The following is a 55,824-nucleotide window of genomic DNA, read 5'->3' on the forward strand; positions in this document are numbered from 1 at the left end:
CCTGTCGGCCGGGCCGCCGCGGGTGTACTTCCGCAACGCGCTGCTCGGCCAGGTCATCCTCGCCTACGCCTGGACCGCGCTCGACGGGCGCCGCGGCGCCGTACTCGACTGGCTGCACCGGCTGCTGACCCACCCCGACCTGGAGGTGCGTGCCCGGGCCTCGGTGGCCGCCGGTGTGCTGGTCCTGGCCGACCCGCAGCACGCCGTGCACCGCTTCCTCGCCTCCTGGGCGGGCAGCACCTCCTGGCCGCTGCGGCAGGCGGCCGCCACCGCGCTCGGTGTGGCGGGCAGCCGCCCGGAGTCCGCGGACGCGGTGTGGGAGCTGCTGGACCACTGGGCGCGCGGCGACGCCTCCGCCCGCCGGCGCCGGCTCGCCGGTACGGCGGCGAACGCGGTCGGCGGACTGCTCGGCCGCAGTGACCCCGACCGGGCCGTGGCGGTGCTGCACGCCGCCCTGGACCGGGGCGACGACTGGGGCACGCTGCCGTCGGTGGCGTGGGGCGGCGTCCACCTCCTCCACCAGGGGCAGGTCGCGACGCTGCTGGACGCCTACCTCCGGTGGTCCGCGCCGCAGGACCTGTCCCCCATGGTCGTCAAGACGCTGTCCGCGTTCGTGTTCGCCGTCTCCCGGCCCTACGAGCAGCCCCTGGTGACGGCGGAGGACGACACGGCCAAAGGCGGCGGGCGGGTGCCGGGCGTGCCCGTGCTGCTCACCGAACTGACCCGCCACCACGAGCGGCTCACCGAACTCTGGGCGCGCGCCCTCGCCCGCAGGCCGGTGCAGGACACCGCGCTCGAGGCCCTGCGCACCTGGATCGACGGGTACGCCGACGACAGCCCCGGCGCCCTCGACGCGATCGGCAGGCTGCTGACGGCCGTCGCCCGGCGGCCCGGACGGCACCGTGAACGCCTGGAGTGGTGGCTGGAGAAGTGGGCCCGCGACCGCGACCACCCGTCGGCGAACGCGGAGCGGCTGCTCCGCCTCCTGCGATGACCCCGACCGGGCCCGCGGCGGCCCACCACCGGCGCACCACGCCCACCCAGGCGCGCAGACCCGCGCAGACACCCGCACAGAAACCCGCCCAGACACCCACGCAAGGAAAGGGGGAGACATGGAGGAACAGACCTACGACCCGATCCTGAGCAGCGACGACGTCCCCAAGTGGCGGCTCACCGACCCGCTGCGGCCACCGGCTCCCGACCGTGCCCTCGTCCTGGTCCGCGACAGCGGCCCCTCACTGACGGTCCGCAGCGGCGAGGAGATCCCGTCCTCGCGCTTCGGCGCGTACCGCAGCGTGTTCACCGTCGACATGACCGAGCACCGGCTCGTCCTCGACATCGACGTGCCCAGCCGTGACCACACGTTCTCCTTCCGCAGCCGGGTCGACCTGGTGTGCCGGGTCGCCGACCCGGCCAAGGTGGTCGAACGCGGGATCCGCGACATGAGCGGCGCGCTGTACGGCTACTTGCGCAAGACACTGCGCACGGTCGCCCGGGACTACGACATCGCCGAGTTCCACGAGGCGGAGATCGCGCTGAACTCCGCCCTGACCTCGTTCGGCGGGGACGACGCCGTCCGGCTGCGCAACATCCAGATCGAGCTCCTCGTCGACGAGGAGGAGACGGCGGCCAGCGGACGCGAGTTCCGCAACGTCGTACGGGAGACCCGGCTGGACGGCATGCGGCGCAGGCGGCATCTGGACATGATCCGCGAGGAGGGCGTCGACGGCCTGATCGCCGAGATCATGGAGAAGGAGGGCCCGCGCGCGGCGCTCGCCTGGATCGAGAAGGGCGAGGCGGAGAAGCGAGAGGTCCGGCGCGAGGTCATGCGCATGGTCCTCGAACGCGGCGACGGCGACCGCGAGCCCTTCGAGCAGGCCGAGCTGGAGCGCGCGGTGCTGGAGGAGGTGCTGCGCGACGGGGACGGCCTGTTCGAGACCGCCACCCGGCGCGGCCGGCTCCGCGGCAGTCTGGCCCGCGCCCTGGAACCCGGCACCGGCGAGGACGACCGCGAGCCCCTGAGGGGCGAGGTGGTCCGGGACCGCTCCGAGGAGGAGGGCGGCCGCCGCGGGAGCCCGGCGGAGCGCGGGGACGGGGAGTCCCGGGGCGCGCCCCGCAGCCGCGTCTCCGGCCGGCGGCCCACCCGGCCCACGGGTCCGGCCGCCCGGCCCGGACGTCCGCCCGACGACGAACCGCTGCCGGACGAGCGTCCGGCCGCGGCGGGCGGCCGGGTCCACGACGCCGACGAGCGCCGCACGGACCGGACCCGGGACGACCGGCGCGCGGACCCCGGCGGGCGACCGCCGACGACCGGTGACGCCGACAGCCGGATCTCGGACGCCCCCCGCCGGACGGACGGCCGCACCGCGCCCGCCGGCGGTTCCGCCGACGACTCCGCGCCCCGGGTTAGCCGGGTCCGCGGTACCGCCAAGCGCCCCCACGGGGGCGGCTCGCACGACGGGGAACGCCGATGACCGACTACGACCCCTGCGCGCCGTATCCGGCACCGCTCGGCGCGCCGGCCGCGCCACACGCCCACCCCGGGCCTTCCCGGACGGCGCCCGCGGCTCCCGCCGCTCCGGGGCACGAGCCCGCGCCGCCACCCCACCGACCGCAGTCGGCACCGCCGTCCGCACCACCCCGGTCCGCGTCGCCCCCGCCGTCGTCCCCACCGCCTCCGCCGCCCCATCCCGCCACCCGGGTCGCGGATCTCCCCGCCCCACCCCGTGCCGCCGCCACCGCCGAGGGGGCCGTGCCTCGGCGCCCGCCCCAGCGCATCTGGTGCGAGCACCGCGGCGGGCTGCTGGCCCTGTCCGTGTGGACCGAGCGGGTCCCGGACCGGGGCGAGGACGCGGAGCCGTTCGTCGCGCACCACGTGGAGAGCGGCCACGGGCTGCTCGCCGTCTTCGACGGGTCCGGCGGCGCCGGCGCGGCACCGGTGTGGCAGGCGGCCGACGGCACCCAGCGCACCAGCGCCTGGGTCGGAGCGCGGGTGGCCCGGCTGGCCACCGACTGCTGGTTCCGCGAAGTGGCGACCGGCGGCGAACCCGCCGCGCCGAACAGTCTGCGCGAGTACCTCCAGTACTTCCTGTCCGCCGCCCCGCAGCGGCGCAGCAAGATCGGCGGCACCATGCGCCGCCAGCTGCCCACCACCCTGGCCGGGGTGCACTACCGCGTCGTGCCCACCGAGGGCGACGCGCGGCTGGAACTGCAACCGCTGTGGGCCGGCGACTCGCGGGCCTATGTCCTGGGCCCGGAGAACGGACTCCAGGTGCTCACCCGCGACCACACCCGCGAGAGCGACGCCCTGGAGCTGCTGCGGTCGGACCCGCCCATGACCAACCTGGTGTGCGCGGACCGGGACTTCACGATCGACAGCCGGCGGCTGACGTTCCCGCTGCCGTGCGTGCTGGTGGCCGCGACCGACGGCTTCTTCGGCTATGTGCACACCCCGGCCGACTTCGAGTGGCTGCTGCTGCACACCCTGCGGCACGCCCGGAACGCCGACGAATGGGCCGACCTGATCCGCCGTGAGGTGCAGGGCCGCACGGCCGACGACGCCTCGCTCGCCCTGGTGGCCCTCGGACACCACGGCTTCGAGGAGCTCAAGGCCCGCTTCGCCGGCCGTCTGGAGGACGTGACCGAACGCTACGTCCGCTCCCGGCCGCGCGGTCTGGACCGCCACTCCGCCGACCCCGGGCCCGGACTGCCGGCCCCGGCGGACGATCCCGCCACCCTCCCGGCCCGGGTGCGCGCCTGGCAGGACGCGACCTGGCACACGTACCGCGCCGGTTACGAGACCCATCTGCCGCCGGCCCCCGAGGAGCGCGCATGAAGCAGGGCGATGTCATCGGGGGCTACCGCATCACCACCGAGCCGACCAACGCCAACGGCGGGAAATGCGTGTGGGCGTTCGCCGAGAAGGGCGGGGCGCAGTTCTTCGTCAAGCGGTTCCTGGAGCCCAAGCGCCCCCGGGACGACGACACACGGGACACACCGAGCCTGCGGATCCGCCGGCAGCTGGCCCGGGAGTTCGAGGAGCGGCACCGCACGATCATGAAGCGGCTGCGCCCGGACGCGCGCGGTGGCGGCAACCTGGTGCTCGCCACCGACTTCTTCCACGAGGGCAGCACCTACTACAAGGTCACCGAGCGGATCGACACCTCCAGCCTGGAGAAGCCGCAGGCCCTGGAGCCCCGGCAGAAGATGGTGCTGCTGAAGACGCTCGGGAACAGCCTGAAGCAGCTGCACGACATCGACGTCGTGCACGGCGACCTCAAGCCGCTGAACGTGCTGGTGCAGCGGCGGGACGGCTCGCCCTTCCACGCGGCGAAGCTGATCGACTTCGACGACTCCTATGTCTCCGGGAAGCCGCCCGAGCCCGACGACATCGCGGGCGACTCGGTGTACGGGGCGCCCGAGTGGCGGCGCTACATGCAGCGCGACGACTCGGTCGGAGCGGAGCACCTGACGTGCGCGGTGGACGTGTTCGCGCTCGGTCTGATGACCCACCTGTATCTGACGGGCGATCTGCCGCACCACGACAAGCGGTACGGCTCGCCCGCCGACGCCGTCAACGCGGGCGAGCGGCTGGACCTGGACACCCGGCTGTCGGACGCCATGCTCGGCCTGCTGCGGACCATGACCGCGCGGGCCCCCGGCAGCCGTCCGGGGGTGGCGGCCTTCCTCAGGACGCTCTCCGACCCGGCGGTGTGCGCCCTCCAGCACCGGCGCCCCGGCACCACCACGAAAGCGTCGCCCCCCACGAGAACGCCGCCGCCGGCCGCGCCCACCGGCCCGGCGGGCGGGGCGGGCGGGGCGAAGCCCTCGGCCTCCGGCCCGCGCACCAGCCGCATCAAGACCAACCCCCGCTCGACGGGCCGCCCGGGCGGCGGTACGGCACCACGCCCGCCCGCGCCCCGGCCGGCACCGACGGCCGCCCCGGCCCCGCCGCCACCGGCCGCGCCCACGGCCGACGAGCCGGCCACGCCGCCGTCCCGGCCGGCCCCGGCGCCGACCGAACCCGCCGCGCCCGGGCCGCGCGCCTCCCGTGTCCGCATCAACCTCGGCGACCGGGACCGGGGGCGCGACTCCTCGTGACCCCCGGCGCCCGCGCCGCCGCCCGTACCCGTGCCCGTACCCGCACCACCCAGGAGACTTCCGGATGAGCAACAGCGAGCAGTACCAGGGGAATCTTCAGTACGCCGTCGACATCGTGCTCTGCGTCGACGCGACCGGCAGCATGTTCCCCGTCCTGGACAGCGTGAAGAACAGCGCCCTCCAGTTCCACGACCGGCTGAACGACGTGATGGCCAAGAAGGGCAAGGCGATCAGCCAGCTGCGGCTGAAGGTCATCGCCTTCCGTGACTTCGGGGACGACGCCTCCAACGCCGTCGAGGAGACCGGCTTCCTCCATCTCCCGTCGCAGGCACGGGACTTCGAGGACTTCGTACGGGGCATCGACGCCACCGGCGGCGGCGACATCCCCGAGTCCGGGCTGGAGGCCCTGGCCCTGGCCATCAACTCCCCCTGGGAGACGGGCCTGGACCGCAGGCGCCACGTCATCGTGATGTTCACCGACGCCCCGGCGCACCCGCTGGGCACGGTGGGCGTCGCCGCGCCGACCTACCCGGCGAGCATCCCGCGCAGCCTCGACGAGCTGTTCGAGCAGTGGGGGTACGCGCGCAGCCAGACCTCCGTGATGGAGCAGTCGGCGAAGCGGCTGGTGCTGTTCGCGCCGGACCAGGCGCCCTGGTCGGACCCGATCGCCGAGGAGTGGGACCTCACCCTCCACTTCGCCTCCAAGGCGGGCCAGGGGCTGGAGGAGTTCGAGATGGACGAGATCATCGAGACGATCGCGAACAGCCTGTGAGGCTCGACTGGCCGGACTTCCAGCTGGAGGTCCGGCCGGACGGCCATCTCCGGTTCGAGTGGCGCCGCTACGGCCAGGTCAAGTCCCATGTGTCCTTCTGCGACCAGCTGCGGCTCCTCCCGCAGGGCGCGGACGGCCTGTCCCAGTGGGTCTTCCACCTGCGGTCCCCCGCGGGTCCGACACCGGGGCTGCTGGTGGTCCGGGTCGACGTCCCGGCGGAGCGGCTGCCGGAGGCGGAGGAGTACACGGAGCGGCTGCGCCTGCACTTCCGTATCCCGGAGCATCGGGACGACCCCGCCGAGGAGGCCCCCATCCAGCGGGTGCCGCTCGACGCGCCGCAGTGGATCGCGGCACCGGCGGGGGTCGCGTCGGAGGAACTGTTCGCCGCGGTGATGGCCCGGGTCGACGGCGACCCGGGCTGATCGCGTGATCCCACGAGGACGAGAAGGAGGGTGAGCGGTGGCGCCGTCGGCCAACTGGCGTTGCACTGACTGCGACACGTACAACGGGCCCGCGGAAGCGGCCTGTTCGGTGTGCGGCGGGACCCGTCGGGTGACCCCGCCGCACGCGAGCGCGCCGCGTTCCGCCCCGAAGGCCGGTGCGAAGGCGGGGGGCTCCTCCGGCGGCTCCCGGCCCGCCGCCAAACGGCCCGGCGCCGGCCGTCCGCCGGCGGACTGGCGGTGCGCGAAGTGCGACACCAACAACGGGCGGACGGACCTCTCCTGCATCGTCTGCGGCACCGCGTGGCGGACGGCGACGGCGAAGAAGGGACCGTCCGGGGCCACGACCGAGGGGCCGTCGAAGGGGACGTCCGGGAGCACGGCCAAGGGGGCCGCCTCGGGCTCGGGGAAGCCGCCGTCGTCCGGCGCCGGCCGTCCCGGTGGCACCACTGCGGGTGCTGCGGGTGCGGGTGCCGCGGGTGCCGCGAAGAAGGCCGCGCCCCGCAAGCCCACACCGAAGCGGACACCGCCGCCCACCGCCACGCCGTCGGCGCCTCGCGCGTCGCGGCCCGGCACCTCGGGCATGCCCGGCGGCCACGGCACGGGCGTCGGCGGCACCCGCACGGGCGGCACGACGCGCGGAGCGGGCCGCCCGCCGCGCCGGGAGGAGGCGGTGTTCTACCCGTCCTCCCCGACCATGGGCTACCGGCCGGACGCCGCGCACACCCCGGCCGCCGCGCCCCCGCCCGTGCCGCCGGTCCGCTTGCCCCCGTCGGCGCCGTCCCGCTCCGCACGGGCCGGGACGAAGAAGATGCCGGGGTGCGTGAGCGGCTGTCTCGGGTTCATCGTGGTGTCCTTCCTGCTCTCGCTGCTGGCCCGCGGCTGCGAGAGTCTGTCCGGTGACGGCGCTTCCGGCCCGGACGGCGACACCCGGGTCGCCACGGCCTGCCCGGCGCGCATCGCGGCGCAGCTGCCCGACGGCGACGGGGCCGAGCTGGTGGAGGCGTTCCGCACGTCGAACAAGCGGATCACGCTGTGCCGTACGGAGTCGGGTTCGCTGTACTACTACGGCGAGTTCAGCGACGGCCGGGAGAAGGGCATCGCCATGCCGGCCGAGCGGACCTCGGGCGGCTACGAGGCGCGCAACCAGGAGTACCGCTACGAGATCCACGACGGTCTGGTGACCATCTACGAGTCGGGCACACAGATCGGCGAGGAGAAGCTCACCCCGGAGCCGTCACCGACCTGAACCGGCCCCGCGCCGGTCCGGTCCGGTCCGGCGCGGGCCGCGCCGGACCGGACCGGACCGGCGCGCCGGCCCCGTCAGGCGTCCCCGTACGCCTCTCCGCCCAGCTCGAACCCCGCCGTCCCGGCCGTCGCGTCCGCGAGCCAGGCGCGGAAGGCGTCCACGTCGGCGTCGGGCAGCCCGATCTCGATCGTGACCGCCTCGCCGTAGCGGACGTCGCGGACCTCGCGGCCGGTGGCGCGCAGGTCGTTCTGGACCTTGCCGGCGCGCTGGTGGTCGACGGTGACCGTGGCCAGCCGGAAGCGGCGGCGGGTGAGGGTGCCGAGCGTGTCGAGGGCTTCGCCGACCGCGCCGCCGTAGGCGCGGATCAGGCCGCCGGCGCCGAGTTTGACGCCGCCGTAGTAGCGGGTGACGACGGCGACGACGTACCGCATGTCGCGGCGCAGCAGCATCTGGAGCATGGGGACGCCCGCGGTGCCTCCCGGTTCGCCGTCGTCGCTGGCCTTCTGGACCGAGGCGTCGGCGCCGATGACGTACGCCCAGCAGTTGTGGGTGGCGTCGGCGTGCTCCTTGCGGACGGCGGCGACGAAGGCCTGCGCCTCCTGCTCGGTGCCGGCCGGGGCGAGGGCGCACAGGAACCGGGAGCGGTTGACCTCGGTCTCGTGCACACCCGCGCGGGCCACTGTGCGGTACTCGTCCTGCATCCGGCCACCCTATGCCGTGGTGCGGGGCGCGCCCCGCGCCCCCTCAGCGGCCTCCCTTGCGGCCCCGGGGCACGGTCATCGAGGTCAGCAGCGCGGTGCCCGGGGCCAGCGAGCGCCAGGTGGGCCCGTACCAGGCGAGCACCGCGATCGCGGAGGTCGGGAACTTCAGCCGCAGCTCGTCCAGGGCGTCGTCGAGGGCGTCCCCGGCCAGGTCCAGGACCAGCTCCTCCAGGCCGGGGTTGTGCCCGACGAGCAGCAGGGTCTCGACCTCGGCGGGCGTCTCCCGTACGACACCGAGCAGCTCGGGCACGTCGGCGGCGTACACCCGCGGCTCGTACCGGACCGGGGGCGGGGTGCCCCACTGGGCGGAGGCCAGCTGCCAGGTCTGGCGGGCGCGGACGGCGGTGGAGCAGACCGCGAGGTCGGGCAGACAGTCGGCCTCGACGAGCGCGCGGCCGGCGGCGGGGGCGTCGCGGCGGCCGCGCCCGGCGAGCGGCCGTTCGTGGTCGGGGACGCCCTCGGGCCAGTCGGACTTGGCGTGCCGAAGGACCACCAGCCGGCGCAGCGGCCCGGTCTGGGCGTTCATGGGGCGGCTCCCACGTCGCGGGTCAGTTCCAGGCCGAGGAGCCGGTCGGCGTAGGCGTAGCTCTCGAAGCGGGCGCCGTCCGGCAGTCCGGACCCGGCCTCGGCCAGCGACCGCAGGACGCGCAGCACCTCGGGTACGTCCAGATCGTCCTCCCAGGCCGTCCGCAGCCGTCCGCGCACCTCGTCGGGCACCGGCCGCGAGGGCCGCCGCGCCCAGTCGGCGACGGCCTCACGCCAGCGTACGAGGGTGTCGTGGGCCTCGCCCAGTGCGGCCGCGTCCAGGTGGACGGTTTCCGTGCGGGGCCGGGTGAGCAGGGCGAGGCGCAGCACGGCGGGGTCGGCGGGGGCCTCGCCCGTCACGGGGGCCACGGCGACGTGTACGCCGTCGGGGGCCGGGTCGCCCTGCGGCACCACGTGCAGGATCTGTCTCTCCCCCGGCCAGGCGGCGGAGTCCGGGCCCTCCTCCAGGGGGCGGATGCCGAGGGCGGCGGCTCCCGCCCGCAGTTCCGTCCGGTCGCCCTCGCCGGTCAGCAGGGCCCGGACGGGCGTGCTGTCGAGTTCCAGGGCGCGCACGAGCAGATCGGTGACGAGCAGGACACGGAGGGCGCCGAGGCCGGGCGCCGAGGCATGCGCCTCGATCCGGGTGGGACCGCGGCGGGCGGGGGCGGCGGCGGTGGGCTCGCCGGTTCGGGCGTCGATGATGCGCAGCACGTACCGAGCCTAGGGGGTGTCTCGTCGATCGGGCCGGATCAGGGAGCGGGGTCCGGTGCCGTGCATCGCAAGGCGGAGGAGGGCGTCATGGCGGAGCCATGGCAACCGACGACAACGCCGCGAGGCGCGGTGCCGGACCCCGCGAGCCCGGCATGATCGGCTGGACACTTCCTGAGCAGGCGGACCGGAATCAGGGCCCGCCGCACGGTGTTGCAGCGGGAGAGAGCAGCTGTCCGATCCCGGAGGAGGGCGCCGGTGTACGGCGACGAGGCAACGATTCGCAAGGTCCTCACCGAGCTGGGGGACACCTGGGCCGTGGTGGGCCTGTCGACGAACCGCTCCCGCGCGGCCTACGGCGTGGCCCGCGTCCTCCAGCGCTACGGGAAGCGGGTCGTGCCCGTGCACCCGAAGGCGGAGACGGTCCACGGCGAGCAGGGGTACGCCTCGCTGGCGGACATCCCGTTCGAGGTGGACGTGGTCGACGTGTTCGTCAACGGCGATCTCGCGGGCGCGGTCGCCGACGAGGCGGTGGCCAAGGGCGCGAAGGCGGTGTGGTTCCAGCTGGACGTCGTCGACGAGGCGGCGTACGGGCGGACGCGCGCGGCCGGGCTCGAGATGGTGATGGACCGTTGCCCGGCGATCGAGATTCCGCTGCTGGGCTGACGCACAGGCTCCTCGGGCAGGCTGGGGCCGTCCTGTCCCGCGCCCGAGGAGGAGCCGGTGGCACCGATGCCCGACGAGCCGCCGCCGTCCGCCCGCTGCTGTCCGCCCCCGGGCGGGGAGTCGGTGCCGGGGGTGCGCTCACGGTCGCCCGGAAGCGGCGGGCCGGTGCGTCCGCGGTCGGTGGGCGCGCCCGCCCGGCCGGGCCCGGACGGCATGGTGGACCTGCCCGGCGGTGAGTTCCTGATGGGCGCTCAGGACGCGGAGGGGTTCCCGGGCGACGCGGAGGGGCCGGTGCGGGCGGTGCGGGTGGCGCCGCTGCGGATCGACGCGTACGCGGTGACCAACGCCCGGTTCGCGGCGTTCGTCGCGGACTCGGGGCATGTCACGGACGCGGAGCGGCTCGGGTGGTCGTACGTCTTCGCCGGTTTCCTGCCGGGGGCGCTGCGCCGGGACGCGCCGCGCCCCGAGCGGACGCCGTGGTGGTGCGCGGTCCCGGGTGCCGCCTGGAACCGTCCGGAGGGGCCCGGCAGCGGTCTCGACGGCCGCGCGGACCATCCGGTGGTGCATGTCTCCTGGTACGACGCGGCCGCGTACGCCGCCTGGGCGGGGGCCCGGCTGCCCACCGAGGCCGAGTGGGAGTACGCGGCGCGCGGCGGTCTGGAGGGCAGGCGGTATCCGTGGGGCGACGAACTGGACCCGGGCGGCGAGTACCGCTGCAACATCTGGCGCGGCACCTTCCCGACGAGGAACACCGCGGCCGACGGCCATCGCGGGACCGCGCCCGTCGACGCCTTCGCGCCCAACGGGTTCGGGCTGTACAACGTGTCCGGGAACGTCTGGGAGTGGTGTGCGGACCGGTGGGCGGCGGGGAGTGCCGAGCGGGTGGTCCGGGGCGGCTCCCACCTGTGCCACGCCTCCTACTGCAACCGCTACCGGGTGGCCGCGCGCAGCGCCAACACCCCCGACAGCTCCAGCGGGCACACGGGTTTCCGCTGTGCCCGGGGCCGCTGAGAGGGCGGAGACCATAATGTGCGGGTGACCACCAACTCCCCTTCCCCCCACCACACTCCGGTCGTCATCGTCGGCGCGGGCCCCGCGGGCCTCACCGTGGGCAACATCCTGCGGGCCGCGTCCGTGAACTGTGTCGTCCTGGAGACGGAGAGCCGTGCGTTCATCGAGCAGCGGCCGCGCGCCGGAGTCGTCGAGGAGTGGGCCGTCCGCGGGCTCGAACGACGCGGCCTGGCCCAGGGCTTGCTGGAGCGCGCCCAGCGCCACTCCGCCTGCGAGTTCCGCTTCGCGGGCGAACGCCACCGCTTGGCCTACGGCGAGCTGACGGGACGTCATCACTGGGTGTACCCGCAGCCGTTGCTGGTGGCCGACCTGGTCCGGGAGTACGTCGACGTACGGGGTGGCGACGCCCGCTTCTCGGTGCGCGACGTCGAGCTGCACGACCTGGCGACGGACCACCCCACGGTGTCGTACACCTGCCCCGATTCGGGTGAACGGCGTGTGCTGCGCTGCGACTTCGTGGTCGGGGCCGACGGGGCGCGCGGGGTGAGCCGGGCCGCGGTGCCCCCCGGGCACGCGAGGACGGCGCGGCACGACTACGGCGTCGGCTGGCTGGCGTTGCTCGCCGAGGCGCCGCCGTCCTCGGACTGTGTGCTGTTCGGCGTCCATCCCGGCGGTTTCGCCGGGCACATGGCGCGCAGCCCCGAGGTGACCCGGTACTACCTCCAGTGCCCGCCGGGCGACGACCCGGACTCCTGGACCCACGACCGCGTCTGGTCCGAGCTGCACCGGCGGCTCGCCGGCGCGGGCGCCGCGCCGCTGGTCGAGGGCCCGCTGATCGAGAAGCGGGTGCTGGACATGCACGACTACGTGGTCGAGCCGATGACGTACGGGCGGCTCTTCCTGGCCGGCGACGCGGCGCACCTCGTCGCGCCGATCGCCGCGAAGGGCATGAACCTGGCGCTGCACGACGCGTTCCTGCTCGGCGACGCGCTGGTGGCCCACCTCGACGGCGGGGACGACACCGGTCTGGACGGCTACTCGGACGCGTGTCTGCGCCGGGTGTGGGACTACCAGGAGTTCTCGCAGTGGCTGTCGGAGGTCTACCACGGGACCGCGGCCGGGGATCCGTTCCGGGCGGGGACCACGTCCGCCCGGCTGCGCCGGCTGTTCACCTCGCCGGTGGCGGCCGCGGCCTTCGCCGAGCAGTACCTGGGGACCGCGGAGCGCTACTGACTCAGTCGTGCACGGGGGTGTCCCCGAGCCGGTGGTCGGCCACGTTCAGCGCCTCGTCCACGAGCCGGCGCAGATGGCCGTCCGAGAGGGAGTAGATCACCCGGCGGCCCTCCTTGCGGGTGCTGACCAGTCCGGCCAGCCGCAGCCGTGCCAGATGCTGGCTGACGGCCGGCCGGGCCGCCCCGCACACCTCCGTCAGGGTCGTCACATCGGCCTCGCCCGAGGCCAGGGAGTGCAGCAGGGTGAGCCGCGTACGGTCGCCGAGCAGGGCGAGCAGCTCGGCGGCGAGGGCGAACTGCTCCTCGCCGGGGGTGCGCGGGTGCGTATGGTGTGCAGCTGACAAGTGCATGCGTGCGCTCATACGCACATAATGGCGGGATGGGCGGGTACACGTCCACCGAGCGCACCGGACGCGCACCGAAAGGGACCGACGTGAGCGAGCAGCACGACCACGCCCATGGCTCCGCCGGGCACCACCACGCCCACGAGCACCCGCACCACCCCTCCCCCGCGGGCCTCGGCCACCGCCTGCGCCATCTCCTCACCCCCCACTCCCACGAGACCGCCGACAAGCTCGACTCCGCCCTGGAGTCCTCGGCCCGGGGCATGCGGGCGCTCTGGGTCTCGCTGGCGGTGCTGGGTGTCACGGCGGTCGCCCAGGCGTGCGTGGTGGTGGTGTCCGGATCCGTGGCGCTGCTCGGCGACACCGTGCACAACACGGCGGACGCCCTCACGGCCGTACCGCTCGGCATCGCCTTCGTCCTGGGCCGGCGGGCGGCGACCCGCCGCTTCACCTACGGCTACGGGCGGGCGGAGGACCTGGCGGGCATCGCGATCGTGCTGACCATCGCCGCGTCGGCGGCCTTCGCGGGGTGGACGGCCGTCGAACGGCTGCTGCATCCGCGTCCCGTCGCGTACGTCCCGGCGGTGGCCGTCGCCGCGCTCGTCGGCTTCGCCGGGAACGAGTGGGTGGCCCGGTACCGCATCCGGGTCGGCCGGGAGATCGGCTCGGCCGCACTGGTGGCCGACGGACTGCACGCGCGCACGGACGGGTTCACCTCGCTCGCGGTGCTGCTGGGCGCGGGCGGCTCCGCGCTCGGCTGGCGACTCGCCGACCCGGTGGTCGGGCTGGCGATCACCGCGGCGATCGTGCTGGTGCTGCGGGACGCGGCGCGCGAGGTGCTGCGGCGGGTGATGGACGCCGTCGACCCGGCCCTGGTGGACCGGGCCGAGCGGGCGCTGCGGGAGGTCGCGGGGGTGCGGGCGGTGGGCGAGCTGCGGCTGCGCTGGATCGGGCACCGGCTGCGGGCCGAGGTCGCGGTGGTGGTGGACGGCGAGGCGACGGTGCGCCAGGCCCACGCGATCACCGTGGACGCCGAACACGCGCTGCTGCACGCGGTACCGCGCCTGACGGCCGCGCTGGTCCACGCCGACCCGGCGCCGGTGCCGGGCGAGGCGGACCCGCATCTGCGGCTGGCCCACCACGCCACGGCATGACGCCCCGGCAAGGTCGTGTCCGCAAAGTGGCGTCGTCTGCCCCGCGAGCCAGACGGGACTTTGCGGACACGGCCTGGGCGGGACCCCCGTGTCCGTCAGACGCCCAGCCCCTCCAGCACCACCGCGCCCGGGAGTTCGGCGAACGCCTTGCCCGGCACGAGCAGCTTTCCGCGCCGCCGGCCGCTGCCCACCAGGACGTACGGCAGGTCGACGACGGCGGAGTCGACCAGCACCGGCCAGGCGGCGGGCAGTCCGACGGGGGTGATGCCGCCGTACTCCATGCCGGTCTCCCCGACCGCCGTGTCCATCGCGGCGAACGAGGCCTTGCGGGCGCCCAGTTGACGGCGGACGACACCGTTGACGTCGACCCGGGTGGTGGACAGGACGACACACGCGGCCAGGGTGCTCTCGCCACCGCGCTTGCCCGCCACGACGACACAGTTCGCGGACCGCTCCAGCAGCTCGCGCCCGTAGTGCTCGACGAAGACGGCGGTGTCGGCCCACCGCGGGTCGGTGTCGACGTACACGATCTGATCGGCGGGCACCCCGCCGCTCCAGTGGCGTACGGCGTCGGCGACCGGGGCGGTCAGCTCGGCGAGGCAGTCGGGGGCGGGCCGGGCGTTGTCGAAGTGTCCGATGGGTGCGTCCATGTCCGCACGCTAACAAGCCCGGTCCACCCGCCGTCGCGGTGTCTCACGGCACGGGCGGCACCGAGACGGCCATCACCATCACCATCGGCACCTCGCCGCGGTTGCCGTACACGTGCGGGGCGTCGGCCTCGAAGGAGGCGCTCGCGCCGGCCGGGACCAGGTGGTCCTCGCCGTCCACGGTGAGTGTCAGCTCGCCCTCGGTGACATGGACCAGCTCGACCGTGCCGGGCGGATGGGGTTCGGAGGGGCTGTTCTCCCCCGGCATCAGGCGCCAGTCCCACATCTCCAGCGGGCCGGGCGCCTCGGTGCCGGCGAGCAGCCGGTTGTAGCTGCCGGCCTCGGTGTGCCACAGCCGGACGGCCCGCTCGGCGGGCACCACACGGACCTTCGGCCCCTGCTCGTAGTCGAGCAGGGTGGTGATGCTGATGCCGAGCGCGTCACCGATCTTGACCACGGTGCCGAGGCTGGGGTTGGTGCGGGCCTGCTCGATCTGGATGAGCATGCCCCGGCTGACGGCGGCCCGGGCGGCGAGCACGTCCAGGGTGAAGCCGCGCACCGCGCGCCAGTGCTTGACGTTGCGCGCCAGGGACTGGGTCAGCAGGTCGAGGTCCGACACGTTCCGTCCACTTCGGAGTCCAATATTCTGGATGACAGGGTTCACTTTCCTGAACTACGGTGTGGTGCACCCGATCGTGCACCGAACTGTACTGCGAGGACTCCCGTGACAGCACTCTTCGCCCTGGCCACCAGCCTCCTGTGGGGTCTGGCCGACTTCGGCGGCGGGCTGCTGACGCGACGCGCGCCCGCACTGACGGTGGTCGTGGTCTCGCAGTCGATCGCGGCGGTGGTCCTCGGCGCGATCGTGCTGGCCACCGGCGGCTGGAGCGAGGCAGGACCCCGGCTCTGGTTCGCGGTCGCGGCCGGTCTCGTCGGCCCGGTCGCCCTGCTCGCCTTCTATCAGGCGCTGGCGCTCGGCCCCATGGGCGTGGTCTCCCCGCTGGCCACCTTCAGCGTGGCCGTGCCGGTCTCGGTCGGCCTCTTCCTCGGCGAACGCCCCGGGCTGCTCCAGGTCGCGGGCATCGCGGTCGCCGTCGCGGGCGTCGTCCTGGCGGGCGGCCCTCAGCTGCGGGGCGCCCCGGTACAGCGCCGGGCCGTCCTGCTGACCCTGGTCGCGGCCCTCGGCTTCGGCACGGTGTTCGTCCTGATCACCGAGGCGTCGACGAACGTCACCGGCCTGTTCCTCGCGCTGTTCGTGCAGCGGGTGACCAACGTGGTCGCGGGCGGCGCCGCACTGTACGTCAGCGTCCGGCGCGGCACCCCGGCACTCCCCGAGGGCGGCCTCCCTCCGGCCGCGCTGCCGGCGTACGGCTTCGTCGGCCTGGCCGACGTGGCCGCCAACGGCACCTACGCGATCGCCGCGCAGGCCGGCCCGGTCACCGTGGCCGCCGTGCTCGCCTCCCTCTACCCCGTCGTGACGGCGCTCGCGGCCCGAGGCTTCCTGCGCGAGCGGCTGCGGGCGGTCCAGGCGGCGGGGGCGGGGCTGGCGCTGCTGGGGACACTGCTGCTGGCGACGGGCTGAGGCCGCGAGGCGCCCGCCCCGGCCCACCGGGGCGGCGCAGGCGGATATCCGGTTGCGGGGTGATCCCCGGCCCGGTGAAGACTGGGGCCCATGGAGTTCTTCTGCTACCACCGGGACCGGCCGGGGTCCCTGGCCCTGCGCGACGAGCTGCTGGAGGAACACTGGTCCTACATGGACCGGTACGCGGCCGAGATGATCGCCCGCGGCCCCACGCTCACCGACGACCGGGAGTCGGCCACCGGCAGCGTGCACATCGTCGACCTGCCGGACCCCGCCGCCGCCCGCGCGTTCGCGTTCGACGAGCCCGGACACCAGGCCGGCGTCTACCGGGACGTACTGCTGCGCCGCTGGCGGAACACGCTGGGCCGCACCATGTGGGAGTTCCCCGGCGGCCGGACCGAGGGCGACCGCTTCCTGGTGCTCGGGCTCGGCGAGGGCAAGGCCCTGGACCTCGATCCGCCCGCCGGGCAGGACGAACTGATCGCCTACGGCCCCCTCCTCTCGGACGACGGCACCGCCTGGCTGGGCACCGCGGCGCTGCTGCGCGCCCCCGACCCCGACACCGCCCGCGCCGTCCTCACCGCGGACCGGTACGCCGCCGTCGAGGTCCACCCCTGGCAGTTCGGCGGACGCTCCTGATGAGCCGCTCCGAGGCGAGACGCGCCCAGGACCGGCTCCGCCGCGACCGCCTGCGGAACAACGGGAGCGCCGAGCCGTACACGAGGGAGGAGATCGGCGAACGGGACGGCTGGATCTGCGGGTTGTGCCAGGACCCGGTCGACCGGGCGTACGCGCACCCGGACCCGCGCGCACCGAGCCTCGACCATGTCCGCGCCGTCGCGTCCGGCGGCGCGGACACCCCCGGCAACATGCGTCTCACCCACTGGGGCTGCAACCACGAACGCAACAGCGACACCCCGCTGACCACCGTCGAGGAGGCCAGGGCCCGGGTCGAGCTCCTCCGGCGGACACCCGGGCTGCGGGACTACGCCGACAGCCTCACGCCCGAGGACATGGTCCGCGGCTCCCTGGCCCGCCACACGCCGGAGCGGTACCGGGCCCGGCTGGCGCGGCGCGTGGAGCGCTACACCCGCGAAGCCCGCTGACCGGCGTCCGCGCGGCCGGTCAGCCCTCGCGCTCCAGCCGCGCCGGCTCCGCCGTGCCGTCCTCGTCGAGCCGCGCCAGCCGTTCCACCATCTCCTCGTCCAGCTCCGACAGCGCGACCAGCTGATCCGAGGTGACGCCGTCCGGGATCGGCACCGGCGGCGGGGTGCGCAGCGGCGGCTGCCAGCCCTCGGCGGGGGTCCAGCGCCGTACGACCCGGGCGGGCGCGCCCGCCACGACGGCGTGGTCGGGGACGGTGCCGCGCACCACGGCGCCGGCCGCCACGACGACGTTCCGCCCGATCCGCGCGCCCGGCAGGATCACGGCCCCGGTGCCGATCCAGCAGCCGGGGCCGATCTCCACCGGCTCGAACCGGGGCCACTGCCGGCCGATGGGCTCGTGCGGGTCGTCGTAGGAGTGGTTCGTGGACGTCACGTAGACGTACGGGCCGAAGTAGCAGTCGCTGCCGATGGTGACCGTCGTGTCGGCGATGACATGGCTGCCCCGGCCGAGCACCACACCGTCGCCGATCCGCAGGATCGGGTCGGGGCCGAGGTCGAGGTCCGGCATCAGGCCGGCCGTGAGCGTGACCTGCTCGGCGACGATGCAGTGGGAGCCGAGATGGATCCAGGGTTCGCCGAAGACCGTGCCGAGCGGGAAGGCGAGCCGGGTCGCCGGGCCGATCGAGCCGAAGCGCAGACGGCCGGGGTGCTCGGCCGTGACGGAGCCCGCGCGCCGCGCCCAGTCCCAGCCCGCGTGGACCGCGCGCTGCGCGAGGCGGCGGCCCCATGATGAGAACGTGTTCTTGTCCTTCGGCACCCGCTCACCGTACTCAGCACGCGGTGACCGCATGCGCCAGGAGCCCTGTGATCTTCACCCCACCGGGTGGCGTACGGTGCGGGAGACGGTCCGACACAAGGAGACGGTGATGACGCACAAGGCGCTGATCGTGGGCATCGGCGGCAGGGAACCGAAGGTCGACGACGAGGCCTTCGTGGCGCCGACGGCCTCGGTGATCGGGGACGTGACACTGGAGGCGGGCGCGAGCGTCTGGTACGGCGCGGTCGTGCGCGGTGACGTCGAGCGGATCACCGTCCTGCGCGACGCCAATGTCCAGGACAACGTGACGCTGCACGCCGACCCCGGGTTTCCGCTGACCATCGGCGAGCGGGTGTCCGTCGGGCACAACGCGGTGGTGCACGGGGCGACCGTCGGGGACGACTGCCTGATCGGGATGGGCGCGACCGTGCTGAACGGGGCGGTGATCGGGGCGGGCTCGCTCGTCGCCGCGCAGGCGCTGGTGCCGCAGGGGATGGAGGTGCCGCCCGGATCACTGGTGGCGGGGGTCCCGGCGAAGGTGCGCCGGGAGCTGACCGAGGAGGAGAAGCAGGGCGTCACCCTGAACGGAACCCTGTACGCGGACCTCGCGAAGGCCCACCGGGACATTCACGGGTGACGCGTCTCAGTCGCCGGCAGGAACCGGTTCCGTTTCCTGCTGTGCGCCCTGGGCCTGCTGCGCCTGCTTCGCCTTGCGCTTGATCACCAGCATCGAGGTCAGCCCGATGAGCACCGCCAGCACCAGACCGAGCCAGGAGAACCGCTTCAGCCAGGACTCCGCGACGACACCCACGTAGTAGATGACGGCCGTCGTCCCGCCCGCCCAGAGGATTCCGCCGAACACGTTGGCGATCAGGAACTTCCAGTACGGCATCCGCAGCACGCCCGCGAGCGGGCCGGCGAAGATCCGGAGCAGGGCGACGAAACGGCCGAAGAAGACGGCCCACATGCCCCACTTCTCGAAGGACCGCTCGGCCGTGGCGATGTGCCCCTCGCTGAAGTGCTTGGGGAACTTCCGGCCGAGCCAGGCCAGCAGCGGCCGTCCGCCCTTGCGGCCGATGGCGTAGCCGATGGAGTCGCCGATCACCGCGCCGGCGGAGGCGACCGCGCCGAGGACGAAGGGGTTGATGCCCGCGTGCTGGGAGGACAGCAGCGCGGCCGAGACGAGAATGATCTCGCCCGGCAACGGGATGCCGAGGCTCTCCAGTCCGATGACCAGACCGACCACGGCGTACACGGCGGCCGCGGGCACCGTGTCGAGCCACTCCTGGACGTGCACCGGCGCTTCCTCCCCTGGATGACTGTGCCGACTGTTCTGACGCTTCCCGACAGCCCGGCGTTCCCGGGAAGCCTACCGGGCTGTCCCTGACGGGTCCGGTGCGGCACATGGCGCAGGGGGAACGCGACGGGGAGACGGCCGCGCGGTCGACCCGGCCGTGCGCAGGCTCGGCAGGGCGGCCGAGGACGACCACCGGGACGTCGTCGGCGGCCGCACGCCGGACGCGGCCGCCGCCGAACCGGAGGACGCCGCACCCGCCGGAGCGCGGGTCCGGTCGACGGGTTCTCAGCCGCCGAGCCCCGCGGTCGCGCCCGTGACGACGTCGCCGAGGAGGTCGCCGACCACATCGCCGGGCGCGGGCAGGGCGCCGAGGATCCCGACGGGTCCGGCCGGGGTGGCCGGCCGATCCGGTGCGGGGGTCCCGCAGCAGTGCACCTGCGCGATCCGGGTCTCGGACCCCGGTGCGAGCGGGGCGGGCTCGGCCGGCGCCGGGTCCGCGTCGGGGGTGAGCGGCGGGGCGGGACGCGGCCGCGCGGGCTCCGGGGAGTGGGCCGGGGGCGGGTCGCCCGCCGGGGGCGCTCCGTCCGGCGCGGGCGCGGCCGTCGTCCCGGCGGGCGCCTCGAACGCCCATCGCTGCCGCGCCGAGCCGTCCCGTTCCCGTACGACGACGGCTGCCCGCGCCGCGCCGGTGCCGGGGGTGACGGCCAGGCCGTCGTCCCGGCGCAGGAGCAGTTCGCCGCGGACGGTCAGGTCGAAGAAGGCCTCACCGGCATGGACCACGCACCCGGCCAGCGCGACCGCCCCGCGCCCGGGGTCGGCGGCCAGACAGAGCGTCGGAGCGGCGGCGCTGTGCAGCAGCCCGTCGCCGCCGTACGACCACTGCTGGGACGCGCCGCCCGAACACACCCGCAGGACGGCCGCCGCGCCGGGGACGGTCCTGCCGCCCTCGACGTCGAGGCAGCGCCCGGTGTCCGTGCTGCGCAGCCGGCCGTGGGCCACCTCGGCGGGGTGGGCGGCGGAGGCGGCCGAGGGGGATCCGGCGGGCGGGCGGGCGTCGGCACCGGGCGTGGACGCCCCGTCGGTGCCCGGGGCGGTGCTGCCGCCTGCGGGCGCTCCCCAGGTGGCCCGCGGGTCGGGGACACCGTTGTCATCCGTCCAGCCCTTGGTCACCAGCACCGTCGCGAGCAGCGCGAGCGTGGTCAGGCCGACACCCACGAGCACGGCCTTGGGTCGTCGGCCGGGCAGGTCGAGCAGGCCCGCCGAGGTGGTGCGGTGGCGGCCGGTCCTCCGGAGGGGGGCGGGCCGGTCGGGCCGCCCGGCGGAACCGGCGCGTCCGGGGCGGGAGTCCCGATAGCGGCGGGCGCCCCAGCCGAGCACGGTCTCGGCGAGCAGCATGTCCAGTCCGCCGTCGAAATGACTGAGCTGTTCGGCGGCGTGCCGGCAGTAGCGGCACCGGGCGAGATGCTGCCGTACTTCGGGCAGCAGGGTGCCGCCGCGGCGCAGGGGAACGTCGAGGAGACGGTTGTTGAAGCGGCATTCGCCGGCCGGCGCGAGTTCCCGGTGGGCGCGTACACAGCCGGCCCTGAATTGTTCCCGGGCCTGCTCCAGCGCGGCCGCCGCGGTCATGCCGTCGATGCCCAGCAGACCGGCCGGTACGGATAGCGGTTCGGCCTCGACCTCGACATGCCACAACAGGCATTGGGAGGCGGCCGGAAGGGAACGGAAAGCGTGTTCGGCGAGTTGCCGCCTTTCGGGCGTCCCGGGCCGGGCGGCACGCAGTCCTCGGCCGCCGACGGTTTTCCTCAGCTCCGGCAGGACAGCCGAAACTCCGTCGGATCCGGCCCATTCGCGGACCGTTTCCCTTACGGCGACGAGGAGTTGGGGCCGCAGAGCGCCGCAGGGCCGGCCGTCGGCCAGCCGGCCGAACACCGTGTGGAACGCGGCGGCGGCCACGAGCCGCGCCGAGTCCTCGGTGGCCAGGCAGACGGCCGCGTAGTCGTGGGCGGCCCGCCAGTGCCGGGCGAGCAGCAGGGCGACCGCGTGCCCGATTCCGTCGCCCCGGGCCAGCCGGGCGGCGAGCTGGGCGTCGGATTCGCCGGGGGTCCAGCCGGGGCGGGGCGGGTAGGGCGGTCGTGGGGGGTTGGGGGAATGCACGGAACCATTTCCTTCCAAGCCGACGGAGGGCGCACGAATAGCGGTCCGCCGGAAAGCAGGTGCCTGATTGGTGCGTACCTTTGACCTGACCAGGCCTGTTGCCCTGATCAGGTACTTCCGGTAAGGGGAGGCTCACCCTCGCACACGTGACTCACAGGAAACAAGAAGTTCGAGTGACGGAAGTTCAAAGCGAGGGAATACCAGATAAGTTACCGACGGTATCCACACCCGCATTCGGGATCGGCCGGACCGCGGGGCTCAACTTGTGCGCGAGAAAAGCCGATTGGCACACGGAACCTTCATCTTCCGGCTCCGCCCGCGCGGCCCCACAGGAATCTCCGAGGTGACTCCCTGGGAACTCCCATCCGCGTCGGCCACCCTGAGCGCCATGAGCACCCCCCACTCCGTATCCCGCGTCCGCAAGGCGGTGGTCCCGGCCGCCGGACTCGGCACCCGCTTCCTGCCCGCGACCAAGGCCACGCCGAAGGAGATGCTCCCGGTCGTGGACAAGCCGGCCATCCAGTACGTCGTGGAGGAGGCCGCGGCGGCCGGTCTGGACGACGTGCTGATGGTCACCGGGCGGCACAAGCGGGCCATCGAGGACCACTTCGACCACGCCTTCGAGCTGGAGCAGGCCCTCGCCGCCAAGGGCGACACCGTACGGCTGGACGCGGTGCGCGACCCGGCACGCCTCGCCGACATCCACCACATCCGCCAGGGCGACCCGCTCGGCCTGGGCCACGCGGTGCTGTGCGCCCGGCACCACGTCGGCGACCAGCCGTTCGCCGTGCTCCTCGGCGACGACCTCATCGATCCCCGCGAGACCCTGCTCAGCCGGATGCTCGACGTCCGCGAGCGGTACGACGGCAGCGTCGTCGCCCTGATGGAGGTCCCGCCGGAGCAGGTCCACCGCTACGGCTGCGCGGCCGTGGAACCCGCCGGCGAGGACGGCGTCGTCCGGGTCACGGGCCTGGTGGAGAAGCCCGCCCGCGAAGAGGCGCCGAGCCGGTACGCGGTGATCGGCCGCTATGTCCTCGACCCCGCCGTCTTCGACGTCCTCGAGAAGACCGCGCCCGGCCGCGGCGGCGAGATCCAGCTCACCGACGCCCTGGCCCGTCTCGCCGCCGCCGGCACGGTCCACGGAGTGATCTTCTCCGGCCGCCGCTACGACACCGGCGACAAGGCCGACTACCTCCGCACGGTGGTCCGCCTGGCCTGCGACCGCCCCGACCTGGGGCCGGAGTTCATCACCTGGCTGAAGGGGTTCGTGGCGGGCCTGGACGGCGGCGCGGCGGGAGAGGAAGGAGCGCGGGGGGACGGGGCGCGCGTGGGGACGGGAGTGGAGCGGGTGTCTGCGGGAGACGGGCAGGTGGCGGCAGGAGACGGGCAGGTAGCGGCAGGAGACGGGCAGGTAGCGGCAGGAGACGGGCAGGTGGCGGCTTGAGGGGGCGCCGGGAACGGGGCCGCGTCCGCGGCGCGGGGTAGCGGCGACCGGCCGCCACGAGACCGGAGTCAGCGGCCGCCGCGGAGCAGGGACCACCGGGCCGCCGCAAGGCGAGGGGCACCTTGCCGAAGCGTGCGCCGGCCGGTCGCCGCCGCCACCTCGGAGTGAGCCGCACACCGCCACCCCGGCATGAGCCGCACGGCTTCAGCGGGCGATTGGGCGTGAGCCGCACGACTTCAGCGGGCCGCCGGGCGGCACTCCGCCCGGGATCGGGCCCGACGGCCCGGCATCGGGCGCCGGTGACCCGCCCCACGGCGAAGGCCCCGGCGACGGCGCCCGCCCGAAGACCTGCGCCGCCCCCGGGGCCGTAACTCCGAAGGCCGGCCCGCCCGTTGGGACCACCGGGCCCGGCACCGACTCGGCCGGCGAGGCTGTCAGGCCCCGCACCGACTCGGCCGACGAGGCCGTCAGGCCCGGTGCCGACCTGGTCGCCGGGGCCGTAACACCCGGCATCGGCCCCGCCGTTGGCCCCGCACGACCAGGAACACGCTCGGGTGCCGCGGCCCTGACCCCGGCTCCAGCTCAGCCGTTGGCGCCGCACGGCCCCCGCCAAGGGCCGGAACCCGCTCAGCCGTTGGGGCGCAGCGTCCAGACAACCGTCATCTCGCCGGTCACCGCGCCGTCCGCGCGGCGGATCTCGATCGTGACCGGGAACTCGGGGCGCTCCCCGGCGTCGAGCTGGGCGACGACCTCCGCGGCCGGACGCCCCAGCGTCGCGGTGGCGGTGACGGCACCCATGGCCAGCTTGCGGTAGGCGATCTCGGCGCCGACCGCGAGCGGCACGGCGCGCGCGAGCTGGTCCCCGAACGCGGCCAGCACGATCGCGCCGCTGGCGGACTCGCCCAGCGTGAACATCGCCCCGGCGTGCGGCCCGCCCACGTGGTTGTGGTACTCGCTCTGGTCCGGCAGGGCGACCACGGCCTTCTCCAGGCCGGTCTCCAGGAACTCGAGGTTCAGGGTCCGGGCCATGGGCACCGTGGCGGCGAGCATCTCGCCGATGGACATCTGGTCTGCGCTCATGCCGCGATGTTACCCACGAGTAGCCCTTCTGGCCATCGGCCGGCGCGCAAAGGTGGCGGCGGTCACCACGGCAGATCCCGGACGTCACGGTCCGCAGGATCACGACCACCGTCCGCACGTTCGAGCCGTCGGACAGTTGATCGGTACGTCCCTGACAAGGGGCGGTGACCGAACCGTGTCCCTGACAGCACTAGGGTTTCAGGCCATGTGGCCAGGACAGCAGCCGCCCGGGGGAGAGCAGAACCCGCAGGCGCAGAACAACCCGTACCAGCAGCCGGGATACCAGCAGCCGAATCCCTATCAGCAACCCGGCTATCAGCAGCCCAACCCCTACGGGCAGCAGCAGCCCCAGTGGGGCGCCCCGACGGTGGCGGGCGGCCCCCAGCCGCAGCCCGGCGGGGGCGGCGGGGGCAACCGGACGAAGGTGGTCGCCATCGTGGCGGCCACGGCCGTCGTCGTGGCGGCCGGTGTCACCGGGTTCCTGGTGCTGGGCGGCAAGGACGACCGGGCCGAGGCGTCGGACAAGACCAGCCCGAGCCCGACGGTGTCCGAGTCCGCCTCGGCCTCCGCCTCGGCCGGCACCGACGACAACCCGCGCGACGGCGACACCGAACCGGCGACGATCACCGGCTGGAAGGTCGTGGTGAACCCCAAGTGGGGCATCGCCTTCGACGTGCCGGCCGACTGGGAGGTGCAGTCCCCCGGGCTCAGCCAGGGCTTCGAGTGGGAGGACAAGGAGCAGTCGGACGGCTACGACTCGATCATCATGGGCGGTACCGTCGAGTACAAGTCCAAGTGGTGCGGCGTGGACGACGACAAGGACGGCAAGACGGACTACACGCCGCTCGCCATGGCCGGCTCCAAGGGCGCCGAAGGGGCCAAGAACACCGACGAGATCGCGATCAACACCCCCGCCTGGTGGGTGTTCGGCGGTTACACCGAGCCGGACAAGAAGAGCATCTCGTTCGACGAGAAGGCCACCGCCTACACGACGACCTCCGGCATCAAGGGCAGCTACGCCTGGGCCCAGTCGACGAAGACGCCCCAGAAGGGCAAGTGCGACAGCGACGGCAAGGCGATCACCTTCGGCTTCAAGAACTCCAAGGGCGACTTCGTGTCGTGGAACTGGTACGGGGCCAAGGGCGTGAAGGAAGAGGTCCCCAAGGAGACGATCATGAAGATCCTGAGCACCGTGCGCCTGCACGGCGAGCCGACGGAGAACTGATCGGGTACCCGGGCGCCGCCCGTCGGAAGGCAGGACGGCCCGGCATCCGGGCAGCTGGGCATCCGGACAGCCGGGCGTCCCGACCGTCGGGCGTCCCGACCGTCGGGCGTCCGGACGGGGGCCGGGGCCGACATTCGGCGGGTAATCGGATTGGCATATTGATGCTGGTCCGGGGATAGTCGGCCGGTGACCTCAGCTGCCGACACCCGCCGCCGCCTGCGCGGACCCGAATGGGCGGGCCGTAACTACACCCTGCTCACCGCCGCCGCCTTCGTGACCAGCCTCGGCAGCAACGGCGCCCTCATCGCCGCCGCGTTCGCCGTCCTGGAGGCGGGCGGCGACGGCGGCGACGTGGGTCTGGTGGCCGCGGCGCGCACCCTGCCGCTGGTGCTCTTCCTGCTGATCGGCGGCGCGGTGGCCGACCGGCTGCCCCGGCACCGGGTCATGGTCGCGGCCAACGCCCTCAACTTCCTGTCGCAGGGCGCCTTCGCGGCCCTCGTCCTGCTCGGGGAACCCCGGCTCTGGCAGATGATGCTGCTGACCGCGCTCGGCGGCACCGGCCAGGCGTTCTTCTCCCCCGCGGCCGAGGGCATGCTGCTCTCCACGGTCCGGGGCGAGCAGGCCGGGCGGGCGTTCGCGGTGTTCCGGATGGCGATGCAGGGCGCGGGACTCGGCGGCGCGGCCCTCGGCGGCGCGATGGTCGCCGTGGCCGGCCCCGGCTGGGTGCTCGCGGTGGACGCCGTCGCGTTCGCCGTCGCCGGCTCGCTGCGCGCGTTCCTCGACGTCGACGACATCCCCCGGCACGGCCGTGGCGGGGGCCTGCTCACCGACCTCCGGGAGGGCTGGCAGGAGTTCAGCGGCCGCCCCTGGCTGTGGACGATCGTCCTCCAGTTCTCGGTGGTGAACGCCGTGGTGGCCGCCGCCGACGCGGTCTACGGCCCGCTGGTCGCCCGGGACCATCTGGGCGGGGCCGGCCCCTGGGGCCTCGCGCTCGGCTTCTTCGGCGCGGGCACGGTCGTCGGCGCGCTGCTGATGACCCGCTGGAAGCCCCGCCGGCTCCTCCTCGCGGGCACCCTCTTCCTCTTCCCCCTGGCCCTCCCCTCCGCCGCCCTCGCGATCCCGGTCCCGATCGGTGTCCTGTGCGCGACGATGTTCGCGACCGGGGTGACGCTGGAGGTGTTCGGGGTCTCCTGGATGACCGCGCTGCACCAGGAGATCCCCGAGGACAAGCTCTCCCGGGTCTCGGCCTACGACTGGTTCGGGTCGGTCGCCATGGTCCCGGTGGCGACGGCGCTGGCGGGGCCCGCGGAATCGGCGTTCGGGCGCACGGCCTCGCTGTGGGGGTGCGCCGGGGTGGTCGTCGTGGTCACGGCGGCGGTCCTGTTCGTCCCGGACGTACGGAACCTGAGCCGCCGTACCAAGCAGGTGGCCCTGCGCACCCCGGCGGACGCGGAGGCCGACCGGGGGCTCGTGGGGTAGCGGACGGCGCCGGTCAGCCGATGCCGAAGGCCCCGTCCGGCGGCTCCGGTGACGCCACGGCGTCCTCGTCCCGCACCGGGCGCGCGTCCCCGACGAACCGCCGCAGCCCCGCCCCGTGCTCCACCCGGGCCGGGAACGCGTCGGAGGCGGTACGGCGGGCCAGGGCGGACACGTCGAACGGGTGGTGCCCGGCGACGAGCACGGCGTTGCCGAACCGCCGGCCGCGCAGCACGGCCGGTTCGGCGATCAGCACCAGCTCCTCGAACACCTCGGCGAGGTTGGCCAGTTGGGAGCGCAGGAAGGCGAACGGCGCCGCGTCCGCGAGGTTGGCGAGATAGACGCCGTCGCCGCGCAGCACCCGCCCCGCCTCGCGCGCGTACGCGACGGAGGTCAGATGGGCGGGGACACGGGAGCCGCCGAAGACATCGGCCACGAGCACATCGGCGGAGCCGGCCGGAGCCGCCTCCAGCCAGGCCCGGGCGTCGGCCGGGTGCAGCGCGATACCGGTGCCGGCCGGGAGCGGCAGATGCTCGGCGACCAGCTCCAGCAGCGCCCGGTCCGCCTCGACGACGTCCTGCCGGGAGCCCGGCCGGGTCGCCGCCAGGTAGCGGGGCAGGGTGAGCGCCCCGCCCCCGAGGTGCAGCACGTCCAGCGGCCGTCCGGGCGCGGCGAAGGTGTCGAGGGCGTGCCCGAGGCGCCGCGCGTACTCGAACTCCAGATGCGTGGGCGCGTCCAGGTCCACGTACGACTGCGGCGCCCCGTCGACCGTCAGCAGCCAGGCCCGCTCCCGGTCGACGTCGGGCATCAGCTTGGCGGTGCCGTGGTCGACGGCTCGGGTGACGGGTATGGGCTCGTCGTTCACCTCCTCATTGTGCCCGTGCGCCGAAGGGGCGCGGGCACCGCGCGACCGGCCACGGCCGGCCCACGGTCCCCGCACCCCCCGGCGGCCGTCACAGCACGGCGGTCACGGTCCCCGCGCCCACGGTCCGCCCGCCCTCACGGACGGCGAACCCGAGCCCGGGCTCCAGCGGAACGTCCCGGCCCAGTTCGACGGTCATGGTGATCCGCTCCCCGGGCCGCGCCACCCCCGCCTCCCCCAGGTCGACGACCCCGACCACGTCGGCGGTACGGATGTAGAACTGCGGCCGGTACCCGGTGGCGACGGCCGTCGTACGACCGCCCTCGCGCGCCGACAGCACGTACACCTGCGCCGAGAACCGCCGTCGTGGGATGACGCTCCCCGGCGCCGCGACGACATGCCCGCGCCGTACGGCGTCCCGCGGGACGCCCCTCAGCAGCAGCGCCACGTTGTCGCCGGCCTGCGCCTCCTCCATCGGCTTGCCGAAGGTCTCCAGACCGGTGACGACGCTGTCCAGCCCGGCGCCGAGCACGTCCACCCGGTCGCCCAGCCGGACGGTGCCCCGCTCGACGGCGCCGGTGACGACGGTCCCCCGGCCGGTGATGGTGAGCACGTTCTCGACGGGCAGCAGGAACGGCGCGTCCAGATACCGCTCGGGCATCGGCACGTACGTGTCCACCGCGTCGAGCAGCGCGTCGACGGACGCCGTCCAGCGTGGGTCGCCCTGAAGGGCCTTCAGCCCCGAGACCCGTACGACGGGCGCGGCGTCGCCGCCGTAGCCGTGCGCGGTGAGCAGGTCGCGTACCTCCAGCTCGACCAGGTCGGTCAGCTCCTCGTCGCCCGCGTCGGCCTTGTTGAGGGCGACGACGATGTGGTCCACGCCCACCTGGCGGGCGAGCAGGACGTGTTCGGCGGTCTGCGGCATGATCCCGTCGAGCGCGGAGACGACGAGGATCGCCCCGTCGAGCTGCGCGGCGCCGGTGACCATGTTCTTGACGTAGTCGGCGTGACCCGGCATGTCGACGTGCGCGTAGTGCCGGGTGTCGGTCTCGTACTCGACGTGCGCGATGTTGATGGTGATGCCGCGCGCCGCCTCCTCGGGGGCGCGGTCGATCCGGTCGAACGGCACGAACGTGCCGGCGCCCCGGTCGGCGAGAACCTTGGTGATGGCGGCGGTCAGGGTGGTCTTGCCGTGGTCGACGTGACCCATCGTGCCGATGTTCAGGTGCGGCTTGGTGCGCACGTAAGCGGTCTTGGGCATGGCTGTACCTCGAAGCGTGTCCGGAGGAATGCGGGACCCCGAGGTACTCCCCGACCCTCCCCCTGCGGGGTCCGCCGGACGATCCGGAGAGGGTCAGCTTCGGGCGCCGTCGACAGCGGCCGGCAAGAGCGGGACGGCAGCCTTCGGCGCATCCGCGACTGCGGATGCTGCGACGACGAAGGCGTACCGGAACATGGTGTCGATCATCGCCGACGGTTCGTTCGGCGTCGAATGGTTTTCGAGCGGCTGCGGAGGGCTGCGGTCCGGTGACCGGCGGCGGTCCGGGGACAGCGTCTAGCCGGTCCCGATGTTCTTCAGGGCTTCCCGCACCGACAGCGGCGCGAACCGGCCCCGCTCGCGGGCGAGGAAGTCGCGGACGGCTTCCGGGTCGGTCTTGGCGTACTCGCGCAGGCACCAGCCGATCGCCTTGCGGACGAAGAAGTCGGGATGGCCGGAGCGGCGCAGGCAGTAGGCGAAGAGACGGTCGGTGTCGGTGCGGCCCTTGAAGCGCAACTGGTGGAGCAGGGCGGTGCGGACGACCCACAGGTCGTCGTCGGCGATCCAGTCGTCCATGACGGCCCCGAGCCGGGGGTCGGCGGCGACGAGGGTGCCGACGACGTGCGCGGCGAGCAGGTCGACCGTGTCCCACCAGGACGTGGTGGTGATCAGCCGGCGGACCACCGGCAGGAAGGCCGACGAGCAGCGGCCGGCGTGCCGGCCGAGATAGTCGACGGCGAAGTAGTGGTACTCGCGCTGCGGCAGCGCCCAGCAGCGCAGGGCGATCGCCGCGCAGTCGTCCTCGCCGGGTCGGGGCGTGCCCGCGAGGACGGTCCGGGACAGGGCGCGGCGTGCGGGGGTGGGTATGCCGAGGAAGGGCGCCACGTCCTTCATGTACGCCCGCATCGCCGCCGCCCTGACGGGGTCGGCCGCGCCGGCGTACGCGACGGTCAGCCGGTCCAGCACGGTGTCCGCGAGAACGCTGTGCGGCGCGCCGGACGTTTCCGCAGCTGTGACGGTCATGAGACGAACCATACGGCGATCAGACATGTCCGTCCGTTAGTGTCGCGGGATGCTCGATGCCCACACCCGCTCTGGGGGCACCGCCACGGCCACTCCCCCGGCCGCCGCCACGGAGCTCTTCGTTCCCGTGCCCCTCGCCGTCACCGCGCCCGCCGCTCCCGTCGCCCGCTGGGCGAGAGCGCTGCTCTCGCCCTGGTCGCGGTTCTCGCTGCTGGTCGCTCTGCTCGCGGCGGCCGGTGCGAGCGTGCTGCTGTTCGAGCCGCAGAAGCTGCTCGCGGACGGCTGGCCACCTCAGCTGGGCGGTGCGTCGGCGGCCGTCGTGTTCGCGGTGGCGTACGGGCTGTGCACGGTGGCGTTCGTGCCGCGGCCGCTGCTCAACCTCGCCGCGGGCGCGCTGTTCGGCTCGCAGCTGGGCCTGGCGACCTCGCTCGCGGGCACGGTGCTGGGCGCCGGCGTCGCCTTCGGGCTCGGCCGGGTGCTCGGGCAGGACGCGCTGCGGCCGCTGCTGCGCGGGCGGCTGCTGACGGCGGCGGACGGCCAGCTCAGCCAGCACGGCATGCGCTCGATGCTGGCGGCGCGGCTGTTCCCCGGGCTGCCGTTCTGGGGCGTGAACTACTGCGCGGCCGTCTCCCGGATGGGCTGGGTGTCCTTCCTGGTGGCGACCGCGCTGGGCTCGATCCCGAACACGGCCGCCTATGTCGTCGCCGGGGCGCGCGCCTCGGCCCCGACCTCGCCGGCCTTCCTGATCGCGCTGGCCGGGATCGCCCTGCCGATGGTGGCGGGCGCGATCGTGGCCTGGCGCAAGCGCCACCATCTGCGGGGGCGGAAGGCGGCTTAGCGCCCCGATCGGCGGGGGCGGCAGACGGTTGCCGCCGCCCACCGCAGATGCCTGCACCGCGGATGCCTGCACCGCGGATGCCTACACCGCCTCCACCACCATCGCGTTGGCCAGTCCGCCCGCCTCGCACATGGTCTGGAGCCCGTAGCGGGCGCCGCGTTCGCGCAGGGCGTGCACGAGGGTCGTGGTCAGGCGGGTGCCGCTGGCACCGAGCGGGTGGCCGAGCGCGATCGCGCCGCCGTGCACGTTGACCTTGGCGAGGTCGGCTCCGGTCTCCTGCCGCCAGGCGAGGACGACGCTGGAGAACGCCTCGTTGACCTCGAAGAGGTCGATGTCGTCGAGGCGCAGCCCGGCCCGGCGCAGCACCTTCTCGGTGGCCGGTATGACGCCGGTGAGCATCAGCAGCGGGTCGGAGCCGGTGACGGCGAAGCTGTGCAGCCGGGCGAGCGGGCGCAGGCCGAGGCGGGCGGCGGTCTCACCGGAGGTGATGAGGACGGCCGAGGCGCCGTCGTTGACGGGGCTGGCGTTGCCCGCGGTGACGTTCCACTCGATCTGCGGGAAACGTTCCGCGAACGCCGGGTCGTGGTAGGCGGGCTTGAGCCCGGCGAGGATCTCGGGGGTGCTGCCGGGCCGTACGCACTCGTCGCGGGAGACGCCGTCCAGGGGCGCGACCTCGGCGTCGAAGAGGCCCCGCTGCCAGGCTTCTGCGGCCCGGTGGTGGGAGGAGACGGCGAAGGCGTCCATCTGCTCGCGCGTGATCGACCACTTGGCGGCGATCAGTTCGGCGCTGATGCCCTGCGGGACGAGCCCCTCCGGGTAGCGGGCGGCGACCCCGGGGCCGAAGGGGTCCGCGCCGGGCGGCACGTTGGACCACATCGGCACGCGGCTCATCGACTCCACCCCGCAGGCGACGACGAGGTCGTAGGCACCCGACATGACGCCCTGCGCGGCGAAGTGCACGGCCTGCTGGGAGGAGCCGCACTGGCGGTCGACGGTGGTGGCGGGGACGGTCTCCGGGAAGCCCGCGGACAGGAGGGCGTAGCGGGTGGTGTTCATGGCCTGCTCGCCGACCTGGTCGACGGTGCCGCCGATGACGTCGTCGATCAGGGCGGGGTCGACGCCGGAGCGTTCGACGAGGGTGCGCAGGGTGTGGGCGAGGAGTTCGACGGGGTGGACATGGGCCAGGGAGCCGTTCGGCTTTCCCTTGCCGATCGGAGTACGTACGGCTTCGACGATGACGGCGTCACGCATGGGCGGGCCTCCGCGGCTACTGGCGAGTAGGAAATCCGAACTCACCATAGCCGGGCGAGTTGGAAAATCCAACCTACTAGGGTTTGGTTTTCCAACCCTCACCTAGACTGTGCGCCATGGCCGCCCCCAAGGACCCGCGTCCCTGCTCGATCGCCGACGCCCTCGCCCTCGTCGGCGAGAAGTACTCCCTGCTCGTCCTGCGGGAGGTGTGCCTCGGCAACGGCCGCTTCGACCAGCTGGTACGCAACATCGGCGCCCCGCGCGACATCCTCACCACCCGGCTGCGCCGCCTGGTCGACGCCGGCATCCTCGCCAAGCGGCCGTACAGCGAGCGCCCGCAGCGCTTCGAGTACCGGCCGACGCAGGCGGGGCTCGAGCTCGAGCCCGTCCTGATGACCCTGATGGCGTGGGGCGACCGCCACCTCCACCGGGACGACGACCGCCCCATGGTCGTCGAGCACAACTGCGGCAACGAACTCGTCCCGGTGGTCACCTGCTCGGCCTGCGGCGGCCAGGTCCACCACGCGGACCTCACCGCCCATCCACAGGCACCGGGCTGGACGGTCGCGGGGCCGACGGCGGCGGCGTAGGCCCTACAGGACCCGTCCACCGTCCGTCAGCGATCCGTCAGCGATCCGTCAGCGGTCGGTCAGCGGTCCGTCAGCGCGCGGATCTCGGCGGCGATCAGCTTCGGGTCCTCCTCGGCCATGAAGTGCCCGCAGGACACGGTGCGGTGGCGCAGGTTCTCGGCCCAGGCGCTCCACAGCCCCTCGGCGTGGTACCCCAACGCGGCACCCCAGTCCTGCTGGAGCACGGTCACCGGCATGACCAGGCGGTTGCCGGCCGCCCGGTCGGCGCTGTCGTGGTCCACGTCCACGCCGGCGGAGGCGCGGTAGTCGGCGACGACGGAGGGCACGGCCGCGGCGGAGGCGTCCAGGTAGTGCCGGCGGACGTCGGCGGGGATCGCGGCCGGGTCGTGGGTCCAGGCGTCGAGGAAGTGGGCGAAGAAGGCGTCGGCGGACGCCTGGATCATCCGCTCCGGCAGGCCGGGGGCCTGGGCCATCAGGTAGAGGTGGAAGCCGACCGCGCCGGAGACCCCGTGCAGGGCGTCCCACATGTCGAGAGTGGGCAGGACGTCGAGGAAGAGCGCGCGGGACACCGTTCCCGGGTGGTCCATCGCCGCGCGGAAGGCGACCAGGGCGCCCCGGTCGTGCCCCGCCAGCAGGAACCTCTCGTGCCCGAGCGCCGCGGCCAGACGCACCACGTCCCTGGCCATGGTGCGCTTCGCGTACACGTCGGGGCCGGTCTCGGCGGGCTTGTCGCTGGCGCCGTAGCCGCGCAGGTCGGGACAGATGACGGTGTGGTCGGCGGCGAGGTCGGCGGCCACGTGCCGCCACATCAGATGGGTCTGCGGGAATCCGTGCAGCAGCACGACCGGACTGCCGGTGCCGCCGACGGCGGCGGTCAGCGTGACGTCGTCGTCGACCCGCACGCGGTGCCGGGTGAAGCCGGGGATGCTCGGGTGGGTCACAGCAGCTCCTGGAGCTCGTGTCAGAGTGGATGTTCCGGGCCCGTTCGGCCCGGCTTCGTCCGGGGACGTCACCCAGGTTGCGGGCCCCGGATCAGCGATCGATGAGTGAGCACGCGGCCCGCCCCCGTACGGCGCCGCCCGCGAAGGGACCGTGCCGTGGGCGTGGAGTTCGGACTGCTGGGACCGGTGGCCGCCTGGGACCCGTCCGGCACGCCGGTGGCGCTCGGGGCACCGCGGCACCGGGAGGTGCTGGGACGCCTGCTGATCGCCCGGGGCAGGGTGGTGCCGGTCGGCCGGCTGATCGCCGACCTGTGGGAGGACGAGCCGCCGGCCGGTGCCGTCGGCGCGGTCCGCACCTTCGTCGCCGCGCTGCGCCGCGCCCTGGAGCCCGGGCGCGCTCCCCGGCAGGCGTCCCGCCTGCTGGTCACGGAGGGCCCCGGCTACCGGCTGCGCGCCGGCCGCGACGCGGTGGACGCCTGGCGTTTCGAGGACACCGCGGCCCGGGCCGCCGCGGCGCCGCCGCACGCGGCGGTCGCCCTGTGGGACGAGGCGCTCGCCCGGTGGCGCGGACCGGTCCTGGCCGACTTTCCCGACGCGGCGTGGGCCGCCGCCGAACAGGCCCGGCTGGAGGCGCTGCGCCTGGACGCGGTCGAACGGCGCGCCGACGCCCTGCTGGCGACCGGCGCCGCCCGGGACGCGGCGGTGGACCTGGAGGCCCATGTCACCGCGCACCCGTGGCGGGAGGACGGCTGGGTGCTGCTGGCCACCGCGCTGGAGCGGTCCGGGCGGCGCGGCGAGGCCCTGGAGACGCTGCGGCAGGCCCGGCGCGCCCTCGCCGACGGGCTCGGGGCCGATCCCGGCCCCGCCCTGGCCCGCACCGAGGCCCGCATCCTCAAGAACGCCGCGGGACCGGCCGCGGCGGAGCCGGCCGGGACGGCGGACGGCATCTGGGCGAGCGCGGCAGCGGCCTGGGAACGCTCGGTGCCCGCCCGGTCCCGGGCCCGGCTGCACGCCACCGCCGGCCTGCTGCGGGACCTGGCGGTGACCGGCGCCGACGGTCTGGAAGAGGCCCGCGAGCACCGGCGGGACATGGTCGCGGCGGCACAGGCGACCGGTGACACCGAGCTGACGGCCCGGATCATCGGCTCCTACGACGTCCCGGCCGTGTGGACCCGCGCCGACGATCCGCGGGGCTCGGCCGAACTGGCCCGGGCCGCCGCCCGCGCCGCCGCCGAACTCGGCCCGGGCGGGCCGCCCGCGCTACGGGCCCGGCTGCTGTCGGTCGTCGCGGTCGAGTCGCGCGGAGACGCCGCCGCCGACACGCCGCCGCCCCGGGCGGCCGAGCCCCGCGCCGTCGAGCCGTGGCGGCTGCGTGCCGAACGCGCGGCGCGGGAGGCCGTCCTGCTGGCCCGGCGGCTCGGAGATCCCTCGCTGCTCGCGTTCGCCCTCAACGGCGCCTTCATGCAGTCCTTCGGCCACTGTGGCGGGGCCGCGGGCCGCGAGGCGCTCGGCGGCGAACTGACCCGTCTGGCAGTCGACCACGGCCTGCCCGGCCACGAGGTGCTCGGCCGCCTCGTACGCCTCCAGGCGCTCGCGGGGCTCGGCGGCGACCTGACCGCGGCGGACGCGGAGGCCGACGAGATCGACCGGCTGTCGCACCGTCATGAACGGCCGCTGGCAGGCGTCTTCACGTCCTGGTTCCGGGCTCTGCGGCTGTGTGAGACCGACGGCTGGGCGGCGGCCCGCCCCCGGTACGCGCGCGTGCTCGAGGCGACCGCGGAGTGCGGAATGCCCGGCCTCACCCGGGGAGCGGCCGTCCTGGTCGCGCTCGTCCCGGTGCTGCGCGGCGACGGCCTGCCCGACCCCGACGACTTCGCCCACCTCGACCCCGGCCCCTACCGGCCGTGGCTCACCCCGCTGCTGCTGGCCGGATCCGGCGCCGGGGAGCAGGCCCGGCAAGCGCTCACGGACGTTCCCCGGCCGCCGCACGACCTCCTCCAGGAGGCCCTGTGGTGCGTCCTGGCCCGTACGGCGGCGGCGGTCGGGCACGAGCCGGTGCTGCGCCGCGCGCGCGACGAACTCGCCGCGGCCGCCGACGAGTCGGCCGGCGCCGGCAGTGGTCTCGTCTCCTTCGGCCCGGTCACCCACCACCTGCGAGCCGCCGACGCGGCCCTCGGCTAGGGCGACCACCACTCTCCGCAACCGGCCGACGGCGGCACCGCGCCGGGAGAGGAGGCTGAGCCGCCGGTCGCCGAGGCGCTGCACGGGCCAAGGGGACGGCGGGTCGGCGGACCGGCGGACGGCGGACGGCGGACGGCGGACCGGCAAGTCGACGGACGGCAAGTCGGGCAGGTCGACGGACCGGCGAGTCGACGGACCGGCGGCCAGCGGGTCGGCGGGCCAGCGGGCCAGCGGGCCAGCGGGTCGGCGGGCCAGCGGGCGACAGGCCAGCGGACGGGCCGACGGACGGCAGGCCGGAGGACGGCAGGTCGGAGGACGGCAGGTCGACGGACGGCAGGCTGGCGGGTCGACGGACCGACGGGCCAGCAGGCCTGCGGACGACAGGCCAGCGGACGGGCCGACGAACGGCAGGCCGGCGGGCCGACAGGTTGGCGGACGGCAGGTTGGCGGGCCGACGGACGGCGGACCGGCAAACCGACGGACCAGCGAATCGGCGGACCGGCGGACCGGCGGACCAGCGAATCGGCGGACCGCCAAACCGGCGGACGCCATCAGGCATGCGCCCGGCAGAACTCCCGTACCGCCCGGTCGAAGGCCTCCGGCGCCTCCAGGTTGCTCATGTGGCCCGCGCCCGGCAGCACCACGAGCCGGGCCCCCGGAATCGCCTCCTCGAACGCGTGGGCGACGCCCAGGGGTGACCGCACGTCGAGTTCGCCCCAGACGAGCAGCGTCGGCACCTCGATCAGGGGCAGCAGGTCCCGCTCGTCGGCCTCGGCCATCAGGAAGAGCTCCGCGCCCATCGTCTCCGGGCGGACGTCCCCGGCCGCCGCGTCGAGCATCGGGACGTACGCCGCCGGCGGTTCCCCGGCGAACAGCCCCGGCAGGAGCGGATCGAACTCCTCCCTCGGCATCGCGAGCATCCGCCGGACCCCCTCGACCCGGGCCGCCACCTCCTCGGGCGGCAGCGACCCCTTCCAGCCCGCGTACGTGTCGGCCAGGATCAGCGTCCTGACCAGCTCCGGACGGTGGCGGTACAGCTCCAGCGCGACCGTCCCGCCCCAGGACAGTCCGGCGACGTGGGCCGGGCCCTGCCCGAGGTCCTCGATCACCCCGGCGAGGCAGCGCGCGAAGTCGCCGAGCCCGAACCCGGCAGGGAGGCCGGCGGAACGCCCCGCGCCGGGTTCGTCCCAGGCCACCACCGTGAACTCGGCGGCCAGTTCCTCGAGTTGCGGCAGCCACATCCGGCCGTCGGTGCCCGCCCCGTGCACGAGGACGAGCGGAGCCCCGCGGCCGACCCGCACATAGGCCACCCGGACGCCGCCGATCCGCACCGTCGCCATACCTCCAGGCTAAGTACCGGCGACGCCCGTGTCGCGGCGACGGCCCCGGAACAGACCCTCCGCGGGCCCCGCACCGGGATGCGCACCGGCGCGCGCCGTCACCCCGGGGGCCACGGGGCCGCCCGGTACACGTCCAGCCGCCCGCACATCCCGAACTTCCCGCGCCGCGAAGGCCGTTCGGCCCGTACGGCGGCCTCGGCGAGGTGGGAGACGTCTCCCTCCGCCAGCCGGTCGAGCTGCTCGCCCGTGGCCTCCGCGGCCGCCAGCGCACCGTGCCGCCAGCGCTCACGCCACGCGTCGAGCCGGGGCCGTACGAGCGCGGCGGCCGCGCGGTGGAAGGCGGGCAGCCCCTCGGGGGACCCGCGCAGCGCCCGGTAGCCCTCCAGGGCGAGGTCGCGGCGGGCGCGGGCGATCCGGGCCTGCTCCTCCTCCGGCGCGTCGGCCGGGATCGTGGTCGCGGAGGCGTAGGTCTCCGGGTCGGCCAGGTGCTCCGGGGGCAGGGTGAGAACCGCGTCGCCCGCCTCCGGGAGCCCGCTGTTCTGCATCAGGACGGTGATCCGCAGTCCGTCCTCGTCGACCAGCCGGTGGACGGTGCCCGGGGTGAACCAGGCGACCGTGCCGGGCGTGAGCGGCGTGACCTCGTACCCGGAGGCGGTCAGGGTCTGCACCGCGCCCCGGCCGCCCGTGACGACGTACCCCTCCGAACAGGCCAGGTGCATATGGGGCGTTCCGCCGCGCAGGCCGTCGGCGGCCGGCCAGTCGTACACGCACAGGTGCGAGACGGCGACTCCGCCGGGCAGACCGCCGTACACGCTCACCACGGGTGCGTCTGAAGGTACTTGGCGATCTCCTCCCGCTCCCAGGCGCCGTCGGCCACGACCACGCGGTAGCGGCGGGTGAGGGTGTCGCCGGGCGCCAGTTCCAGCTCGTCGAAGAACGCCCAGGAGGGGGCGATGCCCGCGAAGGGCTCGTTGCGGACGAACCAGTGCGCGGGATGGGCGCCGCCGGCACCCGAGTGGTCGTTCTCGGGGGCGTGCGCGACGACGACCGTGGCATGGCCGTCGGCGCCGTCGTGCTCGCCGGACAGCGCGAGCCAGGGGCTCTGCGAGGCCATGAGGCCGGGGCCCTCGCCGTCGGGGCCGATGATCCGGCCGTCGCGGAAAGAACGCGGGCCGCGCCAGAACAGGCCGGTGTAGCCGGCCATCTCGCGTCCGGCGGTGGTCGGACTGCCGAAGCGCAGCGGCTCCTCGCGGCGGTTGGTGACGGCACTGGTCCAGGTCAGTGCCCAGGAGCCGGCGCCCCGGTCGACGTCGTGCACCTCGATCCGGCGCGTCTCCTCGGCCCACAGCTCGCCGCCGTACGGGTGCCAGGTGAGCCGCTGGGCGATCACCACCCGGTCGCCGTCGGCGGACACCTCGTCGAAGCCGGTGTGCGCCATCGAGCCGACCCGTTCGGGAAGGGCGAGATAGCCCTCGCCGTGGACGTACGAGTTGCCGCCCCACAGGTTGGCGCCCGACAGATGGGAGGCGGTCAGGGACAGGCCCTTGTGCCAGCGGTGGTCGTTGGGCCGGTAGTCGGTGACCAGGTCGCCCCGCAGGGTGCGCAGCGGGTGGATGTACGGCCGCGGCGCCTCCCAGGGCGCCTCCGGCCGGTAGACGTAGGCGAGCAGCTCGACGCCGGTGGCCGGATCGGTCACCGTGATCCGGTCGCCGTGGGCGTGGACAAGGTGCAGGCCGCCGGTCATGCGGACACCTCCGCGGGCGTCGCGGCCCCGGCCGGCGCCCAGCCGGCGGCGCCGCCGTGCAGGGCGGTGTAGTACGGGTCGCCGGGGCCGATCTCCCCGCGCACGACCGTGGTGTCCGTGAACGCGGACTTGTAGAGCGAGGTGATCAGCTCCAGGCTGGTGCGCCCGTCCGCGCCGCTGCTGCGAGGCCGCTGTCCGGCGCGCATGCAGGCGACCAGCTCGCGCAGCTGGGCCAGGTGCGAGCTGGGCACGTCCGGTCCGAAGTCCCGCCAGGCGGCCACCTCGTCGCCGGTGGCGTCCGGGGCCGGGGTGATCCGCCAGTCGGCGTTGGAGTGGCCGTAGAGGTGGGTCAGCTCGACGGTGGCGCGCTCGCAGTCGATGCGGATGCGGCTGACCTCGTCGGGGCTCAGGACGCTGTTGACGACCGTCGCCATGGTGCCGTTCTCGAAGCGGAGCAGGGCGGTGGAGACGTCCTCGGTCTCGACGTCGTGGACGAGCCGGCCGGCCATGGCGCGCACCTCGCTCCACGGTCCGAGCAGGTCCAGCAGGAGGTCCATCTGGTGGATGCCGTGGCCCATGGCGGGACCGCCGCCCTCGGTCCGCCAGCGGCCGCGCCAGGGCACGGCGTAGTACGCGGTGTCGCGGTACCAGGTGGTCTGGCAGTGCGCGACGAGCGGCCGGCCGAGGGCCCCCTCGGCGAGCAGCCGCCGCACGTGCCGGGTCCCGGAGCCGAACCGGTGCTGGAAGACGATCGAGGAGTACGGCCCGCTCTCCGCCCCCTCCTGCGCCTGTACGGCGTCGTAGTCGGCGAGGGTAGGCACCGGGGGCTTCTCGCACCACACCCAGGCGCCGGCCCGCAGCGCGGCCACGCTCTGCTCGCGGTGCAGGGTCGGGGGCGTGCAGATGGTCACCAGGTCGGGGCGCTGCTCGGCGAGCATCCGCTCCAGATCGGTGTAGGCGTGCGGAACCCCGCCTTCCGCGCAGAAGGTCTCGACCGCCTTGGCATCGATGTCGACGGCCGCGACGACCTCGGTCTCGCCCTCCGCCGCGAGCTGCTGAAGGGCGGGCAGGTGGGAGCCTCGGCCGATGGCGCCGGTGCCGATCACGGCGGCCCGGATCCGGCGGCCGGCGAGCGGGGGTGGCGGCGGAGTGGACGGGGACATGGGCGTGATCAGCACTCCTCCGACGGACGGCCGATGGGCCGGTGAGCGGTAGACGGGGGGCGAGCGCCGAAGCCACGCTCGCAGCAAGCGCTTTCCCCTCGGCAGCAAAGTAAGCGCCACGGACCTGGCCGGTCAACCATCGGGGCACGGCGGGTGGACCCGGCGGCCACCGCCCCCACCTGCGGGGGCGCCGACTGCGAAGCCCCTGTGGCGAGGCTGTCACACAGGACCGCTACCCTTCCTTTGCACACCCTTGATCACACGCGCGGCGGCCTGTTCGCCTCCGCCGCACTCTCCGATCGGCGCTTGGACTCCTTAACCTCATGTCTTGGTTTGAATCCCTCATCCTCGGACTCGTCCAGGGGCTGACCGAGTTCCTCCCCGTCTCCTCCAGCGCGCATCTGCGGCTGACCGCGGCCTTCTCGGGCTGGGAGGACCCCGGGGCCGCCTTCACGGCGATCACCCAGATCGGCACAGAGGCAGCGGTGCTGATCTACTTCCGCAAGGACATCGGGCGGATCATCTCCGCGTGGACCCGCTCGCTCTTCGACAGTTCGGTCCGCAAGAAGGACCAGGACGCCAAGATGGGCTGGCTGGTGATCGTCGGCTCGATCCCGATCGGTGTCCTGGGCGTCACGCTCAAGGACCAGATCGAGGGCCCGTTCCGCGATCTGCGGATCACCGCGACCATGCTCGTCGTGATCGGCATCGTGATCGGCATCGCCGACCGGCTGGCGGCCCGCGACGAGAAGGGCGGGCGCCACCGCGCGCCCAAGCAGCGCAAGGCGCTGGAGGACCTCGGCGTCAAGGACGGCCTGATATTCGGCCTCTGCCAGGCCTGCGCCCTCATCCCGGGCGTCTCCCGCTCCGGCGCCACCATCAGCGGCGGTCTCTTCATGGGCTACCGGCGCGAGGCGGCGGCCCGCTACTCCTTCCTCCTCGCCATCCCGGCCGTCCTGGCCTCCGGCGTCTTCGAGCTGAAGGACGCGGTGGAGGGCGGCCACGTGGACTGGGGGCCGACGGCCTTCGCGACGGTGATCGCGTTCGGCTCCGGGTACGCCGTCATCGCCTGGTTCATGAAGTACATCAGCACCAAGTCCTTCATGCCGTTCGTCTACTACCGCGTCGTCCTCGGCATCGTGATCATCGGCCTCGTCGCCATGGGCGTCCTCAGCCCGCACGCGGCGGAGTCGGCCGGCTGACCCACCGCCCGCGTTGGCCCTCACCCAGCAGCTGGCACGCGTCTCCCCGGCCTGTCTGGAGCGCTGCCGCGAGTCGGCGCTCGACACACCGGGCGCCGCACCGGGCTGGGACCCCCCGGACACCGACCTCCTCGACACGGACTGGGGGGTGTGGGGCCTCCTCTGGTACGCCCGCCGCACGGGCGTCGCCGAGGGCCTGACCGCCCCGATCGCGCGGGCCGTCGACGGCGACCCGGGCGGGGACGTCGGCTTCCTCGACCACGACGAGGTGTACGACGGCTTCGGAGATCCACCCCGGCTGCTGACGGCGCAGTCCGTGCGCGAGGTGACCCGGGCCCTGGACGGCATCGACCTCGACACCCTCCTCACCGACCTGCCCGCCTCTCCCGCCGAGGCGGCGCGGGCCTGCGGATTCCGGGGGTTCGACGGCGATGTACGGGAGTACCTCGTCCGGCACTTCCACGCACTGCGGGAGTTCTACCGCGAGGCGGCGCGGCGCGGGCTGTGCGTCGTGGTCTGGATCGACTGACGTCCCGGCGGACAGCCACCGCATCGCCGGACACGGCGAGGGCCGGGCCGGGGCCAGGCATCGCCGGGCACGGCGAGGGCCGGGCCGGGGCTACGCCGGGCCGAACCGGGCCCGGGCCGGTTGATCGATCAGCCGTGACCAAGCCCATACGGTCTGCGTAGCCGGCCGGTAGCGCGCTGTCAGTGCTTGCCCCTAGGCTTGGCCCATGTCCCCCAGTTCTGACGCCCCTGGTTCCGCGCGGTCCGCAGCCGAGTTAAACGAGCGGATCCGGGCCCTCTGGCTGCGCGCGGGCGGCTCGCTGTCGGCCACGGAGCGGGTCGAATACGAGCTGTTGGTGGTCGAGTGGGCCGAGGCGATCCGCGGCGAGGTCGTGGCGGCGGCCTGAGGCCACAGCCGCGACATGAGGCCGGGGCCCGGCCTCATGTCGGGTCCGTATGTCGAGTCCGTGGGCTTCGGCGAGACAGGCCTCCAGGTCCCGCGGAGCGCACCCGGCACATGCCGCACCCGCCGCACACGCCGCGCACCACGGCCGAGACAGCGGCGCGAGGCCTGGCCCGCCGCTCTCAGAGCCCCCGCGGCAGGCGCCAGTACTGGCGCCCCCTGCCCTCCCTGGCGGAGCACGTCCCGGCCCTGCACGACCGGGCGCGCGCCCTGGCCGCCGGCGACAGCCACCGGCGCCCGCGCGCGGTCGACACGCTCGTCTTCCGGGGCGAGGACTTCGTCGGCCTTCTCCAACGGCTCGAAGGGCGGGTCGGCGGCCGCTTCCGCGGCCTGCGGTCCTGGGGTCCTTGCGGTCCTGGGGTCCTTGCGGTCCTGCGGTCCTGCGGTCCGCCCTCCCCGCGCCGCCCGCTACGACGGTACGGCGACCCCGGCCAGCGAGTCGTCGGCCTCGGGACCCTCCCGGTCCGCAACCCCGTCGGGCCCCACGGTCGCCGCAGTCGCCGCGGGCTCCCCGGGCTCCGCCGACGGATCGGTGAGCTGTTCGCGGACGTAGTTCCAGACCACGGCGACGATCGCGGCGATCGGTACGGCGAGCAGGCTGCCCACGATGCCCGCCAGGCTGCCGCCCAGGGTGACCGCCAGCAGGATCACCGCCGCATGCAGACCGAGACCACGGCTCTGGATCATCGGCTGGAACACATTGCCCTCCAGCTGCTGCACCACGACGATGATCCCCAGCACGATCAGCGCGTCCGTGGGCCCGTTCGACACCAGCGCGATGAGAACCGCCACGAAGCCCGCGAACAGCGCGCCCACGATCGGCACGAACGCGGAAACGAAGGTCAGCACGGCCAACGGCAGCACCAACGGGATCCCCAGGACCCACAGACCGATGCCGATGAAGACGGCGTCGAGCAGCCCGACGAGCGCCTGGGAGCGCACGAACGCGCCCAGCGTGTTCCAGCCGCGCTCGGCCACGATCGGGACGTCGACGGCGAGGCGGCCGGGCAGCTGCCGGGTGAGCCACGGCAGGAACCGCGGGCCGTCCTTGAGGAAGAAGAACATCAGGAAGACCGCCAGCACCGCGGTGACCACACCGTTGACCACGGTGCCCACGCCCGTGGCGACCGCGGAGACCATGCTGCCGACGCTGCTCTGCACCCTGTCGACCGCGCTGTCGAAAGCCCCGGCGATCTGGTCGTCACCGATGTTCAGCGGCGGCCCCGAGGCCCACCCGCGCAGCCGCTGGATACCGGCCACCACCCCGTCGGTGAGTTCCCCCGACTGGGAGGCCACGGGCACCGCGATCAGCGCCAGAATGCCGCCGACGACCAGGAGGAACAACAGGGTCACGACCGACGCGGCCGGCGCGGGACGCCACCCCCACCGGCGCAGGGTACGGGTCAGGGGCCAGGTCAGCGTGGTGAGGAACAGGGCGACGACGAGCGGCCACACGACGGACCACATCCGGCCGAGTGCCCACAGCGCCACGGCGAGCATCACGAGAATCAGCAGCACGTCGATGGAGACACGCGCCGACGCGCGCAGCGCGGCACGGGTTCTCGTGGAACTCAGCTGGGCAGACATGCGGCCCACCCTATATTCGGCCAGACGTCCTATCGTTGCAGGCGGGCCACCGTCTCCTCGGCCGCCGGACACGAGCACCCCACGGGCAACAGCCCGTTCGCCCGGTCGAGTTCACCGGCGAGCACCTGACCGTGGGCAGGTCGCCGCCGTCGAGACGGTCCTCATGCCTCGGGACGCGCGATGCGCAGGGTGTCGCCTACGCTCGAAGGGAACAGGTTCCCCTGGACCGTGCGAAGCGGTCGCGGAGGTGACAGCCATGCGTGCCTCGCTGTTACAGCTGTCCGTGGACTCGTCGGAGTCCGCCGACGAGCGCCGCCACAGGGCCGCCTCGCTGGTCCGCGGCCGGGCGGGCGACGATCTCGTGGTCCTGCCGGAACTGTGGACGGCCGGCGCCTGGGCGTACGACCGCTGGGGCCACGACGCCGAAGGGGTCGACGGCCCCACCGCCGAGGTCATGTCCGCCGCCGCCCGTCGGGCCGGGGCGTGGCTGCACGCCGGATCGATCGTCGAGCGGGACGAGGACGGGACGCGGTACAACACCGCTCTCCTCTTCGACCGGGAGGGCGAGCTGCGCGGCAGCTATCGCAAGATCCATCGGTACGGCTTCGACACCGGTGAGGCGACCATGATGGGCGGCGGCGACGACATCGTCACCGTGCCCACCGACTTCGGGGTGATCGGCCTCGCCATCTGCTACGACCTCCGCTTCCCCGAACTCTTCCGGGGCCTGCTCGACGCGGGCGCGGAGCTGATCGTGGTGCCTGCCGCATGGCCCGCGGCCCGCCTCAGCCACTGGCAGCTCCTCACCCGTACGAGGGCCCTGGAGGAGCAGGTCTTCCTCCTGGCCTGCTGCGCGGTAGGCACCCACGGCGGCATGGAGCAGGGCGGACACAGCATGGTCGTCGACCCCTGGGGAACCGTCCTGGGCGCGGCCGGCACCGCACAGGAGACGGTGACGGTGGATCTCGACATGGCCGAAGTCACCCGAATCCGCACCGACCTCCCCGTGCTGCGCGACCGAGTCCTCGCCATCGCGGCCCCCGAACACCGGTGAATCGACTCCGTCCGGCCACACCCGCCCACCACCCTCATGCCGGACTGCGCAACCGTCCGACGCACTCATGTGTCTGATGTGCCATGCGGGCGATGAGGAGATGCATGACCGATCGCTGGGACGTTCCCCCCATAGGTCCGGGCGCCGCGCCCGAGAAGTGGTTGCCGCGCGTCGGCGTCGTCGGCCTCTCGCGGTCCCAGGTGTGGCGGTGGGCTGCTTCGAGGGGTTCGACGATGGCACCGAGGCCGGTGCGTTCGCCTGGGTCATGACCTTTTTCGGCGGCCTGCTGATGGGCACCGCGGCCTGGATCGGTCTGATACGCAGGCTGGATCCCGGGTCGAGGCGGGAACGTCGTCGCCGGATCGCCGTCCGACGTTCCCGGCAAGCGCCCCTGGCTGCCGTGGAACTCACCCATGCGGCCCTCCTCGCGGCCGCCGTGCGCTCCACGGCCGAGCCGGTACGGCCACGGACCCCGGCGCCCGTGGTCGACGGCCGGGGCCGATTGGCCTGGTGGCGCAACCGCGACCTGCTCGCGGCTTTCGGTCTTCCCCAGATCGCCGCCTGGACCGTGTTCACCGCGCTCGCCGGATTCGCTGGCGTGCTGCACATCTTCGGCGGAGTCACACACGGATACTTCTTCCTCGTGTGCTCGGTCGGCGGCCTGGTGGCCGTCGCGATGGAGAGCAGACTCGCCCGCGGCGTCGCCGGCGTGGCCGACAGCGAGCAGGTACGCCCGATGCGCTGGCTGCTGCTGCGCGAACCGGACGGGGGCGAGGCCTACATGGTGCTGTACCCGGCCGACGGCGATCCGGACCAGGCGCCGCCCATGCTTCTGCGGCTCGCCAAGAAGCGGCAGGCCCGACGCCTCCCGTCGGCGGGCGTCGCGGACGTCCGCGGCCTGCTGCGTCCCCGCACCGTGCTGGTCCCCTGGATCGACGGCTCACCCGTGTGGACCCGCGATCCCGTGACCGCACTCGACCTGACGACTGAGCGCGACCGAGCCCGACTGACCTACCTCAAGGGATCCGAGGCTGACGGCCGAGGTACGACGTCGTGAGTACGGACCTCACGCCTGGGGGCATCGAAAATCGGTGGTCTCCTGACCTCGCCGACACCACGCTGTAAGCCATGGAAGAACCGCACCACAGGATCCGCGCGCGCCACACGGCATCCACGATCACCGTCTACCAGGCGTACTCCCCTGAAATCGGACTGCCCGCCATCCGCGACGGCCGTTTCCCCGCCGCGTGGAAGCGGGACCGCATGACGTGGATCAAGCCCAGTTTCCTGTGGATGATGTACCGCTGCGGCTGGGGCTCGAAGGAGGGGCAGGAGACCGTCCTTGCCGTCGAGATCACTCGCGACGGCTTCGACTGGGCGCTGCGCCACGCCTGTCTGTCGGGCTACGCGCGGGGGGTCCACCCCGACCGCGCCACCTGGCAGCGTCAGTTGAAGCGCTCGCCCGCCCGGGTGCAGTGGGATCCGGAACGGGACCTGCACCTGCGACCCGTGCCGTACCGGTCCCTGCAACTCGGCCTCTCCGGCGAGGCCGCACGACGCTACGCGGACGAGTGGACGGTCGGCATCCGCGACGTGACCCCGCTCGCCCACGAGATCCACGCACTCGTCAGCGGCGGCGACCTCGGCTCGGCGGCTCGACTGCTCCCCCAGGAACGTCCCTACCCTGTCGCGGCCGAACTCCTGGATCACCTGCGTCCGGGCGAGCAGGCCGGGCGACCGGCCGTCGGTTGAGGCGGGTCGCACGGCAGCACATGCCCGCCGGGACGGGCCGCCTCAGGGGCGGCCAAGAGAACCCGGCCCGACGCCGGGTCCCCGGCTCTGCGGTTCAGTCGGTGTCGGCGCCGCACTTCGGCTCGGCGAGCGTGTCCCGCCGAGCCGTTCGTGTCGGCGGGGACGGCTGGGTGCCGTCCTGGCCGACGGGCTGGAAGTAGTGGTCCAGTGCCCAGGCGGCCACGTGGGTGCCGGCCCGGCAGCCGGCCACGTCCGCCGTGCGGGAGTGGACGCCGCCCCACACGCGGGCGTCGACGACATCCCGGTTGAGGTCGTCGGCGGACTCGTAGTACCGCGTGGTGCCGGTGACCTCGGAGGAGAGGTGGAGGTCGATGCGCGAGGTGCCGAGGACGCCGGTCAGGGCGCGTGCCACGGCAGCGGCGACGGTCGTGTGGCCGGCGATGTGGTCCGGGTGTGGCGGGGTGAGGAGCAGCGGCTCCCAGGCCGGGTCTGCCGTCGTCGCGGGGTTGCCGTCGGTGTCGGCGAGGCGGATGGCGGTGATCGGCCGCCAGGAGCCGTACTGGAGCTTGGCGTCCCACGCGGTGACGACGGCGTCGGTCGCCGACGCGTTCACCGCGGCGAACAGCCGGGCCGTGTCGGCGATCCCGAGCCGGTGCCGGGCGGCGTGGTCTCGTACGGCTGTCTGGACCTGTGCGACCAGGTTGCCGCTGAAGAAGAGGGCGGTCTCGGTCTGCTGCGCGCTCCTGCCCGAGCCGGTCTTCGCGCCCATGGCCTTCAGCTCCTGCACATCCTCGGCGTAGGCGGTCGAGGAGAGGGCGGGCGGTCCGCCGGGGCGGAACTGCCGCGGGGAGGCGAGCAGGAGCGGGCGGAGCCTGGCGAGCCAGGTGTCGATGAAGGGCTGGAACGCGGGCGGGGTGGGCCGCCAGACCCCCGGTGCCGGGGAAGCGGTGAAAGGAACGTCCGCGAACCGGCCGTCCCCTTCCCGGAGTTCGACGATGCGGGCGGCGGCGCGCCTTCCGTAGTCCACGCCCCGGTCTCTGGCCTGACCGGGCGGAAGAGCGGCGAGCGAGTCCGCGTAGGCGGTGTCGAGCCCCTCCTTGAACGCAGGGAAGTAGGTGAGCAGGACGTCGTGGGCCGCAGTGGCGGCGGCCGCCGCGGAGGATGCCTTGGCCGGACCGCGCTCGCGCCACTTGTACAGGGCGTAGCCGCCTTCGATCCCCACCACGGCGTTGTACACGGCGACGGAGACGAACCCCTCCCAGATCGCCACCTGCCCGGAGGGGCGGGGGCCGAGGCTGGTCTTGATCGTGTCGATGGCGATGGCGTTCCACTCGCGGACCACGGCCGCCGGGTCCGCCGCGGTCCGGGTGTCCGCGTCGGGGGGACCGGCCGCGGCGGTGAGCGTCACGAGGGCGGTGGCCACGGAGGCGCAGATGAACGCTCGGACACGTGAACGCGGAGGAAAGGGACGAGGGGGCTCTTGATGCACAGCGTGCTCCCTGGATCGAGTGCCCAAGGCTTAGCAACAGCCCACCGGGCGAGCAAGACAACTCGCCGTGAATCGGGCAGGTACAGGGCGCCCTCGAACGCCTCGCTGCCGGCTACCCCTCGGTGATGTGACCCCGCTCGCCGGCGAGATCCGCGCACTCGTCAGCGGGGGTGAACGGGAATCAGCGACCCGACTGCTCCCCAGGAACCGGGTGCCCCCTGGGCTACCGAATATCACCGCATGGCCCTTGGCTCGGCGGCCGTGATGCCCAACACTCGGCCCATGACGCAGCGTGTGGAGCTCGCCACCGTGATGGACCGGCTGGCCGTCGACGGACTGATCACCGACTACGCCGTGGCGGTGGACGACGGGGACTGGACGGCGTACCGGGACCTGTTCGCCCCGGACGGGCGGGCGGACTACCGGTCGGCCGGAGGGATCGAGGGCGACGCGGGGAGCGTCGCCGCCTGGCTCGCGGAGAATCTGCGGCTGTTCTCGATGCGGCAGCATCTCATCGTCAACCGCAGAATCCGTTTCGGGGATCTGGAGCAGGACACGGGCGACACGGCCCGGGTGCAGGCCGACTACGTCAATCCGATGCGGCTGGCCGGGCACGCCGACGGCTCCTCCGCGACCGCGCCGGACTTCGTCTGCGGCGGCCGCTACGCGTTCGGTCTGCTGCGGACGTACGACGGCTGGCGGCTGAGCGAGGTGGTGGTCGAGGAGAAGTGGCGCCGGATGTCCGGCTGAGCCGAAAGGCGCCCTGTCGTAGATCGTCGCGGGCGCGCACACTGGAGGCGACGGGTGGGGCAGGGAGGTGCCGTGTGAAGAGGTTCGGCGACTGGTTCACCTCCCCCTGGCGGCGTTCGGCCGTCGCGGCCCTGGCGGGCGCGCTGCCCGTGCTCGCCTTCCCCGCGCCGGCGCTGTGGTGGTGGGCGTACGTCGCGCTCGTCCCGTGGATCCTGCTGGTCCGCTCGGCGCCGACGGCGCGGCGGGCGGCGTACGACGGCTGGAGCGGCGGCATCGGCTTCATGCTCGCGATGCACCACTGGCTGCTGCCGAGCCTGCATGTGTTCACGCTGGTCATCGCCGCGCTGCTGGGTGCCCTGTGGGCGCCGTGGGCGTGGCTGGTGCGCCGCTTCCTCGGCACGGTGGCCGACGGTGTGCCCGCGCGCGGCCGGATCCTCGCCGCGCTGCTGGTCCTGCCGTCGGCCTGGCTGGCCGTCGAGCTGGTCCGTTCCTGGCAGGGGCTCGGCGGGCCGTGGGGCATGCTCGGGGCGAGCCAGTGGCAGGTGGAACCGGCGCTGAGGCTGGCCTCGGTGGGCGGGGTGTGGCTGCTGAGCTTCCTGGTGGTGGCGGTCAATGTCGCGCTGGCCGTGCTCGTCGCGGTGCCGGCGTCCCGGGTGCCGGCCGTCGCCGGGCTCGTGGCCACCGCCGCCACCGCCTCGGCCGCCTGGGTGTGGGCGCCACGCCCCGACGTCGACGGGCGGGTCAGGATCGCCGTCGTCCAGCCGGGTGTGATCGAGGGGCCGGAGCAGCGTTTCGACCGCGAGGAGCAGCTGACCCGCCGGCTGATCGGGCAGGACGTCGACCTGATCGTCTGGGGCGAGAGCAGCGTGGGCCACGATCTCTCCGACCGGCCCGATCTGGCCGACCGGCTCGCGGCGCTGTCCCGTGCGACCGGCGCCGACATCCTGGTGAACGTCGACGCCCGCCGCTCCGACCGGCCCGGCATCTACAAGAGCTCGATCCTGGTCGGACCGGACGGACCGACCGGCGCCCGGTACGACAAGATGCGGCTGGTCCCCTTCGGGGAGTACATACCGGCCCGCTCGCTCCTCGGCTGGGCGACCTCCGTCGGCAAGGCGGCCGGCGAGGACCGGCGGCGGGGCACCGGGCAGGTCGTGATGGACGCGGGTCCGGGGCTGCGGATCGGGCCGATGGTGTGTTTCGAGACGGCGTTCCCGGACATGAGCCGGCATCTGACGGACGACGGCGCGGACGTCCTGGTCGCCGAGTCGTCGACGTCCACGTTCCAGGACAGCTGGGCGCCCGAGCAGCACGCCTCGCTGGCCGCGCTGCGCGCCGCGGAGACCGGGCGGCCGTTCGTCCACGCCACGCTCACCGGTGTCTCCGCCGTCTACGGTCCGGGCGGCCACCGGATCGGCTCCTGGCTGGGCACGGACGCGAGCACCACGAGCGTGTACGACGTCCCGCTCGCCGACGGCACCACCCCGTACGTCCGCTTCGGCGACTGGCCGGTCCATCTGGCGCTGCTGGTGCTGGCCGCGCTGGGGCTCACGGAGGGGGCCCGGGCGGTCAGGCCGCGCCGGAACGCTCCCGCACCGCACGTACCACCCGCTCGCACAGCTCATGGGTCGCCAGCGCGTCCCGGGCGCTGAGCGGCTTTCCCGCACGTACGGCGTCGAGGAAGGACCCGACGGCCTGTTCGATGCCACGCTGGCGGGCCACCGGCACCCAGTCGCCGCGCCGCCGCACCGTCGGCTGGCCCTTGTGGTCGATGACCTCGGCGAGGTTGACGACCTGGCGTTTGGTGTCCTGCCCGGACACTTCGAGGATCTCCTCGTTGGACCCGCTGAGCCGGTTCATCACGCCGAGCGCCGTGAAACCGTCCCCGGAGAGCTGGAGGACCACGTGGTGCAGCAGCCCGTCCTCGACGCGGGCGCGCACGGTGACGTCGTCGACCGGGCCGGGCGCGAGGAAGCGGAGGGTGTCGACGACGTGGATGAAGTCGTCGAGGATCATCGTGCGCGGTTCCTCGGGCAGCCCGACGCGGTTCTTCTGCATCAGGATCAGCTCGCGCGGATGGTCGGCGCACTGCGCGTAGCCGGGTGCGAAACGCCGGTTGAAGCCGACGGCGAGGCTCACTCCGCGTTCCTCGGCGAGCGCCACCAGCCGCTCGGAGTCGGACAGTTCGTAGGCCAGCGGCTTGTCGACGTAGGTGGGGACGCCCGCCTCGAGGAGCCGGCCGACGATCTCCGGGTGGGCGCCGGTGGGGGCGTGCACGAAGGCCGCGTCCAGGCCGGCGGCGAGCAGCGCGTCGAGGTCCCGGTGGCGCTGCCCGGCGGGGACCCGCAGGGTGTCGGCGACCCGGTCGAGAGTGGCCGGTGTCCGGGTCTGGAGGTGCAGTTCGATGCCGGGCTGCGCGCCCAGCACCGGCAGGTACGCCTTCTGCGCGATGTCTCCGAGTCCGATACAGCCGACCTTCACGGGCGCTCCCTCACCTGGTACCGCGTGCCTCCACGGCAGCATACGGGGGCGGTGGCGGGGACCGGCCGGCGATCTCGTCGAAGCGGTGCGGTGCGGTGCGGGAACAGCGTGGGGCCGGCCGCCGCCGCGCAGGCCTCGCGCCCTCCGTCGCCGAAGCACCGGAAACCCGTGGTCCCCGCGTGCCGGAAAACCCGTGGTCCCCGCAGGCCGCTCGGGCGACGATGCGGGGATGACGAAGACGCAGCGCAGCGAGCCCGCCCAGAACGCCGACGAACGCACCATGCTGGAGGGCTGGCTGGACTACCACCGGCGGACCCTGGCCCTGAAGTGCGAGGGTCTGAGCGACGCCCAGCTCCGCACCGCCTCGGTGCCCCCTTCGGAACTGTCCCTGATGGGTCTGGTGCGGCACATGGCGGAGGTGGAGCGCGGCTGGTTCCGCAAGGTGCTCATGGCCGACGACCCGGGCCCGATCTACTTCAGCGACGAGGACCCCGACGGCGAGTTCCATCTCACCGAGAAGGACACCTGGGAGGAGGCGCACGCCACCTGGCAGGCCGAGATCGAGGCCGCCCGGCACAACGCGGCCGGCTTCGCGCTGGACGAACTCTCCCGGGGCAGGAGCAGGTTCACCGACGAGCCGTTCAACCTGCGCTGGATCTACACCCACATGATCGAGGAGTACGCCCGGCACAACGGGCACGCCGACCTGATCCGCGAGCGCGTCGACGGCTCGACCGGGGACTGAGACCGGCCCGAACCTCCCCGCCCCAGGACTGAGACCGGCCCGACGTCAGCCCCGGCGAGCGGGCTCCCTCCCTACGGGGCACGAGATCACCCGTGTGGGGCAACCTCCGCTCGTCCGCTGTTGCTCCGGTGGCCGGAACCACCAGAGTTGCGCTGGTGCAGCGAACGACGACGACTACCGCAACGCTCCTGGTCACCGTGGCCGTCTCGGCCCTCGCCGGATGCGTGACCGTCCAGCGCCCGGCCCTGCCCGCTCCGGCCGCCGCCGTGCCGTCCCAGGTGTCGGTGCCCCGGCCGGACGGGCGGTCCGGGACGCAGGTCGTGCAGGCGCCGGCCCGTGAGGCGCTGGAGATGGTGGGACCGTCCCGGAAGCCGGAGCGGCCGGCGCCCGCGCCCCGGCGGCGGCAAGCCCCTGCGGCGGCACCCGCCGAGCGCCCGCCGTCGTCCGCCCCGCGCCCCCGTCCGTCCCACCCGCACCCCCGGCCCGCGCATCCGGACGCGCGACGGCACACGGCGCCGTACGCCGAGATCCCGGATGTGGAGGAGGAGGTCCGCCGCGACGCCGATGTGTGTGCTCTCGGCAGGAAGTACGGCGGCTGGCAGGGTGACAGCCCGGAGGCGACGATCTGCGACCGGGCGTACGGGCGGTAGGGCGAAGGGCCGCGCGGGCCGACGGGCGTCAGAACGCGCCGCGCGCCGGCGGCCCCCAGTCGTCCTCGCCGGGGTCGTAACCGGAGTCGGTGCCGGGGCCGTAGCCGTAGCCAGAACCGGATCCGGAACCCGAGCCGGCTCCCGGGCCGTCCTCCCCCAGCCGCAGCTCCATCCGGCTGATCGCCGCCCGCACCCCGTCCCCGTAGCTGTCGTCGCCCAGCGCGACGGCCGCCCTGCGGGCCCTGCGGACATGGGTGCGGGCCGCCCCCGAACGTCCGAGCTTCACGTAGTCCGCGGCCAGGTTCAGATGCAGCGAGGGGTACAGGGCGCGGGCCGCCAGGGACCCCTCGTGCTCCTCCGCCGCCGTGAGCGCCCGCAGGTCCCAGGCCAGTTCGTCGAAGGGGTCGTCCTGGGTGTCGGCGAGGTAGTGGGCGAGGGTGCAGCGGTGCAGCGGGTCGCCGTCCTCGCCGACCTCCGCCCACAGATCGAGGAGACGCCGACGGGCCTCCTCGCGGTCTCCTCCGTGGTGCAGCATCACGACCTGGCCGATCCGCGTCAGCAGGGCGTCCGGCGCCCGCTGTCCTTGTCGCTCCGCCACCGCGTCCTCCTAGGTCGTGTCCGCAAAGTGGCGTCGTCTGCCCGCAGGGCAGGGCTCGCGGCGTCCGGTGCGTGCGATCGCAAGACGGAGGGTCGCCCGCGTACTGGGTGTACGCGGGTGATCCCGACAACGCGGCGAGCGAGCGTGCCGGGCGTCGCGAGCCGGACGGGACTTTGCGGACACGGCCCAGGCCGTGTCCGGACGACGCCGCGTCCTCGGGACGACGCTATCGGCAGCCACCGGCAATCCGGGTCAGGCGGCACCGGGCCGGTGCGCGGAGCGACCGGCCCGGCGGCAGTCGTCAGGCCAGGTTCGGGATCGTCCAGTCGATCGCGTCGTGGCCCTGCTGCGCCACCGCCGCGTCGATCTGGGTGAACGGGCGGGAGCCGAAGAACTTCTTCGCCGACAGCGGCGAGGGGTGGGCCCCCTTCACCACGATGTGCCGGCTCTCGTCGATCAGCGGGAGCTTCTTCTGCGCGTAGTTGCCCCACAGGACGAAGACCGCCGGGTCGGGCCGGTCGGCCACGGCGCGGATCACCGCGTCCGTGAACTTCTCCCAGCCCTTGCCCTTGTGCGAGTTCGCCTCGCCCGAGCGGACCGTGAGGACCGCGTTGAGCAGCAGCACGCCCTGCCGGGCCCACGGCATCAGATAGCCGTTGTCCGGGACGGGCGTGCCCAGCTCCTCGTGCATCTCCTTGTAGATGTTCCGCAGCGACGGCGGGATCTTCACCCCGGGGCGCACGGAGAAGCACAGGCCGTGGCCCTGGCCCTCGCCGTGGTACGGGTCCTGGCCGAGGACGAGCACCTTGACCTGGTCGTACGGCGTCGCCTCCAGGGCGGCGAACACCTCTTCGCGCGGAGGGTAGACGGGGCCCTTCGCTCGCTCCTCCTCGACGAACTCGGTCAGCTCCTTGAAGTAGGGCTGCTCCAGCTCGTCGCCCAGGACCCCGCGCCAGGTCTCGGGCAGCATGGCGATGTCGGTCACGTCAACGTCCTCCGTCGTGCGGTCACTTACCGAGCACAGAACCTACAGGCGACCACTGACAACGGGGGTGCCGAGTGGCTACCAGCTGGTCTTGCGGGACAGTTCCCACACCATCATGATCGTCGACGGGTCGAGCGACCGCTCCGCGCCGGAGAGGTCCTCGTCGACGGCGAGGTACTGCTTGCCCTGCCACAGCGGCAGCAGCCGTGCCTCGTCGACCAGGATCTGCTGGGCGTCCTCGAAGTCCTTCACCACGTTGGCGCGGTCGCTCTCCTCGCGGGAGCGCGGCAGCAGCACATCGGTGATCTCCTTCACCGGGTAGGGCGTGCCGAGCGCGTTCTGCTCGCCGACGAAGGGGGCGATGAAGTTGTCGGCGTCCGGGAAGTCCGGGGCCCAGCCGCGGCCGAAGACCGGGTACTCGCCCTTCTGGTAGCCGACCACGTAGGTGTTCCACGGGCGGCTCTTCAGGGTGACCTCGAACAGGCCGGAGCCCTCGAGCTGGCGCTTCAGCTCCTTGAACTCCAGGGCGGTGTCGGAGCCGTAGCGGTCGGTGGTGTACCAGAGGGTGAGCGGGACGGTCCCGGTGATGCCGGCGTTGGTGAGGATCTTGCGGGCCTTGGCGGGGTCCGGGTCGCCGAAGTCGTCGAAGAAGCCGGTGGTGTGGCCGGTCAGGCCCGTCGGGACCATGGAGTACAGCGGGTCGACGGTGTCCTTGTAGACCTTGTGCGCGATCGCGTCCCGGTCGACGACCTGGGCGACGGCCCGGCGGACCGCGAGCTTGTCGGACCAGGGATCCTTGGGGTTGAACACCAGGTAGTTGATGTTGCTGCCGGCGCCCTCGACGAGCTGGATGCCCTCGTTCTCGCCGCCCTTGGTCTCCAGCGCGACGATGTCGTCGGCCGCGAGTCCCTGGTAGGTGATGTCGATGTCGCCGGCGCGCAGGGCCTTGAGCATCTCGCCGGAGTCCTGGAAGTAGCGGATGGTCACCGCGTCGTTCTTGCGGTCGGCGAAGCCCTCGTAGTTGCCGTTGCGGGCGAGGACGGCCTGCTTGCCCTCGTCGTACGACTCCAGCCGGTACGGTCCGGAGCCGACGATGCCGGAGTCCTTGCGCAGGGCGTCCGCGGGGTAGTCGTCGGGGTCGACGAGGGACATGCCGGGGGTGGCGAGGACGAACGGGAAGGTGGCGTCGGACTTGTTGAGCTTGAACGTCACTTCACGGTCGCCGGACGTCGCGACGCTGTCCAGGCTGCCGAGCAGTCCTGCGGGGCCGGTCTCGGCGTTGATCTTCTTGATCCGGTCGATCGAGTACTTGACCGCCTTGGCGTCGATCGGGTCGCCGTTGGAGAACTTCAGGCCCTCGCGCAGTTCGCAGCGGTAGACGCGGCTGGAGCCGTCGGTGAACTTGCAGCTCTCGGCGGCGTCCGGCTGGGGCGTGGTCGCGCCGTTCGGGTAGGACAGCAGCGTCTGGTAGATGTTGCGGAACAGCTCCCAGGAGCCGTCCCAGGCCGCCGCGGGGTCCAACGTACTGGGGGCGCTGGTGGTGCCCACGACGATCGGTCCCGCCTCGTCGGAGCCCTCGT

At 73.8% G+C, this 55,824-nt stretch carries 57 protein-coding genes (2 of these 57 running past the window's edge); 31 read left to right on the forward strand and 26 right to left on the reverse strand.

Translation table 11 applies throughout. The features are described from left to right. The 7 genes from IE275_RS26640 to IE275_RS26670 form a co-directional block, all read left to right on the forward strand. A protein-coding gene (locus IE275_RS26640) for an amino acid adenylation domain-containing protein (RefSeq protein ID WP_189713945.1) crosses the window boundary here: on the forward strand, positions 1 to 994 show its 3' end. The gene continues 1,343 nt to the left of window position 1, outside the view; the window shows 994 of its 2,337 coding nt (coding positions 1,344-2,337); its start codon lies beyond the left edge, outside the window; the stop codon is at positions 992 to 994. Positions 995 to 1,112: 118 nt separating this feature from the next. After that, a complete protein-coding gene (locus tag IE275_RS26645; RefSeq protein WP_189713946.1) occupies positions 1,113 to 2,474 on the forward strand; it encodes a hypothetical protein in 1,362 nt (453 codons plus the stop codon). Positions 2,475 to 2,752: 278 nt separating this feature from the next. Continuing rightward, on the forward strand, positions 2,753 to 3,835 hold the full coding sequence (locus IE275_RS26650) for a serine/threonine protein phosphatase (protein WP_229870582.1): 1,083 nt from the start codon (positions 2,753 to 2,755) through the stop codon (positions 3,833 to 3,835). Next, positions 3,832 to 5,100, forward strand: a complete 1,269-nt coding sequence (locus IE275_RS26655) for a protein kinase domain-containing protein (RefSeq protein ID WP_189713947.1) — start codon at positions 3,832 to 3,834, stop codon at positions 5,098 to 5,100. Before IE275_RS26650 ends, IE275_RS26655 begins: the two co-directional genes overlap by 4 nt. Positions 5,101 to 5,164: 64 nt before the next feature. Beyond that, on the forward strand, positions 5,165 to 5,872 hold the full coding sequence (locus IE275_RS26660) for a vWA domain-containing protein (protein WP_189713948.1): 708 nt from the start codon (positions 5,165 to 5,167) through the stop codon (positions 5,870 to 5,872). Next, the gene (locus IE275_RS26665; RefSeq protein ID WP_189713949.1) at positions 5,869 to 6,294 is read left to right on the forward strand and encodes a hypothetical protein; all 426 of its coding nucleotides are present in this window, start codon (positions 5,869 to 5,871) and stop codon (positions 6,292 to 6,294) included. Before IE275_RS26660 ends, IE275_RS26665 begins: the two co-directional genes overlap by 4 nt. 130 nt (positions 6,295 to 6,424) lie before the next feature. Continuing rightward, positions 6,425 to 7,561, forward strand: coding sequence for a hypothetical protein (locus tag IE275_RS26670; protein WP_189713950.1), 1,137 nt, complete (start codon positions 6,425 to 6,427; stop codon positions 7,559 to 7,561). Positions 7,562 to 7,635: 74 nt separating this feature from the next. Here IE275_RS26670 and IE275_RS26675 read toward each other — a convergent pair whose 3' ends face one another. The 3 genes from IE275_RS26675 to IE275_RS26685 are packed head-to-tail and all read right to left on the reverse strand — an operon-like array spanning position 7,636 to position 9,558. Then, a complete protein-coding gene (locus tag IE275_RS26675) occupies positions 7,636 to 8,262 on the reverse strand; it encodes a YigZ family protein (protein WP_189713951.1) in 627 nt (208 codons plus the stop codon). 43 nt (positions 8,263 to 8,305) lie between these two features. Next, positions 8,306 to 8,848, reverse strand: a complete 543-nt coding sequence (locus tag IE275_RS26680) for a SixA phosphatase family protein (RefSeq protein WP_189713952.1) — start codon at positions 8,846 to 8,848, stop codon at positions 8,306 to 8,308. Next, positions 8,845 to 9,558 carry a hypothetical protein gene (locus tag IE275_RS26685; protein ID WP_189713953.1) on the reverse strand — a complete coding sequence of 238 codons (714 nt, stop codon included), beginning with the start codon at positions 9,556 to 9,558 and terminating at the stop codon, positions 8,845 to 8,847. Before IE275_RS26685 ends, IE275_RS26680 begins: the two co-directional genes overlap by 4 nt. A 255-nt stretch (positions 9,559 to 9,813) precedes the next feature. Between IE275_RS26685 and IE275_RS26690 the strand changes: the two genes are divergently transcribed. From IE275_RS26690 to IE275_RS26700, 3 genes are all read left to right on the forward strand, one after another. Next, a complete protein-coding gene (locus IE275_RS26690) occupies positions 9,814 to 10,221 on the forward strand; it encodes a CoA-binding protein (RefSeq protein ID WP_189713954.1) in 408 nt (135 codons plus the stop codon). A gap of 66 nt (positions 10,222 to 10,287) precedes the next feature. Continuing rightward, entirely contained in the window at positions 10,288 to 11,232 is a 945-nt protein-coding gene (locus tag IE275_RS26695) for a formylglycine-generating enzyme family protein (RefSeq protein ID WP_189714052.1), read from the forward strand. 24 nt (positions 11,233 to 11,256) lie between these two features. Further along, complete coding sequence (locus IE275_RS26700; protein ID WP_189713955.1) at positions 11,257 to 12,465, forward strand: 4-hydroxybenzoate 3-monooxygenase; 1,209 nt, start codon at positions 11,257 to 11,259, stop codon at positions 12,463 to 12,465. A 1-nt stretch (position 12,466) separates the two neighbouring features. On the opposite strand, the gene IE275_RS26705 is transcribed toward IE275_RS26700, so the two are convergent. Continuing rightward, on the reverse strand, positions 12,467 to 12,826 hold the full coding sequence (locus tag IE275_RS26705; RefSeq protein WP_189713956.1) for an ArsR/SmtB family transcription factor: 360 nt from the start codon (positions 12,824 to 12,826) through the stop codon (positions 12,467 to 12,469). 71 nt (positions 12,827 to 12,897) lie between these two features. Between IE275_RS26705 and IE275_RS26710 the strand changes: the two genes are divergently transcribed. Then, positions 12,898 to 13,962 (forward strand): cation diffusion facilitator family transporter, encoded by a 1,065-nt coding sequence (locus tag IE275_RS26710; RefSeq protein ID WP_189713957.1) that lies wholly within the window; start codon positions 12,898 to 12,900, stop codon positions 13,960 to 13,962. Positions 13,963 to 14,057: 95 nt separating this feature from the next. Here the strand turns inward: IE275_RS26710 and IE275_RS26715 are convergent, their stop codons facing one another. Both IE275_RS26715 and IE275_RS26720 read right to left on the reverse strand, forming a co-directional pair. Then, entirely contained in the window at positions 14,058 to 14,612 is a 555-nt protein-coding gene (locus IE275_RS26715; protein WP_189713958.1) for a YbaK/EbsC family protein, read from the reverse strand. A 43-nt stretch (positions 14,613 to 14,655) separates the two neighbouring features. Beyond that, a complete protein-coding gene (locus IE275_RS26720; protein WP_189713959.1) occupies positions 14,656 to 15,228 on the reverse strand; it encodes a helix-turn-helix domain-containing protein in 573 nt (190 codons plus the stop codon). A 105-nt stretch (positions 15,229 to 15,333) separates the two neighbouring features. Between IE275_RS26720 and IE275_RS26725 the strand changes: the two genes are divergently transcribed. From IE275_RS26725 to IE275_RS26735, 3 genes are all read left to right on the forward strand, one after another. Next, complete coding sequence (locus IE275_RS26725) at positions 15,334 to 16,191, forward strand: EamA family transporter (protein WP_189713960.1); 858 nt, start codon at positions 15,334 to 15,336, stop codon at positions 16,189 to 16,191. A 90-nt stretch (positions 16,192 to 16,281) separates the two neighbouring features. Beyond that, positions 16,282 to 16,830, forward strand: coding sequence for a YciI family protein (locus IE275_RS26730; RefSeq protein ID WP_189713961.1), 549 nt, complete (start codon positions 16,282 to 16,284; stop codon positions 16,828 to 16,830). Continuing rightward, positions 16,830 to 17,297, forward strand: coding sequence for an HNH endonuclease (locus tag IE275_RS26735; RefSeq protein ID WP_229870584.1), 468 nt, complete (start codon positions 16,830 to 16,832; stop codon positions 17,295 to 17,297). The genes IE275_RS26730 and IE275_RS26735 overlap by 1 nt, the downstream gene beginning before the upstream one ends. Before the next feature lie 19 nt (positions 17,298 to 17,316). Here the strand turns inward: IE275_RS26735 and IE275_RS26740 are convergent, their stop codons facing one another. Beyond that, positions 17,317 to 18,114, reverse strand: coding sequence for an acyltransferase (locus tag IE275_RS26740; RefSeq protein ID WP_373299286.1), 798 nt, complete (start codon positions 18,112 to 18,114; stop codon positions 17,317 to 17,319). A gap of 109 nt (positions 18,115 to 18,223) precedes the next feature. Here IE275_RS26740 and IE275_RS26745 point away from each other — a divergent pair, with 109 nt between their 5' ends. After that, entirely contained in the window at positions 18,224 to 18,751 is a 528-nt protein-coding gene (locus IE275_RS26745) for a gamma carbonic anhydrase family protein (protein WP_189713963.1), read from the forward strand. Positions 18,752 to 18,757: 6 nt separating this feature from the next. Here the strand turns inward: IE275_RS26745 and IE275_RS26750 are convergent, their stop codons facing one another. Together IE275_RS26750 and IE275_RS46870 are read right to left on the reverse strand one after the other, a co-directional pair. Further along, a complete protein-coding gene (locus IE275_RS26750; RefSeq protein WP_189713964.1) occupies positions 18,758 to 19,411 on the reverse strand; it encodes a DedA family protein in 654 nt (217 codons plus the stop codon). A gap of 285 nt (positions 19,412 to 19,696) precedes the next feature. After that, entirely contained in the window at positions 19,697 to 21,565 is a 1,869-nt protein-coding gene (locus IE275_RS46870; RefSeq protein WP_189713965.1) for an RICIN domain-containing protein, read from the reverse strand. A gap of 388 nt (positions 21,566 to 21,953) precedes the next feature. Here IE275_RS46870 and galU point away from each other — a divergent pair, with 388 nt between their 5' ends. Further along, positions 21,954 to 23,009 carry a UTP--glucose-1-phosphate uridylyltransferase GalU gene (gene galU, locus IE275_RS26760; protein ID WP_229870586.1) on the forward strand — a complete coding sequence of 352 codons (1,056 nt, stop codon included), beginning with the start codon at positions 21,954 to 21,956 and terminating at the stop codon, positions 23,007 to 23,009. A 627-nt stretch (positions 23,010 to 23,636) separates the two neighbouring features. Here galU and IE275_RS26765 read toward each other — a convergent pair. Next, positions 23,637 to 24,074, reverse strand: coding sequence for a DUF4442 domain-containing protein (locus tag IE275_RS26765; RefSeq protein ID WP_189714054.1), 438 nt, complete (start codon positions 24,072 to 24,074; stop codon positions 23,637 to 23,639). 220 nt (positions 24,075 to 24,294) lie between these two features. On the opposite strand from IE275_RS26765, the gene IE275_RS26770 reads away from it, so the two are divergent. Both IE275_RS26770 and IE275_RS26775 read left to right on the forward strand, forming a co-directional pair. Beyond that, positions 24,295 to 25,314, forward strand: coding sequence for a DUF8017 domain-containing protein (locus IE275_RS26770; RefSeq protein WP_189713966.1), 1,020 nt, complete (start codon positions 24,295 to 24,297; stop codon positions 25,312 to 25,314). Positions 25,315 to 25,500: 186 nt separating this feature from the next. After that, on the forward strand, positions 25,501 to 26,793 hold the full coding sequence (locus IE275_RS26775) for an MFS transporter (RefSeq protein ID WP_189713967.1): 1,293 nt from the start codon (positions 25,501 to 25,503) through the stop codon (positions 26,791 to 26,793). A gap of 13 nt (positions 26,794 to 26,806) precedes the next feature. On the opposite strand, the gene IE275_RS26780 is transcribed toward IE275_RS26775, so the two are convergent. From IE275_RS26780 to IE275_RS26790, 3 genes are all read right to left on the reverse strand, one after another. Next, the gene (locus IE275_RS26780) at positions 26,807 to 27,598 is read right to left on the reverse strand and encodes a spermidine synthase (protein ID WP_189714055.1); all 792 of its coding nucleotides are present in this window, start codon (positions 27,596 to 27,598) and stop codon (positions 26,807 to 26,809) included. A gap of 145 nt (positions 27,599 to 27,743) precedes the next feature. Further along, on the reverse strand, positions 27,744 to 28,913 hold the full coding sequence (tuf, locus tag IE275_RS26785) for an elongation factor Tu (protein WP_189713968.1): 1,170 nt from the start codon (positions 28,911 to 28,913) through the stop codon (positions 27,744 to 27,746). 294 nt (positions 28,914 to 29,207) lie between these two features. Continuing rightward, on the reverse strand, positions 29,208 to 29,933 hold the full coding sequence (locus tag IE275_RS26790) for a DNA alkylation repair protein (RefSeq protein ID WP_189713969.1): 726 nt from the start codon (positions 29,931 to 29,933) through the stop codon (positions 29,208 to 29,210). A 49-nt stretch (positions 29,934 to 29,982) separates the two neighbouring features. On the opposite strand from IE275_RS26790, the gene IE275_RS26795 reads away from it, so the two are divergent. Further along, a complete protein-coding gene (locus IE275_RS26795) occupies positions 29,983 to 30,771 on the forward strand; it encodes a TVP38/TMEM64 family protein (RefSeq protein ID WP_189713970.1) in 789 nt (262 codons plus the stop codon). Positions 30,772 to 30,852: 81 nt separating this feature from the next. Here the strand turns inward: IE275_RS26795 and IE275_RS26800 are convergent, their stop codons facing one another. Then, a complete protein-coding gene (locus tag IE275_RS26800; RefSeq protein WP_189713971.1) occupies positions 30,853 to 32,022 on the reverse strand; it encodes a thiolase family protein in 1,170 nt (389 codons plus the stop codon). 116 nt (positions 32,023 to 32,138) lie between these two features. Here IE275_RS26800 and IE275_RS26805 point away from each other — a divergent pair, with 116 nt between their 5' ends. Further along, complete coding sequence (locus tag IE275_RS26805) at positions 32,139 to 32,612, forward strand: winged helix-turn-helix transcriptional regulator (RefSeq protein ID WP_189713972.1); 474 nt, start codon at positions 32,139 to 32,141, stop codon at positions 32,610 to 32,612. A 59-nt stretch (positions 32,613 to 32,671) separates the two neighbouring features. On the opposite strand, the gene IE275_RS26810 is transcribed toward IE275_RS26805, so the two are convergent. Further along, positions 32,672 to 33,553, reverse strand: a complete 882-nt coding sequence (locus tag IE275_RS26810) for an alpha/beta hydrolase (protein ID WP_189713973.1) — start codon at positions 33,551 to 33,553, stop codon at positions 32,672 to 32,674. A 156-nt stretch (positions 33,554 to 33,709) separates the two neighbouring features. Here IE275_RS26810 and IE275_RS26815 point away from each other — a divergent pair, with 156 nt between their 5' ends. Beyond that, positions 33,710 to 35,734 (forward strand): AfsR/SARP family transcriptional regulator, encoded by a 2,025-nt coding sequence (locus IE275_RS26815; protein ID WP_189713974.1) that lies wholly within the window; start codon positions 33,710 to 33,712, stop codon positions 35,732 to 35,734. Between the two features lie 551 nt (positions 35,735 to 36,285). On the opposite strand, the gene IE275_RS26820 is transcribed toward IE275_RS26815, so the two are convergent. From IE275_RS26820 to IE275_RS26835, 4 genes are all read right to left on the reverse strand, one after another. Next, the gene (locus IE275_RS26820) at positions 36,286 to 37,074 is read right to left on the reverse strand and encodes an alpha/beta fold hydrolase (RefSeq protein ID WP_189713975.1); all 789 of its coding nucleotides are present in this window, start codon (positions 37,072 to 37,074) and stop codon (positions 36,286 to 36,288) included. Between the two features lie 98 nt (positions 37,075 to 37,172). After that, entirely contained in the window at positions 37,173 to 37,895 is a 723-nt protein-coding gene (locus IE275_RS26825; RefSeq protein ID WP_189713976.1) for a cupin domain-containing protein, read from the reverse strand. Next, the gene (locus tag IE275_RS26830; RefSeq protein ID WP_189713977.1) at positions 37,889 to 38,818 is read right to left on the reverse strand and encodes a DUF6807 domain-containing protein; all 930 of its coding nucleotides are present in this window, start codon (positions 38,816 to 38,818) and stop codon (positions 37,889 to 37,891) included. The genes IE275_RS26825 and IE275_RS26830 overlap by 7 nt, the downstream gene beginning before the upstream one ends. Further along, entirely contained in the window at positions 38,815 to 39,981 is a 1,167-nt protein-coding gene (locus IE275_RS26835) for a Gfo/Idh/MocA family protein (RefSeq protein ID WP_189713978.1), read from the reverse strand. Before IE275_RS26835 ends, IE275_RS26830 begins: the two co-directional genes overlap by 4 nt. Before the next feature lie 323 nt (positions 39,982 to 40,304). On the opposite strand from IE275_RS26835, the gene IE275_RS26840 reads away from it, so the two are divergent. From IE275_RS26840 to IE275_RS26850, 3 genes are all read left to right on the forward strand, one after another. Next, complete coding sequence (locus IE275_RS26840; protein WP_189713979.1) at positions 40,305 to 41,183, forward strand: undecaprenyl-diphosphate phosphatase; 879 nt, start codon at positions 40,305 to 40,307, stop codon at positions 41,181 to 41,183. Positions 41,184 to 41,196: 13 nt separating this feature from the next. Beyond that, positions 41,197 to 41,712: a DUF1877 family protein gene (locus IE275_RS26845; RefSeq protein ID WP_189713980.1), complete on the forward strand. Its 516-nt coding sequence runs from the start codon at positions 41,197 to 41,199 to the stop codon at positions 41,710 to 41,712. A 205-nt stretch (positions 41,713 to 41,917) separates the two neighbouring features. After that, positions 41,918 to 42,097, forward strand: coding sequence for a hypothetical protein (locus IE275_RS26850; protein WP_189713981.1), 180 nt, complete (start codon positions 41,918 to 41,920; stop codon positions 42,095 to 42,097). 464 nt (positions 42,098 to 42,561) lie between these two features. On the opposite strand, the gene IE275_RS26855 is transcribed toward IE275_RS26850, so the two are convergent. Beyond that, positions 42,562 to 43,740: an AI-2E family transporter gene (locus IE275_RS26855; RefSeq protein WP_189713982.1), complete on the reverse strand. Its 1,179-nt coding sequence runs from the start codon at positions 43,738 to 43,740 to the stop codon at positions 42,562 to 42,564. A gap of 256 nt (positions 43,741 to 43,996) precedes the next feature. On the opposite strand from IE275_RS26855, the gene IE275_RS26860 reads away from it, so the two are divergent. After that, positions 43,997 to 44,794, forward strand: coding sequence for a carbon-nitrogen family hydrolase (locus IE275_RS26860; RefSeq protein WP_189713983.1), 798 nt, complete (start codon positions 43,997 to 43,999; stop codon positions 44,792 to 44,794). 34 nt (positions 44,795 to 44,828) lie between these two features. On the opposite strand, the gene IE275_RS26865 is transcribed toward IE275_RS26860, so the two are convergent. Beyond that, positions 44,829 to 45,209 (reverse strand): hypothetical protein, encoded by a 381-nt coding sequence (locus IE275_RS26865; RefSeq protein WP_189713984.1) that lies wholly within the window; start codon positions 45,207 to 45,209, stop codon positions 44,829 to 44,831. Here IE275_RS26865 and IE275_RS26870 point away from each other — a divergent pair. Further along, positions 45,195 to 45,851: a hypothetical protein gene (locus IE275_RS26870; RefSeq protein ID WP_189713985.1), complete on the forward strand. Its 657-nt coding sequence runs from the start codon at positions 45,195 to 45,197 to the stop codon at positions 45,849 to 45,851. The genes IE275_RS26865 and IE275_RS26870 overlap by 15 nt on opposite strands. A 71-nt stretch (positions 45,852 to 45,922) precedes the next feature. Beyond that, positions 45,923 to 46,546: a DUF4291 domain-containing protein gene (locus IE275_RS26875; protein WP_189713986.1), complete on the forward strand. Its 624-nt coding sequence runs from the start codon at positions 45,923 to 45,925 to the stop codon at positions 46,544 to 46,546. A gap of 94 nt (positions 46,547 to 46,640) precedes the next feature. Here the strand turns inward: IE275_RS26875 and IE275_RS26880 are convergent, their stop codons facing one another. Then, the gene (locus IE275_RS26880) at positions 46,641 to 47,969 is read right to left on the reverse strand and encodes a vanadium-dependent haloperoxidase (RefSeq protein ID WP_189713987.1); all 1,329 of its coding nucleotides are present in this window, start codon (positions 47,967 to 47,969) and stop codon (positions 46,641 to 46,643) included. Between the two features lie 348 nt (positions 47,970 to 48,317). Here IE275_RS26880 and IE275_RS26885 point away from each other — a divergent pair, with 348 nt between their 5' ends. Together IE275_RS26885 and lnt are read left to right on the forward strand one after the other, a co-directional pair. Next, positions 48,318 to 48,785, forward strand: coding sequence for a nuclear transport factor 2 family protein (locus IE275_RS26885; RefSeq protein ID WP_189713988.1), 468 nt, complete (start codon positions 48,318 to 48,320; stop codon positions 48,783 to 48,785). 74 nt (positions 48,786 to 48,859) lie between these two features. Next, on the forward strand, positions 48,860 to 50,437 hold the full coding sequence (gene lnt / locus IE275_RS26890; RefSeq protein ID WP_189713989.1) for an apolipoprotein N-acyltransferase: 1,578 nt from the start codon (positions 48,860 to 48,862) through the stop codon (positions 50,435 to 50,437). On the opposite strand, the gene IE275_RS26895 is transcribed toward lnt, so the two are convergent. After that, a complete protein-coding gene (locus IE275_RS26895; protein ID WP_189713990.1) occupies positions 50,355 to 51,266 on the reverse strand; it encodes a Gfo/Idh/MocA family protein in 912 nt (303 codons plus the stop codon). The genes lnt and IE275_RS26895 overlap by 83 nt on opposite strands. A gap of 229 nt (positions 51,267 to 51,495) precedes the next feature. On the opposite strand from IE275_RS26895, the gene IE275_RS26900 reads away from it, so the two are divergent. Next, positions 51,496 to 52,011: a DinB family protein gene (locus IE275_RS26900; RefSeq protein WP_189713991.1), complete on the forward strand. Its 516-nt coding sequence runs from the start codon at positions 51,496 to 51,498 to the stop codon at positions 52,009 to 52,011. 152 nt (positions 52,012 to 52,163) lie between these two features. Continuing rightward, positions 52,164 to 52,661 carry a hypothetical protein gene (locus tag IE275_RS26905; RefSeq protein WP_229870603.1) on the forward strand — a complete coding sequence of 166 codons (498 nt, stop codon included), beginning with the start codon at positions 52,164 to 52,166 and terminating at the stop codon, positions 52,659 to 52,661. A 28-nt stretch (positions 52,662 to 52,689) separates the two neighbouring features. On the opposite strand, the gene IE275_RS26910 is transcribed toward IE275_RS26905, so the two are convergent. From IE275_RS26910 to IE275_RS26920, 3 genes are all read right to left on the reverse strand, one after another. After that, the gene (locus IE275_RS26910; RefSeq protein WP_189713992.1) at positions 52,690 to 53,259 is read right to left on the reverse strand and encodes a hypothetical protein; all 570 of its coding nucleotides are present in this window, start codon (positions 53,257 to 53,259) and stop codon (positions 52,690 to 52,692) included. A 301-nt stretch (positions 53,260 to 53,560) separates the two neighbouring features. Further along, on the reverse strand, positions 53,561 to 54,244 hold the full coding sequence (gene ung, locus IE275_RS26915; protein ID WP_189713993.1) for a uracil-DNA glycosylase: 684 nt from the start codon (positions 54,242 to 54,244) through the stop codon (positions 53,561 to 53,563). A 78-nt stretch (positions 54,245 to 54,322) separates the two neighbouring features. Further along, positions 54,323 to 55,824: the 3' portion of an ABC transporter substrate-binding protein gene (locus IE275_RS26920; protein WP_189713994.1), read on the reverse strand. The gene runs 88 nt beyond the window's last position; only the last 1,502 of its 1,590 coding nucleotides appear in the window; its start codon lies beyond the right edge, outside the window — the gene reads right to left on this strand; it ends in the stop codon at positions 54,323 to 54,325.

This window comes from Streptomyces phaeofaciens, assembly GCF_014648915.1.
Taxonomy (GTDB): domain Bacteria; phylum Actinomycetota; class Actinomycetes; order Streptomycetales; family Streptomycetaceae; genus Streptomyces; species Streptomyces phaeofaciens.

Bases quoted from the DNA above. Each gene is read 5' to 3' on its own strand.
- IE275_RS26850 (WP_189713981.1), top strand. From the start codon at position 41,918: ATGTCCCCCAGTTCTGACGCCCCTGGTTCCGCGCGGTCCGCAGCCGAG.
- IE275_RS26675 (WP_189713951.1), bottom strand. From the start codon at position 8,262: ATGCAGGACGAGTACCGCACAGTGGCCCGCGCGGGTGTGCACGAGACC.
- IE275_RS26865 (WP_189713984.1), bottom strand. From the start codon at position 45,209: ATGGGTGAGTTCCACGGCAGCCAGGGGCGCTTGCCGGGAACGTCGGAC.
- galU (WP_229870586.1), top strand. From the start codon at position 21,954: ATGAGCACCCCCCACTCCGTATCCCGCGTCCGCAAGGCGGTGGTCCCG.
- IE275_RS26695 (WP_189714052.1), top strand. From the start codon at position 10,288: ATGCCCGACGAGCCGCCGCCGTCCGCCCGCTGCTGTCCGCCCCCGGGC.
- IE275_RS26885 (WP_189713988.1), top strand. From the start codon at position 48,318: ATGACGCAGCGTGTGGAGCTCGCCACCGTGATGGACCGGCTGGCCGTC.
- IE275_RS26830 (WP_189713977.1), bottom strand. From the start codon at position 38,818: ATGACCGGCGGCCTGCACCTTGTCCACGCCCACGGCGACCGGATCACG.
- IE275_RS26790 (WP_189713969.1), bottom strand. From the start codon at position 29,933: ATGACCGTCACAGCTGCGGAAACGTCCGGCGCGCCGCACAGCGTTCTC.
- tuf (WP_189713968.1), bottom strand. From the start codon at position 28,913: ATGCCCAAGACCGCTTACGTGCGCACCAAGCCGCACCTGAACATCGGC.
- IE275_RS26900 (WP_189713991.1), top strand. From the start codon at position 51,496: ATGACGAAGACGCAGCGCAGCGAGCCCGCCCAGAACGCCGACGAACGC.
- IE275_RS26855 (WP_189713982.1), bottom strand. From the start codon at position 43,740: ATGTCTGCCCAGCTGAGTTCCACGAGAACCCGTGCCGCGCTGCGCGCG.
- IE275_RS26765 (WP_189714054.1), bottom strand. From the start codon at position 24,074: ATGTCCATCGGCGAGATGCTCGCCGCCACGGTGCCCATGGCCCGGACC.
- IE275_RS26645 (WP_189713946.1), top strand. From the start codon at position 1,113: ATGGAGGAACAGACCTACGACCCGATCCTGAGCAGCGACGACGTCCCC.
- IE275_RS26795 (WP_189713970.1), top strand. From the start codon at position 29,983: ATGCTCGATGCCCACACCCGCTCTGGGGGCACCGCCACGGCCACTCCC.
- IE275_RS26860 (WP_189713983.1), top strand. From the start codon at position 43,997: ATGCGTGCCTCGCTGTTACAGCTGTCCGTGGACTCGTCGGAGTCCGCC.
- IE275_RS26840 (WP_189713979.1), top strand. From the start codon at position 40,305: ATGTCTTGGTTTGAATCCCTCATCCTCGGACTCGTCCAGGGGCTGACC.
- IE275_RS26680 (WP_189713952.1), bottom strand. From the start codon at position 8,848: ATGAACGCCCAGACCGGGCCGCTGCGCCGGCTGGTGGTCCTTCGGCAC.
- IE275_RS26770 (WP_189713966.1), top strand. From the start codon at position 24,295: ATGTGGCCAGGACAGCAGCCGCCCGGGGGAGAGCAGAACCCGCAGGCG.
- IE275_RS26730 (WP_189713961.1), top strand. From the start codon at position 16,282: ATGGAGTTCTTCTGCTACCACCGGGACCGGCCGGGGTCCCTGGCCCTG.
- IE275_RS26715 (WP_189713958.1), bottom strand. From the start codon at position 14,612: ATGGACGCACCCATCGGACACTTCGACAACGCCCGGCCCGCCCCCGAC.
- IE275_RS26735 (WP_229870584.1), top strand. From the start codon at position 16,830: ATGAGCCGCTCCGAGGCGAGACGCGCCCAGGACCGGCTCCGCCGCGAC.
- IE275_RS26660 (WP_189713948.1), top strand. From the start codon at position 5,165: ATGAGCAACAGCGAGCAGTACCAGGGGAATCTTCAGTACGCCGTCGAC.
- IE275_RS26805 (WP_189713972.1), top strand. From the start codon at position 32,139: ATGGCCGCCCCCAAGGACCCGCGTCCCTGCTCGATCGCCGACGCCCTC.
- IE275_RS26705 (WP_189713956.1), bottom strand. From the start codon at position 12,826: ATGAGCGCACGCATGCACTTGTCAGCTGCACACCATACGCACCCGCGC.
- IE275_RS26745 (WP_189713963.1), top strand. From the start codon at position 18,224: ATGACGCACAAGGCGCTGATCGTGGGCATCGGCGGCAGGGAACCGAAG.
- IE275_RS26875 (WP_189713986.1), top strand. From the start codon at position 45,923: ATGGAAGAACCGCACCACAGGATCCGCGCGCGCCACACGGCATCCACG.
- IE275_RS26800 (WP_189713971.1), bottom strand. From the start codon at position 32,022: ATGCGTGACGCCGTCATCGTCGAAGCCGTACGTACTCCGATCGGCAAG.
- IE275_RS26780 (WP_189714055.1), bottom strand. From the start codon at position 27,598: ATGCCCGACGTCGACCGGGAGCGGGCCTGGCTGCTGACGGTCGACGGG.
- IE275_RS26835 (WP_189713978.1), bottom strand. From the start codon at position 39,981: ATGTCCCCGTCCACTCCGCCGCCACCCCCGCTCGCCGGCCGCCGGATC.
- IE275_RS26655 (WP_189713947.1), top strand. From the start codon at position 3,832: ATGAAGCAGGGCGATGTCATCGGGGGCTACCGCATCACCACCGAGCCG.
- IE275_RS26820 (WP_189713975.1), bottom strand. From the start codon at position 37,074: ATGGCGACGGTGCGGATCGGCGGCGTCCGGGTGGCCTATGTGCGGGTC.